52 protein-coding genes and 2 pseudogenes (1 of these 54 running past the window's edge) are annotated in these 56837 nt (G+C 61.5%); 27 read left to right on the forward strand and 27 right to left on the reverse strand.

The features are described 5' to 3' along the window. Positions 1-54 precede the first annotated feature (54 nt). Positions 55-459 (reverse strand): IS200/IS605 family transposase, encoded by a 405-nt coding sequence (tnpA, locus tag AB5Y90_RS17420; protein ID WP_201995218.1) that lies wholly within the window; start codon positions 457-459, stop codon positions 55-57. A 58-nt stretch (positions 460-517) separates the two neighbouring features. Here tnpA and AB5Y90_RS17425 point away from each other — a divergent pair, with 58 nt between their 5' ends. Together AB5Y90_RS17425 and AB5Y90_RS17430 are read left to right on the forward strand one after the other, a co-directional pair. Beyond that, entirely contained in the window at positions 518-1744 is a 1227-nt protein-coding gene (locus AB5Y90_RS17425) for a transposase (RefSeq protein ID WP_257124644.1), read from the forward strand. A 52-nt stretch (positions 1745-1796) separates the two neighbouring features. Beyond that, positions 1797-2981: pseudogene (locus AB5Y90_RS17430) on the forward strand (methyl-accepting chemotaxis protein); the annotation flags it as partial. 75 nt (positions 2982-3056) lie between these two features. Here AB5Y90_RS17430 and htpX read toward each other — a convergent pair. The 5 genes from htpX to bioB form a co-directional block, all read right to left on the reverse strand. Next, positions 3057-3929 carry a protease HtpX gene (htpX, locus tag AB5Y90_RS17435; RefSeq protein WP_005337890.1) on the reverse strand — a complete coding sequence of 291 codons (873 nt, stop codon included), beginning with the start codon at positions 3927-3929 and terminating at the stop codon, positions 3057-3059. Positions 3930-4042: 113 nt separating this feature from the next. Continuing rightward, the gene (gene bioD, locus AB5Y90_RS17440; protein ID WP_005337893.1) at positions 4043-4720 is read right to left on the reverse strand and encodes a dethiobiotin synthase; all 678 of its coding nucleotides are present in this window, start codon (positions 4718-4720) and stop codon (positions 4043-4045) included. Between the two features lie 59 nt (positions 4721-4779). Continuing rightward, positions 4780-5595, reverse strand: a complete 816-nt coding sequence (bioC, locus tag AB5Y90_RS17445; protein ID WP_257124643.1) for a malonyl-ACP O-methyltransferase BioC — start codon at positions 5593-5595, stop codon at positions 4780-4782. Beyond that, entirely contained in the window at positions 5588-6784 is a 1197-nt protein-coding gene (bioF, locus tag AB5Y90_RS17450) for an 8-amino-7-oxononanoate synthase (RefSeq protein ID WP_368167373.1), read from the reverse strand. The genes bioC and bioF overlap by 8 nt, the downstream gene beginning before the upstream one ends. Further along, positions 6781-7869: a biotin synthase BioB gene (gene bioB, locus AB5Y90_RS17455; protein WP_368167375.1), complete on the reverse strand. Its 1089-nt coding sequence runs from the start codon at positions 7867-7869 to the stop codon at positions 6781-6783. Before bioB ends, bioF begins: the two co-directional genes overlap by 4 nt. Positions 7870-8062: 193 nt before the next feature. On the opposite strand from bioB, the gene bioA reads away from it, so the two are divergent. Beyond that, positions 8063-9337 (forward strand): adenosylmethionine--8-amino-7-oxononanoate transaminase, encoded by a 1275-nt coding sequence (gene bioA / locus AB5Y90_RS17460; protein ID WP_368167377.1) that lies wholly within the window; start codon positions 8063-8065, stop codon positions 9335-9337. 176 nt (positions 9338-9513) lie between these two features. After that, the gene (locus tag AB5Y90_RS17465; protein WP_005350472.1) at positions 9514-10326 is read left to right on the forward strand and encodes a HAMP domain-containing protein; all 813 of its coding nucleotides are present in this window, start codon (positions 9514-9516) and stop codon (positions 10324-10326) included. Between the two features lie 9 nt (positions 10327-10335). On the opposite strand, the gene AB5Y90_RS17470 is transcribed toward AB5Y90_RS17465, so the two are convergent. After that, complete coding sequence (locus tag AB5Y90_RS17470) at positions 10336-10680, reverse strand: hypothetical protein (RefSeq protein WP_236303269.1); 345 nt, start codon at positions 10678-10680, stop codon at positions 10336-10338. Between the two features lie 200 nt (positions 10681-10880). Between AB5Y90_RS17470 and asnS the strand changes: the two genes are divergently transcribed. From asnS to AB5Y90_RS17490, 4 genes are all read left to right on the forward strand, one after another. Then, positions 10881-12281: an asparagine--tRNA ligase gene (gene asnS, locus AB5Y90_RS17475; protein ID WP_368167379.1), complete on the forward strand. Its 1401-nt coding sequence runs from the start codon at positions 10881-10883 to the stop codon at positions 12279-12281. Positions 12282-12391: 110 nt separating this feature from the next. Further along, complete coding sequence (locus AB5Y90_RS17480) at positions 12392-13147, forward strand: substrate-binding periplasmic protein (RefSeq protein WP_368167380.1); 756 nt, start codon at positions 12392-12394, stop codon at positions 13145-13147. Positions 13148-13521: 374 nt separating this feature from the next. Further along, positions 13522-14865: an anaerobic C4-dicarboxylate transporter gene (locus AB5Y90_RS17485; protein ID WP_368167382.1), complete on the forward strand. Its 1344-nt coding sequence runs from the start codon at positions 13522-13524 to the stop codon at positions 14863-14865. A 134-nt stretch (positions 14866-14999) separates the two neighbouring features. Beyond that, positions 15000-15656, forward strand: a complete 657-nt coding sequence (locus AB5Y90_RS17490; RefSeq protein ID WP_368167384.1) for a hypothetical protein — start codon at positions 15000-15002, stop codon at positions 15654-15656. A 140-nt stretch (positions 15657-15796) separates the two neighbouring features. Here the strand turns inward: AB5Y90_RS17490 and AB5Y90_RS17495 are convergent, their stop codons facing one another. After that, entirely contained in the window at positions 15797-16936 is a 1140-nt protein-coding gene (locus AB5Y90_RS17495; protein ID WP_167572258.1) for a M20 family metallopeptidase, read from the reverse strand. Positions 16937-17070: 134 nt separating this feature from the next. Further along, positions 17071-18447, reverse strand: a complete 1377-nt coding sequence (dcuC, locus tag AB5Y90_RS17500; RefSeq protein WP_005350454.1) for a C4-dicarboxylate transporter DcuC — start codon at positions 18445-18447, stop codon at positions 17071-17073. Positions 18448-18732: 285 nt separating this feature from the next. On the opposite strand from dcuC, the gene AB5Y90_RS17505 reads away from it, so the two are divergent. The 8 genes from AB5Y90_RS17505 to AB5Y90_RS17540 all read left to right on the forward strand — a co-directional run bounded on the left by AB5Y90_RS17505 (position 18733) and on the right by AB5Y90_RS17540 (position 26088). Further along, the gene (locus AB5Y90_RS17505) at positions 18733-19047 is read left to right on the forward strand and encodes a hypothetical protein (protein WP_005337929.1); all 315 of its coding nucleotides are present in this window, start codon (positions 18733-18735) and stop codon (positions 19045-19047) included. Between the two features lie 319 nt (positions 19048-19366). After that, on the forward strand, positions 19367-19717 hold the full coding sequence (locus tag AB5Y90_RS17510; RefSeq protein ID WP_368167386.1) for an ArsC family reductase: 351 nt from the start codon (positions 19367-19369) through the stop codon (positions 19715-19717). A gap of 19 nt (positions 19718-19736) precedes the next feature. Continuing rightward, positions 19737-20864, forward strand: coding sequence for a succinyl-diaminopimelate desuccinylase (dapE, locus tag AB5Y90_RS17515; RefSeq protein ID WP_368167388.1), 1128 nt, complete (start codon positions 19737-19739; stop codon positions 20862-20864). Continuing rightward, complete coding sequence (locus tag AB5Y90_RS17520; RefSeq protein ID WP_368167390.1) at positions 20861-21550, forward strand: M15 family metallopeptidase; 690 nt, start codon at positions 20861-20863, stop codon at positions 21548-21550. Before dapE ends, AB5Y90_RS17520 begins: the two co-directional genes overlap by 4 nt. Continuing rightward, the gene (locus AB5Y90_RS17525; RefSeq protein ID WP_005337933.1) at positions 21547-21693 is read left to right on the forward strand and encodes a hypothetical protein; all 147 of its coding nucleotides are present in this window, start codon (positions 21547-21549) and stop codon (positions 21691-21693) included. Before AB5Y90_RS17520 ends, AB5Y90_RS17525 begins: the two co-directional genes overlap by 4 nt. A 280-nt stretch (positions 21694-21973) precedes the next feature. Then, entirely contained in the window at positions 21974-23701 is a 1728-nt protein-coding gene (locus tag AB5Y90_RS17530; protein ID WP_005359340.1) for a potassium/proton antiporter, read from the forward strand. 43 nt (positions 23702-23744) lie between these two features. Beyond that, positions 23745-24848 carry a beta-N-acetylglucosaminidase domain-containing protein gene (locus AB5Y90_RS17535; RefSeq protein WP_368167392.1) on the forward strand — a complete coding sequence of 368 codons (1104 nt, stop codon included), beginning with the start codon at positions 23745-23747 and terminating at the stop codon, positions 24846-24848. 31 nt (positions 24849-24879) lie between these two features. After that, on the forward strand, positions 24880-26088 hold the full coding sequence (locus AB5Y90_RS17540; RefSeq protein ID WP_368167394.1) for a cation:proton antiporter: 1209 nt from the start codon (positions 24880-24882) through the stop codon (positions 26086-26088). Between the two features lie 73 nt (positions 26089-26161). On the opposite strand, the gene AB5Y90_RS17545 is transcribed toward AB5Y90_RS17540, so the two are convergent. Beyond that, positions 26162-26794 carry a LysE family translocator gene (locus AB5Y90_RS17545; RefSeq protein WP_368167396.1) on the reverse strand — a complete coding sequence of 211 codons (633 nt, stop codon included), beginning with the start codon at positions 26792-26794 and terminating at the stop codon, positions 26162-26164. A gap of 232 nt (positions 26795-27026) precedes the next feature. Between AB5Y90_RS17545 and AB5Y90_RS17550 the strand changes: the two genes are divergently transcribed. From AB5Y90_RS17550 to AB5Y90_RS17560, 3 genes are all read left to right on the forward strand, one after another. Further along, the gene (locus AB5Y90_RS17550; RefSeq protein ID WP_368167397.1) at positions 27027-28649 is read left to right on the forward strand and encodes a methyl-accepting chemotaxis protein; all 1623 of its coding nucleotides are present in this window, start codon (positions 27027-27029) and stop codon (positions 28647-28649) included. A 175-nt stretch (positions 28650-28824) separates the two neighbouring features. Further along, on the forward strand, positions 28825-29355 hold the full coding sequence (locus AB5Y90_RS17555) for a DUF1523 family protein (protein WP_005350438.1): 531 nt from the start codon (positions 28825-28827) through the stop codon (positions 29353-29355). Further along, positions 29352-29648 carry a helix-turn-helix domain-containing protein gene (locus AB5Y90_RS17560; protein WP_139463226.1) on the forward strand — a complete coding sequence of 99 codons (297 nt, stop codon included), beginning with the start codon at positions 29352-29354 and terminating at the stop codon, positions 29646-29648. The genes AB5Y90_RS17555 and AB5Y90_RS17560 overlap by 4 nt, the downstream gene beginning before the upstream one ends. A gap of 86 nt (positions 29649-29734) precedes the next feature. On the opposite strand, the gene AB5Y90_RS17565 is transcribed toward AB5Y90_RS17560, so the two are convergent. Both AB5Y90_RS17565 and rihA read right to left on the reverse strand, forming a co-directional pair. Further along, complete coding sequence (locus tag AB5Y90_RS17565; RefSeq protein ID WP_179903520.1) at positions 29735-30202, reverse strand: hypothetical protein; 468 nt, start codon at positions 30200-30202, stop codon at positions 29735-29737. 33 nt (positions 30203-30235) lie between these two features. Next, positions 30236-31143 (reverse strand): annotated as a pseudogene (rihA, locus tag AB5Y90_RS17570) (pyrimidine-specific ribonucleoside hydrolase RihA). 222 nt (positions 31144-31365) lie between these two features. On the opposite strand from rihA, the gene AB5Y90_RS17575 reads away from it, so the two are divergent. Then, complete coding sequence (locus AB5Y90_RS17575) at positions 31366-32094, forward strand: RluA family pseudouridine synthase (protein WP_263719190.1); 729 nt, start codon at positions 31366-31368, stop codon at positions 32092-32094. A 154-nt stretch (positions 32095-32248) separates the two neighbouring features. On the opposite strand, the gene udp is transcribed toward AB5Y90_RS17575, so the two are convergent. Further along, positions 32249-33004, reverse strand: a complete 756-nt coding sequence (gene udp, locus AB5Y90_RS17580) for a uridine phosphorylase (protein ID WP_005337975.1) — start codon at positions 33002-33004, stop codon at positions 32249-32251. A 382-nt stretch (positions 33005-33386) separates the two neighbouring features. Between udp and yiaY the strand changes: the two genes are divergently transcribed. The 3 genes from yiaY (at position 33387) to AB5Y90_RS17595 (ending at position 35814) form a co-directional block, all read left to right on the forward strand. After that, positions 33387-34538: an L-threonine dehydrogenase gene (gene yiaY, locus AB5Y90_RS17585; RefSeq protein ID WP_005359322.1), complete on the forward strand. Its 1152-nt coding sequence runs from the start codon at positions 33387-33389 to the stop codon at positions 34536-34538. A gap of 136 nt (positions 34539-34674) precedes the next feature. Next, positions 34675-35013, forward strand: a complete 339-nt coding sequence (bamE, locus tag AB5Y90_RS17590; protein ID WP_005337980.1) for an outer membrane protein assembly factor BamE — start codon at positions 34675-34677, stop codon at positions 35011-35013. A 171-nt stretch (positions 35014-35184) separates the two neighbouring features. Continuing rightward, entirely contained in the window at positions 35185-35814 is a 630-nt protein-coding gene (locus tag AB5Y90_RS17595; protein WP_088869760.1) for an NAD(P)H-binding protein, read from the forward strand. 144 nt (positions 35815-35958) lie between these two features. Here AB5Y90_RS17595 and AB5Y90_RS17600 read toward each other — a convergent pair whose 3' ends face one another. Continuing rightward, on the reverse strand, positions 35959-37653 hold the full coding sequence (locus tag AB5Y90_RS17600; protein WP_368167400.1) for an aspartate aminotransferase family protein: 1695 nt from the start codon (positions 37651-37653) through the stop codon (positions 35959-35961). Between the two features lie 223 nt (positions 37654-37876). After that, positions 37877-38893, reverse strand: coding sequence for a lipoate--protein ligase A (locus AB5Y90_RS17605; RefSeq protein WP_368167402.1), 1017 nt, complete (start codon positions 38891-38893; stop codon positions 37877-37879). A 478-nt stretch (positions 38894-39371) separates the two neighbouring features. Between AB5Y90_RS17605 and AB5Y90_RS17610 the strand changes: the two genes are divergently transcribed. After that, complete coding sequence (locus tag AB5Y90_RS17610; RefSeq protein ID WP_368167427.1) at positions 39372-41786, forward strand: diguanylate cyclase; 2415 nt, start codon at positions 39372-39374, stop codon at positions 41784-41786. 51 nt (positions 41787-41837) lie between these two features. On the opposite strand, the gene AB5Y90_RS17615 is transcribed toward AB5Y90_RS17610, so the two are convergent. From AB5Y90_RS17615 to AB5Y90_RS17655, 9 genes are read right to left on the reverse strand one after another with little or no spacing between them, the layout of a single operon-like run. Beyond that, positions 41838-43037: an ABC transporter permease gene (locus AB5Y90_RS17615; RefSeq protein ID WP_270657317.1), complete on the reverse strand. Its 1200-nt coding sequence runs from the start codon at positions 43035-43037 to the stop codon at positions 41838-41840. Further along, positions 43037-44251 (reverse strand): ABC transporter permease, encoded by a 1215-nt coding sequence (locus tag AB5Y90_RS17620; RefSeq protein ID WP_236382151.1) that lies wholly within the window; start codon positions 44249-44251, stop codon positions 43037-43039. The genes AB5Y90_RS17615 and AB5Y90_RS17620 overlap by 1 nt, the downstream gene beginning before the upstream one ends. After that, positions 44252-44941 carry an ABC transporter ATP-binding protein gene (locus AB5Y90_RS17625; protein ID WP_368167404.1) on the reverse strand — a complete coding sequence of 230 codons (690 nt, stop codon included), beginning with the start codon at positions 44939-44941 and terminating at the stop codon, positions 44252-44254. It lies immediately after the preceding gene. Further along, complete coding sequence (locus tag AB5Y90_RS17630) at positions 44934-46073, reverse strand: efflux RND transporter periplasmic adaptor subunit (RefSeq protein ID WP_270657316.1); 1140 nt, start codon at positions 46071-46073, stop codon at positions 44934-44936. Before AB5Y90_RS17630 ends, AB5Y90_RS17625 begins: the two co-directional genes overlap by 8 nt. Before the next feature lie 27 nt (positions 46074-46100). Next, positions 46101-49265 (reverse strand): efflux RND transporter permease subunit, encoded by a 3165-nt coding sequence (locus tag AB5Y90_RS17635; RefSeq protein ID WP_270657315.1) that lies wholly within the window; start codon positions 49263-49265, stop codon positions 46101-46103. Next, a complete protein-coding gene (locus tag AB5Y90_RS17640) occupies positions 49258-50298 on the reverse strand; it encodes an efflux RND transporter periplasmic adaptor subunit (protein ID WP_270657344.1) in 1041 nt (346 codons plus the stop codon). The genes AB5Y90_RS17635 and AB5Y90_RS17640 overlap by 8 nt, the downstream gene beginning before the upstream one ends. 41 nt (positions 50299-50339) lie before the next feature. Continuing rightward, positions 50340-50810, reverse strand: coding sequence for a YeeE/YedE family protein (locus AB5Y90_RS17645; RefSeq protein WP_270657314.1), 471 nt, complete (start codon positions 50808-50810; stop codon positions 50340-50342). Between the two features lie 13 nt (positions 50811-50823). Further along, on the reverse strand, positions 50824-51237 hold the full coding sequence (locus AB5Y90_RS17650) for a YeeE/YedE family protein (protein ID WP_064336897.1): 414 nt from the start codon (positions 51235-51237) through the stop codon (positions 50824-50826). Continuing rightward, positions 51237-51551, reverse strand: coding sequence for an ArsR/SmtB family transcription factor (locus tag AB5Y90_RS17655; protein WP_368167407.1), 315 nt, complete (start codon positions 51549-51551; stop codon positions 51237-51239). The genes AB5Y90_RS17650 and AB5Y90_RS17655 overlap by 1 nt, the downstream gene beginning before the upstream one ends. An 88-nt stretch (positions 51552-51639) precedes the next feature. Here AB5Y90_RS17655 and AB5Y90_RS17660 point away from each other — a divergent pair, with 88 nt between their 5' ends. The 3 genes from AB5Y90_RS17660 (at position 51640) to AB5Y90_RS17670 (ending at position 53603) form a co-directional block, all read left to right on the forward strand. Then, on the forward strand, positions 51640-51825 hold the full coding sequence (locus AB5Y90_RS17660; RefSeq protein ID WP_201936886.1) for a DUF2892 domain-containing protein: 186 nt from the start codon (positions 51640-51642) through the stop codon (positions 51823-51825). A 426-nt stretch (positions 51826-52251) separates the two neighbouring features. Further along, positions 52252-52656 carry a hypothetical protein gene (locus tag AB5Y90_RS17665; protein ID WP_201936887.1) on the forward strand — a complete coding sequence of 135 codons (405 nt, stop codon included), beginning with the start codon at positions 52252-52254 and terminating at the stop codon, positions 52654-52656. 218 nt (positions 52657-52874) lie between these two features. Beyond that, positions 52875-53603: an MgtC/SapB family protein gene (locus tag AB5Y90_RS17670; protein WP_201936888.1), complete on the forward strand. Its 729-nt coding sequence runs from the start codon at positions 52875-52877 to the stop codon at positions 53601-53603. A gap of 91 nt (positions 53604-53694) precedes the next feature. Here the strand turns inward: AB5Y90_RS17670 and AB5Y90_RS17675 are convergent, their stop codons facing one another. The 3 genes in view from AB5Y90_RS17675 to AB5Y90_RS17685 are tightly spaced (at most 27 nt apart) and all read right to left on the reverse strand, a layout consistent with a single transcriptional unit that may run on beyond the window. Continuing rightward, entirely contained in the window at positions 53695-54705 is a 1011-nt protein-coding gene (locus tag AB5Y90_RS17675; protein WP_064336901.1) for a LacI family DNA-binding transcriptional regulator, read from the reverse strand. 27 nt (positions 54706-54732) lie between these two features. Then, a complete protein-coding gene (locus AB5Y90_RS17680) occupies positions 54733-56148 on the reverse strand; it encodes a sucrose-6-phosphate hydrolase (RefSeq protein ID WP_201936890.1) in 1416 nt (471 codons plus the stop codon). After that, positions 56148-56837: the 3' portion of a sucrose-specific PTS transporter subunit IIBC gene (locus AB5Y90_RS17685; RefSeq protein ID WP_368167410.1), read on the reverse strand. 675 nt of this gene lie beyond the right edge of the window; only the last 690 of its 1365 coding nucleotides appear in the window; its start codon lies off the right edge, out of view — the gene reads right to left on this strand; it ends in the stop codon at positions 56148-56150. The genes AB5Y90_RS17680 and AB5Y90_RS17685 overlap by 1 nt, the downstream gene beginning before the upstream one ends.

Raw genomic sequence — 56837 nt, forward strand, 5'->3', positions numbered from 1 at the left:
AATGCGAAAGGGGACTCCCTCCGACGTAGGTGGGAGGGGAATTTCGCCGGGGCGTCAGCCCCGCTGGTTTTGAATGTATTGCTTGATCACCTCCAACGGCGCACCGCCGCAAGAGCCAGCAAAGTAGGAGCGTGACCAGAGCACGGGCTTGCTGTAGGCACCTCTCAAGTCCAGAAATTCATTGCGCAGCCGCCTTGATGTTACCGCCTTCAACGAGTTAACCAGTACCGATAACTGTACCGTTGGGCCGTACTCTATCAACATGTGAACATGGTCAGCCTCTCCGTCACACTCTTTCAGTTGTGCGCCAAAGTCGCTACAAACCTCAGTAGCATACTGATTGAATGCAGCAAGGTGTAAATCGCCCAATATCTTTTTTCGATACTTAGTCACAAATACCAAGTGAACATGGAGAAGATAAGCAGCATGGCGTGATTTGTTGATATTTACGACTTGCATTTAATGACTCTGCTCGGTGTAATGATGTGAAGAAATATTGCTACACACTGAGCATTTAATGCAAATTCTAAAAGCCTACAAATTCCGACTCGAACCGACCGAACAACAAGCGCAACGCCTGCGCCAGTTGGGCGGCAGTGCTCGTTATGTCTGGAATCACGGGCTGGCAGAAACCAAACGCATTCTTGATTCTGGCGAAAAACTGCCTTCTGCCTTTGAGCTTAACCGGATGCTCACCAGTTGGAAGAAAGTCCCAGAAATGGCCTTTCTGGCCGAGGCATACACCGACAACCTCCAGCAGAAACTCAAGGATTTGCACGGCGCGTGGATGCGTTGTTTTGATAAAAAACTCGTCGCCAAAGCCCCAGTTTTCAAGAAGAAAAGCGACAACCGCGACTCTATCCGGTTCGTCAACTTCGACAAGTATTGCCGCCTTGAGAAAGGCCGTGTGAAACTGCCAGCCGGGCTGGCGTGGGTTAAGTTTCGCCAGTCACGCCCAGTAGAAGGGAAGATTAAAAACGCCACTGTCAGCCAAGCCGCCGGGCACTGGTATATCTCATTACAGGTCGAGCAGGAGACGCCTGAGCCAATTCACCCGTCCGGCTCAATGGTCGGGCTGGATGCGGGTATTGCCAAGCTCGCAACCCTGTCAGATGGCACGGTGTTTGAGCCCGTCAACAGCTTCAAAACCCATCAGGCCAAGCTGGCAAGGCTCCAGCGCCAGTTGAGCAAAAAAGTAAAGTTCAGCAGTAACTGGAAGAAGCAAAAAGCCAAGATCCAGCGCCTGCATTCACATATCGCCAATACCCGCCGCGATTACCTTCACAAGGTCACAACGACTATCAGCAAAAACCACGCGATGATCGTCATTGAGGATTTGAAGGTTGCCAACATGTCAAAATCAGCAGCGGGCACGACAAGCCAGCCGGGGCGCAACGTCCGGGCAAAATCAGGGCTGAATCGTTCGATATTGGATCAGGGCTGGTTTGAGCTGCGCCGCCAGCTCGAATACAAGCAGGCATGGCGAGGCGGTCAGGTGCTGGCGATTAATCCGGCCTACACCAGCCAGAAATGCGCCTGTTGTGGGCACACTGCGAAGGATAACCGCCAGACGCAAAGCCAGTTTAAATGCGTTGCGTGTGGGTATGAGGCGAACGCCGATGTGAACGGCGCTCGCAATATTTTAGCGGCGGGACACGCCGTTTTAGCCTGTGGAGGAGCGGTGCAATCAGGCCGCCCGATGAAGCAGGAACCCGGTACTGCGCGAGCAGTTACCACCCAGTAATGGGAATCCCCCTCCTGAGACGCGAAGCGCGAAGGTGGGGGAGGATGTCAAGATGCATGACAAGGCCTATCACCAGAACAAGGGGCGTATCATGTCCCCCATCGATGACTTCTACGTGATGATGGAGCAGCGCAACCATGAGGCAGTCGAGAGCGCCATCACCAATACCGACATGCTGCGCTATCTCTTTATCGCCCTCGGTCTGGTGTTGATGTTCTTCCTCTGGCGCACCTATCGCTCCCTGCTCGATCTGGTGGGCACCTCGGTCGAACAGCTCAAGACCGATCTCCATATGATGGCGGAAGGGGACTTCTCGCGCCCCATCAAGGTGCCGCCAGGATCGAAAGAGAGCCTGATCGGTCTGCTCGGCAGTATGCAGACCACCCTCAAGGGGATCATCGCCAAGGTCTCCCACTCCACCGAGGAGTTGTCCCACTCTGCCGACAGCATCGCCCAAATTGCCGAGCAGACCGCCCAGTTTGCCACCGATCAGCAAACCAGCACCCAGACCATGGCCGCCGCCATCGAGGAGCTGGTGGTGAGCATCAGCCACCTCTCCGACAACGCCACCCATGCCGACGAGCTGAGCAAGGTCTCCGCCAATACCCTGGAGGAGGGTTCGGGGGTCATTAAAGAGACTCTCGGCAGCATCGAGAATATCTCCACCACAGTGGGGGATGCGGCCAGCACCATTTCCGAGCTCAACGGCCATACCCAGCAGATTTCGGAGATCATCGGGGTGATCCGCGGCATCGCCGATCAGACCAACCTGCTGGCCCTCAACGCGGCCATCGAGGCGGCGCGGGCCGGTGAACAGGGTCGCGGCTTTGCGGTGGTGGCCGACGAGGTGCGCAATCTGGCCAGTCGCTCGGCGGCCTCAACCCAGCAGATCACCGGGATGATCAGCAAAATCCAGAGCGGGGCCGATGCCTCCATCCGCAGCATGGAGAACACGGTCAACAACGTCTCTCGCGGGGTCACGCTGGCCAACCAGACCGGCGAGGCGATCGCCAGCATCCAGAGCCACGCCTCCAACCTCACCGGCCTGATGGGGGAGATCAGCCACACCCTGCGCGAGCAGTCCACCGCAGCCAACGAGGTGGTCTCTACCGTCGGCAACATCACCTCCCTCTCGGAGCAGTCGGGGGATGCCGCCCGCCACGTGTCCCAAGAGGCGGCCAAGCTCAAGCAGCTGTCACGGGTACTGCGCCAGGAGATGGGGCACTTCAAGCTTTAAAGAACGCTGAAAAGCAAAACGGCTGCCCGAAGGCAGCCGTTTTTTATGCAGGGTATCCCCGTCATTCAGTATCTATCAACCACGCAGGGCGGCGATACGCTGCTCGATGGGCGGGTGGCTCATGAACAGCTCGCTCATGGAGCGCTTGCCGTTGATGCCAAAAGCCATCATGGAGCCTTCCAGCTGTGGCTCGGCACCGCGGGAGAGGCGCTCAAGGGCGGCAATCATCTTGTCGCGACCGGCCAACTTGGCGGCACCGGCATCGGCACGGAACTCACGCTGACGGCTGAACCACATGACGATGATGGAGGCCAGAATGCCGAACAGCATCTCCAGCACGAACACGGTGATCATGTAGGCAAAACCGCCGGTACTGCTGCTCTCTTCCTCGTTGTTGGAGCTGAAGAAGTTGCTGATCACGCCAGCCACGATACGGGCGAAGAACATCACGAAGGTGTTCACTACACCCTGGATCAGGGTCAGGGTCACCATGTCGCCATTGGCCACGTGGCTCACCTCGTGGGCCAGTACCGCTTCCGCCTCGTCACGGCTCATGCTGTAGAGCAGGCCGGAGGAGACAGCCACCAGCGAATCATCGCGGCGAGCGCCGGTCGCAAAGGCGTTCATCTCGGGAGAGTCGTAGATCCCCACTTCCGGCATCTTGATACCCGCTTCGCGGGCCTGACGGGCCACAGTGCTCACCAGCCAGTGCTCGGTCTCGTTACGGGGTTGCTCGATGACCTGGACGCCATAGCTGCGCTTGGCCATCCACTTGGACATCAGCAAGGAGATAAAGGAACCCCCAAAACCGAACACGGCACAGAACACCAACAGCCCGGAAATGCTGGACTTGTTGATCCCCAGAACCGAGAACAGGATATTGAGTACCACCCCCAGCACCAGCATGACGGCCAGGTTGGTCACCAGGAATAGCATAATTCGCTTCATATAGACTCCTTGTGAAGATAAGGGACATGACCGGGGATCACTCGGGATCCCCACCTGATCATGTTAATGTCGACATTCTAGGGAGATTCGATGAATGTTCGCTGAATATGCCGTCAAAGTAGCGGCGAGATATCGAGACGCCCCTGCAAATCGGCTTCAAGTGGATTGTTTATAAACGGAATTTCGCCGAGGAAGGGAGCTGGCAGCAAGCCCCTCAGGGTGTCCAGATTTTCCTGATAATGGCTCATGGAACCATGGAGCCGATTAATTACCCACCCCGCCACCGGCAGCTGATCATTGCGAATGGCGGCAAAGGTGAGCAACGCATGGTTGAGGCAACCCAGCTTGGCCCCCACTACCATGATCACCGCCATGTTCTCCTGCTTGACCCAGTCCGACAGCAGATGCTTGCGATCGAGCGGCAAATACCAGCCCCCCGCCCCTTCCACTACCGCCAGTTCGGCCCCAGCCTGTTCAATCTTGCGTAGCCCCTCGCTCAACCCCTGCATGGTGATAGGCTGGCGCGCCTCGCTGGCGGCGATGTGGGGCGCAATCGGCGGCTCATAGGCGAACGGATTGACCACCTCATAGGGCAGCGGCAGACTCGCCGCCTCCTGCAATAGAACGGCATCCAGGTTGCGCAGCCCGTCCGGAGTGCGAGCACATCCGGCCGAGACCGGCTTGTAACCCGCGCACTTGATTCCCTGTGCGCTGAATTCGCGCAGCAGGGTGCGCGCCACCAGCGTCTTGCCCACATCGGTATCGGTGCCGGTGATAAAGAATGATTTCATACGGTTCTCTCCTTGGCAGGGCCCGTTGACTACCCTGCACACAATGCGATTCCCGGCGCTCAGCGAGGCTTGCTGAGGCGGCCGAGGCACACCCGATAACTGGCGACCAGCCTGCCATCGGGCTGGCGAAACACCTCATACGCCTGCGCCAGCTGCTGCAATCTGGCGCGACCACTCAGACCGGCCGGGGCGGCACTCCCCTGATTGTCATTGATCTGATTGGCCCCAATCCCCTTGAGATCGCGCAACAACTGCGGCAATTCAAGATAGGCGAGATCCCAGGTGATACAACGCAGCTCGGGAGCAGATACCCCGGCGCTAGCCAGCGCCTGCTCCAATTGTGGCAGGCTGAGGAAGCGATTGACATGGGCGCGACCATCAAGCTGCTGCCAAGCGGCTCGCAACTGCCAGAGTGACTCATCGAGCAGGGTCGAGAAAAAGATCTGGCCGCCCGGTTTGACCACCCGCAGCAACTCGCCAAAAGCCTGGGCCGGACGCTCGCACCACTGCAACGCCAGACTGGAGAAAACCCAGTCGAACGCGCTGTCGGCGAAAGGAAGCTGCTCCGCATCACCGCAGAGCAGGCGGGCGCCGCTGCCACGCAAGGCGGCCTGCGCCAGCATGCCGGGGGCGAGATCCAGCCCCACCAGCTGGTGACAACGGTTCGCCAGCTGGGGCAAGAAAAAGCCGGTGCCGCAGCCCAGATCCAGCCCGCTCACCGTCAGATCAGTGCCAACCAGCCTGTCTGGCATCCATTCCAACAGCGCCTGACCCACCTCCTGTTGAAAGCGGGCGTGGGCATCGTAATGACGAGCGGCGGCGCCAAAACGGCGAGCAAGCTGCGCCTTGTCGACCGTTTGAAAACGCTCAGCCATAGTGAGCCTCCCCAAGCGTTGTAACTGCAGGGCAGACCCCCAAGGCATCGAGCAGGCGCTCCACATCCTGCTCGCGGTGAGCCGCGCTCAGGGTAATGCGCAGCCGGGCCGTACCGACTGGCACCGTGGGCGGGCGGATGGCGCTCACCCAGACGCCGCGTTCCCGCAGCCGTTCTGCCAGTTGCAGGGCAACACTGCTCTCCCCCACCAGCAGCGGCTGGATCGGGGTATCGCTCGCGCCAAGCTGCCAACCCTGATCCTTTGCCCCTTGCCGGAAGCGAGCGATCAGCTGGCCAAGATGGGCGCGGGACTCATCAGCCGCGCGCACCAGTTCGATGCTCTTGCTCACCGCGCAAGCCTGCGCGGCGGGCATATGGGTGCTGTAGACATAGTGGCGAGCGAAGTTGACCAGATACTCCACCAGCTCGCGGCTGCCGCCGACAAAGGCGCCAGCGACGCCAAGCGCCTTGCCAAAGGTGCCCATCTGGATATGCACGTTGGCAGGATTTACTCCCTGCGCCGCCAGGGTGCCGCGCCCCTCAGGCCCCAGCACACCGAGGCCGTGGGCATCGTCGATCATCAGCCAGTTGCCGCTCCGGGCGGCGAGGATTGCGAGCTCACCCCAGGGGGCCTGATCCCCGTCCATGCTGAACACCCCTTCCGAAACAATCAGTCCGCGATTTGGCTCAAGCTGCCGTTCAAGGGCCGCCATATCGTTGTGGGCAAAGCGCTTCATCTTGCAGGGGAGCTGGCTGCCCATCTCCTGCAAAGAGGCGTGGTTGAGTTTGTCCTGCCACAGCAGATGCTCCTTGCCAAGCAGCGCTTTGAGCACCGCCTGATTGGCCGAAAAGCCGCAGTTGAACAGCAGTACCGCCTCCACCCCGAGCCACTCGGCCAGGGTCTCCTCAAGCTGTTGGTGGGCACGACTGTAACCGGTCACTAGCGGCGAGGCGCCGGAGCCCGCGCCATAGCGCCCCATCCCCGCGTTGAAGGCAGCCTTGATGGCGCCGTGTTCTGCCAGCCCCAGATAGTCGTTGGCGGAAAAATTGAGGTATTCGCGCCCTGCAACCCTGAGCCGCCCGCCACTCGCCCCGTCGGTCGCGATGCGGTTGCGCAGCAGACCCGCCTGCTCGCGCTCGGCCAGCGCCGTGCCCAACCCAAAGGGGCCCGTTACTGCAGGGCCGTTCATGACCGCGTAGCCCCTGCACGGGGGCGGGTGGCGTCATAAAACATCTCGGTGGGCTCGCTCTGGCGACTCACCTCGGCCAGCAGCTCCTCTTCTTGAACCTGATCCGGCTTCTGGGCCCGCTGGGCGGGGCGAATGCCGAGCCGCTTGAACAGCTGCATATCGCTGTTTTCGTCCGGGTTGGGGGTGGTCAGCAACTTGCAGCCGTAGAAGATGGAGTTGGCCCCGGCCATAAAACACATGGCCTGCATCTGCTCATTCATCTTCTCCCGCCCGGCGGAGAGACGCACATGGGAGGCGGGCATCATGATCCGCGCCACCGCGATGGTGCGGATAAATTCGAACGGATCGAGGTTCTCCTCGTTCTCCAGCGGCGTTCCCTTCACCTTGACCAGCATGTTGATGGGCACACTTTCGGGGTGGCGCGGCAGGTTGGCGAGCGCCATCAAGAGACCCGCCCGATCTTTCGCCTGCTCACCCATGCCGACGATGCCGCCAGAGCAGACCTTCATACCGGCACCGCGCACATGCTCCAGGGTATCGAGCCTGTCCTGATAGGTGCGGGTGGAGATGATCTCGCCGTAAAACTCCGGCGATGTATCGAGGTTGTGGTTGTAGTAATCAAGCCCCGCAGCGCCAAGACGCGCCGCCTGATCGGCGGTGAGCATCCCTAGCGTCATGCAGGTCTCCATCCCCAGCCCGCGCACCTCCTCAATCATCCGGATGATGTAGGGCATGTCTTTTTCTTTGGGGTTGCGCCAGGCGGCCCCCATGCAGAAACGGGACGAGCCGTTGGCCTTCGCTTCACGGGCCCGCTCCAGCACCTTCTCCACCTCCATCAGCCGCTCGGCCTCAAGACCGGTGTGGTAACGGGCGCTCTGGGGACAATATTTGCAATCTTCCGGGCAAGCGCCGGTCTTGATGGAAAGCAAGGTGCTCACCTGCACTTCGTTCGGGTCAAAGTGGGCGCGGTGGACGGTCTGGGCCTGAAACAGCAGATCGTTGAACGGCAAGGCAAACAGGGCCTGAACCTCGGCGAGGGTCCAGTCATGACGAAGGGCGTGCCCGCCCGCAGTGAGAGCATTCATACATGGCTTCCGGTTGTTATTAGTGGGATCCTGCGCCCGCCATCTTGGGATCGACGGCCACAGAACCCGCCGCCGGGCCCGCGCGCTCAAGGTGATGCGCAGTGCCAAGTGGCTGAAATTGTTGGCTAGTGTAGAGAGCACGCGTAGACTGTCAACACCGACCAGATAAAACCAATTGACAATAGAACAGCAAATGAACAACCAAGAATTCGACCTGCACCATGTGTGGCACCCCTACACCTCTCTCACTCACCCCCTGCCCTGCTATGAAGTGGCCAGCGCCAAGGGGGTGAAGATCACCCTCAGCGATGGCCGTGAACTGGTGGATGGCATGAGCTCCTGGTGGGCTTGCGTGCACGGCTATCAGGTGCCGGAACTGGACGCCGCCGCCACCGCCCAGCTCGGCAAGATGTCCCACGTGATGTTTGGCGGCCTCACCCACGCCCCGGCGGTCGAGCTCTGCCGCAAGCTGGTGGAGATCACTCCAAAGGGGCTGGATCGGGTCTTTCTGGCGGATTCCGGCTCGGTAGCGGTGGAAGTGGCGCTCAAGATGGCGCAGCAGTACTGGCATGCCAAGGGGACGCCCAGAGCCAAATTTGTTGCCCTGCGCAGCGGCTATCACGGCGACACCTTTGGCGCCATGAGCGTCTGCGATCCCGATGGCGGCATGCATGAGCTCTACAAGGGGTTTCTGCCGGAGCACTATTTTGTCGAAGCACCCAGCTGCCGCTTCCACGCCGAGTGGGATGAGCAGTGCGTGGTGGAGCTGGCGACACTCATGGCGGATCATCACGAGGAGATCGCCGCCATCGTGCTTGAGCCCATAGTGCAGGGCGCTGGCGGCATGCGCTTCTACCATCCCCGCTACCTGCAGTGGGTACGCGCCCTGTGCGACGAATTCGGCGTACTGCTCATAGCTGACGAGATTGCCACCGGCTTTGGCCGCACCGGCCAGCTGTTTGCTTGCGACTGGGCGGGGATCACCCCCGACATCATGTGTCTGGGCAAGGCGCTCACTGGCGGCTACCTCACCCTCTCGGCGACCCTGACCACCGAGCATGTTGCCCGCACCATCTGTGACGGCAAGGCGGGCGTCTTTATGCACGGCCCCACCTTTATGGGCAACCCGCTCGCCTGCGCGGTGGCCAACGCCTCTATCGATCTGCTGCTGGCCTCACCTTGGCAGGAGCGGGTGCGCACCATCGAGCATCAGCTGCAAACAGAACTGGTAGAGCTGACCCTGCACCCGGCGGTCGCGGATGTGCGGGTGCTCGGCGCCATCGGGGTGGTGGAGATGAAAGAGCGGGTGGATGTGGCGCGCATCCAGCGCAAGTTTGTCGAACTGGGCGCCTGGATCCGCCCCTTTGGCAAGCTGGTCTACCTGATGCCCCCCTTCGTCATCACCCCTGAAGAGTTGCGGGTATTGACAGGCGCCATCCGTCAGGCCATCACCGAAGGCGAGTTTTAATGCATGCAGCGGGCGGCCATCGCAGCCGCCCGTTTGGCTACCCACATTTGATATATAAAGAGGGCAACTTTATCCACTTCAGTGCAGTTTCACTTGCCGTAATGTGAGCAAAACACCAGACCTGAGGCCCCAAGAGGGGTAAACTGCTGCGGTTTTACCATCAAGAAAGACTGCTCATGCGCCTCTCCATTGCTGCCAAAATCAACTTTTTCCTGCTCTTCATCTTCTCCATGGTACTGGTCTTCTCCGCAGCCTATCAGGCGGTGCGCGAGCGCGATCTCATCCTGACACTCATCAAGGAGCAGAGCCGCGAGCAGACCGAAGCCTATTTCGACGGTCTCAACATGCTGATGCTGACCGGCAAGATGGATGCCCGCGATACTCTGCGCGGCAAGTTTCTCGACCACGCCCATGTGGAGGATGCACGCATCGTTCGTGGCGACGCGGTGAGCAAACAGTTCGGGCCGGGACGGGAGACCGAACAGGTAAAGGATGAGTTTGATGAGCTGGCACTGGCGGGCAAAGGGAGTCTGGAGGTGGTGCACAACGGCATGCACAGCCGTCTGGTAGTGACCCGACCGCTGCTGGCCAAGAAGGATTTTCGCGGCACCGACTGCACCAGCTGTCATCTGGTGCCGGAGAACACTGTGTTAGGAGCGGTGCGCTTTGACTACTCCCTCGATTCGCTGTTTACCCGGGTCGAGCAGAATATTCTCACCTCGGCGCTCATTCTCACCGGCATCTTCGGGATGGGACTGCTGCTGACCCTCTGGGTCATCCGCACCTGGATCGTGCGCCCCCTCAACCAGTTGACCCGCTCCATGGAAGAGGCCACCGACCTGCACGACTTCGGACACCGGCTGGAGGGGGATGACGGCGACGAGATTGGCCGGGTGGCGGTGGCCTACAACCAGATGCTCGACAGTGTGGAGCGCCAACTCGGCAAACGCACCAAGGCCAGCAGGCAGGAGCCGGATCAGCCCCGCTGAGGCGGGCGCTTAACCGACGTAGTAAAAGAGCAAGCTGGCGATCAGCACCAATAGCAGGATGGCCAGATTGACATGCCGGGAGTCATCCTGACGGCGGCTGCGCTGGCGCTCCAGCAGCAATACCGCCAGCGTCAGGGCACAGCAGCTCCAGAGCCCGTAGACCAGCCAGGGGGTAAGGGCCGGGTCCCAATAATCGCGCACCTCGATCCCGCCATAGACCAGAAAACCGTAGGCAATTTCGGGCCGGGCATAGTGGTAAAGGGAGAGCAGCACGATAAAGCCGCCCCAGCAGAGCATCACCAGCCCCTGCAACACCCGTGTCAGCCAATCTGGCCCATGCCGCCGATCTTTCACCCACCGCTCCTGCGCCCGTGACACTCTTGTTGAGTGAACCATGCCGAAAACCCCACCAGAGTCCGACATTTTTGCTTGTTTATCAAACCCGCGCGGGTAAGATTGACGGCTTAGTCTGCCATGGTGGGCCATCTGTGCCCGGGCCAGACTCCCTAGTGTTGCAAATAGCGCTGCAAGAACAAGCTGGAGACAATATTTCGATGACGCACGCATCCGTAGTAGATGTGCTGGCCGGTAAGTATCCGGTCGGCACCACCCAAACTGTCAAAGGGTGGATCCGGACTCGCCGTGATTCCAAGGCGGGGATCTCATTTTTGGCCATTTCCGATGGCTCCTGTTTCCATCCGGTACAGGCAGTTGTCCCCAATACCCTGGCCAATTACGAGAATGAAGTGCTGCGTCTGACCACTGCCTGCTCCGTGGAAGTGACCGGCGTGGTTGCCGCCTCTCAGGGCAGCGGCCAGGCTTTCGAACTGCAGGCGACCGAGGTGAAGTTAGTCGGTTGGGTCGAAGATCCGGACACCTACCCGATGGCTGCCAAACGCCACAGCATCGAATACCTGCGTGAACAGGCCCACCTGCGCCCGCGCACCAACATCGTTGGCGCAGTGACCCGCGTTCGTCACTGCCTGGCGCAAGCCATCCACCGCTTCTTCCACGAAGAGGGTTTCCTCTGGGTTGCAACCCCGCTCATCACCGCCTCTGACACCGAAGGTGCCGGCGAGATGTTCCGCGTCTCCACTCTGGACATGGAAAACCTGCCGCGCACCGACGCCGGCAAGGTGGACTACAACGAAGATTTCTTCGGCAAAGAGGCTTTCCTGACCGTATCCGGCCAGCTGAACGCCGAAACCTATGCCTGCGCCCTCTCCAAGGTCTACACCTTCGGCCCGACCTTCCGCGCTGAAAACTCCAACACCAGCCGCCACCTGGCCGAGTTCTGGATGGTTGAGCCGGAAGTGGCCTTCAACGATCTGGAAGATAACGCCGCACTGGCCGAAGCCATGCTGAAGTATGTCTTCAACGCCGTACTGACCGAGCGTCGCGACGATCTGGAGTTCTTCGCCCAGCACGTGGACAAGGATGCCATCGGCCGTCTGGAGCGTTTCGTCTCCTCCGACTTCGCCCAGATCGACTACACCGACGCCATCGAAGTGCTGCAAAACTGCGGCAAGAAGTTCGAGTTCCCGGTCTCCTGGGGTATCGATCTCTCCTCCGAGCACGAGCGCTATCTGGCCGAGGAGCACTTCAAGTCTCCGGTGGTGGTGAAGAACTACCCGAAAGATATCAAGGCCTTCTACATGCGCCTCAACGACGACGGCAAGACCGTTGCCGCGATGGACGTACTGGCACCGGGCATCGGCGAGATCATCGGTGGTTCCCAGCGTGAAGAGCGTCTGGACGTGCTGGATGCCCGTCTGGCCGAGATGGGCCTGAACAAGGAAGATTACTGGTGGTATCGCGACCTGCGTCGCTTCGGTACCGTGCCGCACTCCGGCTTCGGTCTGGGCTTCGAGCGTCTGGTTGTATACGTGACCGGCATGGGCAACGTCCGCGACGTGATCCCGTTCCCGCGTACTCCGCGTACCGCCGAGTTCTGATCAGCGGCATCTTGCCACTGCATTGCACAAGCCGACCTGTGGGTCGGCTTTTTTATTGTCACCGTTATGGGTGATACTCAGGATCAACCGGCACAAGGAACTCGTCGCCTATGGGATATCGCCTGCTGCTTTCGCTATTGCTGTCCTGCATGCCTGTTCAACTGTGGGCCGAGCCCGTTCGTCTGACCACCCTGGAGTGGCCCCCCTACACCAGCCAGAGCCTGCCCGATGGCGGCCTCACCGGTCATATCGTCAAACGTGCCTTTGCCGAGGCGGGACTGGAGGTGACGTTCGACTTCTACCCCTGGCAGCGGGCGGTACGGCTGGCGGCCGACCCGACCCAGCCTTATAGCGGCTATTTTCCAGATTACCTCTCCGACACCCTGCCGACCTTGTGGCGCAGCTCCCCCAGCGTAGGCGACAGCGTGCTGGGCATGGCGCAGCGCTCAGGCCCACCCATCCCCTGGCAGCAGCTCACGGATCTCGCCCCCTACCGGATCGGCGTGGTGGAGGGGTACGTCAACACCCGTGAATTCGATGCCCTGATGGCCAGCAAGCGCCTCAACACTGCCGCCGTCGATTCCGACCTGCTCAACCTGCGCAAATTGCAGCGCGACCGGCTCGATCTGGCGGTGATCGATCGGGATGTCTTTCACTGGCTCATCAACCATGATCGCAAGCTGAGCAGCGCCGGATTGCAATTTCACCCGAAGATCCTCGAACACAAGAGCCTGCACATCATGTTTCGTCCCGACCAGCAGGCGTTGCAGCAACGGGTGGCACAGGCCATTGCCAGATTGGATATTGCCAAGCTGAGCGAGGATTATCAGCGCCGCTATCTGCAGCAAGCACCTGCGGCCAAATGAGCCAACCCGCTGAAGTCAGTCCTTGCTGGCAAAAATAGCCTGAGCGCTGGCTTTTTCACCCTCTTCTGCCGCAATCGAGCCCTTTTTATGCCCCTCCCCTGCAGCCCTGTTGCCGCTCTGTGCTGCCGCCATGACCACCCGATGGCTTGGCCCCGAGTGATACCACTTGGTGACAAAAATGATGCTTTTGTTAGTACGTGGTTTTTAAGTGGTTTAATCAAAAATTCATCGAGTTATTGAAGTAACTCAATTTTTTCACTTTTTCAGGGGAGCAGAATAGCAACTAACCCTTTTGGGCTAAATAAAACAGACAATGACAATTCATGGTTCAGGCTACCCGCGGCAATATGGGTTGAATCACACGAGGTAACGGAATGATCTTGATGGAATTTTTAGTGGTACTCGGCTGCTTGCTGCTGGGTACCCGCTTTGGGGGCATGGGACTCGGTCTCATCAGTGGTATCGGTCTATTCCTGCTGACCTTCGTCTTCGGCCTGGTGCCGGGCGAACCGCCTGTTCAGGTAATGCTGACCATTCTGGCGGTGATCGGCTGTGCCGCCACCCTGCAGACTGCCGGTGGCCTCAACCTGATGATGCAAGTGGCCGAGCGTCTGCTGCGCCGCCACCCGCAATACATCACTATCCTGGCGCCGCTCACGACCTGGACCCTCACCTTCCTGTGCGGTACCGGCCACGTGGTCTACACCATGTTCCCCATCATCGCTGACATCGCGCTGCAGAAGAACATCCGTCCCGAACGCCCGATGGCTGTCGCCTCCGTTGCCTCCCAGATGGCCATCTGTGCCTCCCCGGTCTCCGTTGCCGTGGTCTCTATGGTCTCCATTCTGGCGGCTGGTCATGGTATCGGTCAGGCTTATGGCCTGCTCGACATCCTGATGATCGCCATCCCCTCCTCCCTGACCGGTGTCATCGTGGCTGCCCTGTGGAGCCTGCGTCGCGGCAAGGATCTGGACAAGGACGAAGAGTTCCAGGCCAAGATCAAAGACCCGGAACAGCGCGCCTTCATCTACGGCGGCGGTGAAACCCTGCTCAACACCAAGTTCCCGAAAGAGGCCTACTGGTCTACCTGGATCTTCTTCGCCGCCATCGCTGCCGTGGTATTGCTCGGCGCCAACGAAGGTCTGCGTCCGGTGTTCACCATCAAGGACAAGACCGGCCCGCTCTCCATGAACCTGGTGATCCAGATGATGATGCTGATCGCCGGTGCCATCATCCTGATGCGCTGCAAGGTCAAGCCGGGCGAGATCGCCAACGGTGCCGTCTTCAAGGCGGGCATGGTCGCCATCTTCTCCGTATTCGGGGTGGCATGGATGAGTGAGACCTTCTTCCAGGCTCACATGCCGCAGCTCAAAGAGACTCTGGCCCATGTGGTACAGGCCCAACCCTGGACCTACGCCCTGGTGCTGTTCCTTATCTCCAAGCTGGTAAACAGCCAGGCCGCAGCCCTGACCGCCATCGCCCCCATGGGTCTGGCGCTGGGTGTCGAACCCAAGCTGCTGATCGCCTTCCTGCCGGCCAGCTACGGCTACTTCGTGCTGCCGACCTACCCGAGCGATCTGGCCTGTATCGGTTTCGACCGCTCCGGCACCACCCGCATCGGCAAGTTCATCATCAACCACAGCTTCATCATTCCGGGGCTGATCGGGGTGGTGACCTCCTGCTCGCTGGGCTTTATCCTCACCAGCATCCTGCTCTAATCGCAGCGGCGTTTACCACGCCATTGCAATACAGGCCCCCGCTTCGGGGGCCTGCTTTTTCCCCGCTCTGTGACCCCAACCACTTCCCCGCCGCTGGGTAGCATGCCCCCTCGTTCACCACTGGAATCTCATCCATGTCTCGCGTCATCCTGCTCTGGAGCGGTGGCAAAGATGCCATGCTGGCCCTCTGTCATGCCCGTCAAGCGGGCCATCAGGTGGTGGCACTGGCCACCTTTGCGCCGCCAGAACCCCGATTTCTCGCTCATCCCTTGCCGCTGGTGCGCCGTCAGGCGGAAGCCCTCGGGCTGCCCCATCTGCTGGTCACCATAGAAGCGCCGTTCGATCTCGGTTATGAGCGGGCACTTGCACGGCTCAAGGAGGAGTGGCAACTCGATGGGGTAGTTACCGGCGATATCGACAGCGTGGGCGGCGCACCAAACTGGATCCGCGAACGCTGCCGCCCGCTGGATCTCACCGTACACACCCCGCTCTGGCAGCAATCTCGTCAAGCCTTGCTGGCGGATATGCTGGCCCGCGGCATCGTCGCCCACCTCTCCTGCGTCGATACCCGGGTGCTGGCTCCCGAGTGGACTGGACGCCCCCTTGATGCCGCCACCCTCGCCGAGTTACAACAACTGGCCGAGCGCGAGGGCTTCGATGCCTGCGGCGAGCAGGGGGAGTACCACACCATGGTGACCGACGGCCCGGGCTTTGCCGCCCCGCTGCGCCTCGATGGCTGGCAGGTGGCGCGGCAGGATCATCTGGCTTATCTGGCCGAGCCACAGGGGTAACGGCCTCAGGCCATCTGGCACGCTCACTCAGCTAGCGCGAAAAATCGAGATAAAAAAACGGGAGGCAACAGCCTCCCGTTTGGGTTTGATCGGGCCAGTTTTGAGCGGGCCATGACGACCCGAACAAGGGATAAACCAGCTTATTTCGCCAGCTTGCCCAGCACCCGCTGCAGCAGGCGGATGCGTGGCTCGATGCTCTCCAGCAGCAGGAACTCCGCCTCCGAGTGGAAACCGCCCCCCATGGGGCCGAAACCATCGAGGGACGGCACACCCGCGGCGGCGGTGAAGTTGGCATCCGAGCCGCCACCGGCCTCCAGCCAGTTGAAGGGGATCCCCTCCTCCTTGGCTGCCGCCTCCACCAGCGCCATCAGCGCCTCGGTGTCACCGCTCGGGCGCATCGCCGGCTTGAAGGTCTGGCGATCCACCTCGACCCGACAGCCCGCGAGGAAGGGGTTGTTGGCCATAAAGGTGAGCCGATCGTGCACCGCTGCGGCCTCTTCGTTGCTCCAGAAACGCAGATCGACGATCGCCTCGGCAAAATCCGGCACCACGTTGACGCCGGTGCCGCCCTGTACCACGCCGACGTTCATGGTGGTACCCGTGGTCATGTTGACCTGCTCGTTGATGGCCAGCACCCAGTGCGCCAACTCGGTAATGGCAGAGATCCCTTCGGTGAGGGCCGAACCGGCGTGGGAGGCCTTGCCGTGGAAGGTGATGCGGTACTTGGCATTGCCCTTGCGGGCGCTGATGAGATCCCCGTTGGGACGGGCTGCCTCGGCCACCAGCACGCAGCCGCTCTGTTTGGCCTTCTCCACCAGCCAATCTTTCGACCAGGGGGAGCCAATCTCTTCGTCGCAGTTGTAGCAGACCAGCACCTTGAGCTTGGCAAGCAATGCCGGATCCATCTCTTTGAGGGCATACCAGATAGAGAGCAAGCCGCTCTTCATGTCCGAGACGCCGGGGCCAAAGGCTTGATTACCTTCGATTTTCAGCGGGCGCTTGGCCGCAGTCCCCTCGGGGAAGACGGTATCCATGTGGCCGCACAGCATCACGTCGTAGTGATCGGCACCAGGCGCATTGGTTGCCTCAAGGCAGGGGCCGCACTCGGCAGCGAACTGGTGGCGGGTCACCTGCCAGCCGATGGCCTCATATTTCTCGGTCATGATGTCGGCCACTTTCGCTACCCCGGCCGGGGTGCGAGTACCGCAATCGAGGTTGATGAGCGGGGCCAGATCGGCCAGATAGCTATCGAGGGAAAACGGGCTCTTTACAACTGTCATTATCTTCTCCATGCAACAATCAGCGTTGATGGCCGATCGTCTATTGCAACAATGCGACACAGTGAGAAAAAGGCGGGCAGCCATGCCACCCGCCCGACCGGTAAATTCCAAACACCACTACATAACCCACATCACTACATGAACAGCAGATAATTGAGGGTCAGCGCCGTCACCAGCGCCCCCGCCATCGGCACGCTGGTGCGCTTGACCACGGTAAAGGGCGATACCTTGGCAATCCCCGCACAGGCGATCAGCACAGCCGCGATGGGAGAGACGGTACGGCCGATACTGGAAGCGAGCTGCATCGGCAGCAGCATGGTCACCGCAGGTACGCCAAACTTGGCCGCCACCGCCGGTGCCAGAGTCGAGAAGCTGAGGAACGCCGCGTTGCCGGAGCCCATGATGACCGCCGCTACCATGATCAGCGCCACCATCACCAGCGTCATCAGACCGCTGCCGATACCGGCATTGCTGGCAGAGTGCAGCAGGGTATCGATGGCGCCGATGGCCTTGAGGGATTCGGCAAACAGCTCGGCACAGACGATGAGCGCCACCACGGGGCCAAACACCTTGCCCATGCCGTCGAGGAAGCTCGACAGACCGGCAAAAGCGGTACGCACCGAGCGGCTACGCAGCAGCTCGCACAGCATGCCGATAAAGACCGACAGCAGCATGGCCACCTCCACGCTCATCTTGATGTCGCTCACCAGCAGCTTGGAGAAGGTCATCATCAGCACGAAGGGGATGATCGGCAGCAGGGCATACCAGGTGGGCGCCTGCACGCTCTCGGTGCCCTGTTCGTCCAGCTCGGCGTGATCGCCGCGATGGAGCGCCGGATCCCAGCCATCCTTGCGATCGCAGTGACGCTGCCAGAAGAAGTGCAGCACCATGGTCACCAGCAGCATGGGGGCCACCAGCCAGATCTGGTAGTCGACAAAATAGCTGGTCGGATCCATGCCGGATTGACCGGCGGAGAAGATGGCGTTGGTCTGGGTCGGGCCAATTTCAAACGCCTGTGAGGTGGCGATGACGCCACAGGCGGAGGCCGGGCTGATGCCGAGGTTGCGCATCACCGGATACATGGTGACCATCAACAGCAGGCCAAGGCCGGTAGCGGAGGTGACGAACAGGGAGACGAATACCGCCACCAGATAGCAGATGGAGAGCATCAGGTAGCTGGACTGGATGCCTGCCACCGGTTTGACCGCCACCCGCACCAGCGCCTGGGAGGCCCCGATATGGGACATGTAGGTGGCAAAACCCGCCACCGCCATGATGGTGAGGCCGAGGCCCGCCGCGCGGTAGGAGAAGATCCCCTTGAACACTTCGAACAGGTCGAACAGGGCGAAACCGGTGCTCTTGTCAGCGGGGAGAATGGGGTGCAGCCCCAGCCAGTAGGCCACCGCAAAAATGGCCATGCCCGCCAGCGCCAGCACCGCCTGCGGGTTGTAATCCTTGATGATGCCGTAGACCACGGCGACCAGAACGAGCAAGACGAATAAAAGTTCCAATATTCACTCCTGATAAATTTATCGAAGAGCGAAATCTAGTGATCTGACCACTGTTTGCCTTTGATCCCTATCAATAAAGGTGCCGTCACCGTGATTCATTAGCATAATATGTCGGCCATGTAACAATTTTTCGTTATTTCAACTACCGGAAAACCTTTATCACCCCATATCCGGGAATTGTGTGACGCGACTCCCCTCTTTTTTGCGTTGGATCAACATATGACGGCGCCGAACTGGCGAAGATGCGCTTCGACATATAGCGACCATTTCGCGCCGGAGAGAGTTATGACAAGCCAAGCCACCGCAGGTGCTTCGACCTGCGACTACAAGCTGTGGGACATCCTCGTCGAGTCTGCAAAGGAACGCACTACCATTCGTTACTCCAAACTGGCCAAGCAGGCCGGGCTGGAGCAGTGCCAGGATGAACTGCGCACCCTGCTGCAACGCATCCGCATGTACTGCACCGAAAACAACCTGCCGATCCTCTCCGCCATCGTGGTGGACGACGTGGGCAAATACACTGGCCTTTCTTCCAGCCTGCCTGATGCACCCTGGGAACGGGCCCGGGTCTTTGACCATGAGTGGACCACCCTGCACTGATTGAGGTGCTTGATGATGCCGACCAAAACGCGCCCGCTGGCGCGTTTTGGCTATCTGGTGTTTGCCCCCTTCTCTTTTTCTCCTGCAATAGTCGATCTTCTCCCGCAATACCCAACCCCATCGGGCACACCAGCCCCACAGCTTCTGACCTTGTGCTCAAAATCGCCGTTCAGGTGTGACCAGTTCCGGCAAAACCCGCGAGCCGGACCATCGGCGTTGCCATGGGATTGCCACAATGCCAGAATCGGGCCCTTGCACTCTGTTGATTCGGATTTTCGGGCGCGGCCCACGGCCAGCGCCCACAAGAGAAGGACTCCCCATGGCCATCACCCTCTATGGCATCAAGAACTGCGACACCATCAAGAAAGCCCGCAAGTGGCTGGATGAGGCCGGTATCGACTACCGCTTTCACGACCACCGCGCCGACGGCCTGAACCCGGACGATCTGGACAGCTGGCTGGCAAAACTCGGCTGGGAAGCCCTGCTCAACAGCCGCGGCACCACCTTCCGCGCCCTGCCGGATGAGGCCAAACAGGGACTCGACACCGCCAAGGCGCGCGCCCTGCTGCTGGAACATCCGGCCATGATCAAGCGCCCGCTGCTCGACCGTGACGGCGAACTGACCCTAGGTTTCAAGGCTGATCACTACCAATCCCTCTTTTTCCGTTAAGGACAACTAAGGACAACTGATGTCGGATGTCATCGCACTGGCCAAGGATCTGATCCGCCGCCCCTCCGTTACCCCCCTCGATGAAGGGTGCCAGACCCTGATGGCGGAGCGCCTCGCCAGGCTCGGGTTCGTTATCGAGCCCATGGTGTTTGAGGACACCACCAACCTCTGGGCCCGTCGTGGCAGCGAGGGGCCACTGTTCTGCTTCGCCGGTCACACCGACGTGGTGCCCGCCGGGCCGCTGGACAAATGGCACACTCCGCCGTTCGAGCCGACCATCAAGGATGGCGTGCTCTACGGCCGTGGCGCCGCCGACATGAAGGGCTCGCTGGCTGCCATGGTGGTGGCGGTCGAGCGCTTCGTGGCCGAGCATCCGGATCACACAGGGTCCATCGCCTTTCTCATCACCTCCGATGAGGAGGGGCCCTTTATCAATGGCACCACCCGGGTGATCGACACCCTGGAGGCCCGCAATGAGAAGATCCGCTGGTGCATCGTCGGCGAGCCCTCCTCCACCGCCGTGGTGGGGGATGTGGTGAAGAACGGCCGCCGCGGCTCCATCACCGGCGATCTGCTGGTGCGCGGGGTGCAGGGCCATGTGGCCTATCCCCATCTGGCTGACAACCCCATTCACAAAGCCGCGCCAGCGCTGGCGGAACTCGCTGCCACCGTGTGGGATGAGGGCAACGCCTACTTCCCCCCCACCAGCTTCCAGATCGCCAACATCTCGGCCGGTACCGGCGCCTCCAACGTCATTCCGGGCGAGCTGCAGGTCCAGTTCAACTTCCGCTTCAGCACCGAACTGACCGACCTGGATATCCGCGAGCGGGTCGAAGCGCTGCTGGATAAACATGGCCTCGATTATCAGCTGAGCTGGACCCTCTCCGGCCAGCCGTTCCTCACCGACACCGGCAAACTGCTGGCGGCGGCAGTCTCTGCCATCGAGGCGGTCAATGGCCAGCAGCCAGCCCTGCTCACCACCGGCGGCACCTCGGACGGGCGCTTTATCGCCCCCACCGGCGCCGAGGTGATTGAGCTCGGTCCCGTCAACGCCACCATTCACAAGGTGAACGAGTGCGTGAAGGCGGACGATCTGGATCTGCTGGCGGACATGTACCAAGGGGTGCTCGAGAGATTGCTGACATGACGCAGGAACAACTGCTGGGGCTCGACGAGAGCCACCTAATTCTGGTGGGGCGCGGCCCCCATCGTCTGACCGCCACCACCGCGGCGGCCTTCAACGACATGCAGGTGGCGGCCGCCTACGAGGGGTTCAACCTGCAGGCGGCCTCCAGCTGGCGCAGCTTCGAGCGCCAGCTCGCCATCTGGAATGGCAAGTGGCGCGGCGAACGGCCACTGCTCGATGCCCACAGCCAGCCCATCGACGCCCTGCAACTGGGCGACGAGGAGCGCCTCCACGCCATCCTGCGCTGGAGCGCCCTGCCCGGCACCAGCCGTCACCACTGGGGGACCGATCTCGATATCTACGACCCGGACTGTTTGCCTGCCGATACCAAACTGGCACTGGAGCCGTGGGAGTATGAAGCCGGGGGCTGGTTTGCAGATCTCAGCGAGTGGCTCAGCGACCACATGAGCGACTTCGGCTTCTTCCTCCCTTATGCCAAGCCGCTCGGGGCGGGGAGCGGGGTCGCCTACGAGCCCTGGCATATCAGCTTCTCGCTGGAGTCCGACGAGCAGCGACTCGATCCCGCGGCACTGGCGCTTTGCCTGCAACAGGCGGATATTGAAGGCAAGTCGACCATATTGGCCAACCTTGATGAAATTTTGGCCCGTTATGTCACCACCTGTCCTGACGAAAGGAAAATCCCATGAATCTCTGGCTGTGGATAGGGTTGCCGCTGCTGTTCCTGCTCGGGCTGTTTCTCAATGCCATCAAAGACATGAAACGGCTGGAGAAGCAGTTGCCCAACTACAAGGACAAGATCCGCGAAGTGAAGGATGACGAGGACGACTGAATCCCGCCCCCATCCCGTGGGGAGCGCCCTTGTGCTCCCCTCTCCCTCTGCTGTGCCGTTTCGCTTTTCCCCGCCCTCTCCTCCCTGCGCATCCTGAAATCGACGCTCCTTTGACTCCGCTTTCGTTAACCCCGTCACTGTCAGAATATGGCGCGGCCATGCTGAAAAAAGGGATGAAAAATGTAAGAAAGTGCAAATTGATGCACAAATAAGCCACACAAGGGGGGCCTAACTGCATATAATGTGCCTACTTTGCACATTACCAGGAAGGAGTTCGCCCTTGGATGCCGCTACCATCAACAGTTTCTTTTTTGTCGCTGCCCTGTTGGTGGGAGCCAGCGTACTGTTGAGCGCCCTCTCTTCCCGCCTCGGTATTCCCATTCTGGTTATCTTCCTCGCCGTCGGCATGCTGGCCGGTGAGGATGGCCCAGGTGGTATCCACTTCGCTGACTACTCCATCGCCTATCTGGTGGGCAACCTGGCGCTTGCCATCATTCTGCTCGACGGCGGCATGCGCACCCGGGTCTCCTCGTTCCGGGTGGCGCTCTGGCCTGCCCTGTCGCTGGCGACGGTCGGTGTGGCCATCACCACCGGCCTGACGGGGCTTGCCGCCGCCTGGCTGTTTGACCTCAACCTGATGCAGGGGATGCTGATCGGCGCCATCGTCGGCTCCACCGATGCGGCGGCGGTTTTCTCCCTGCTTGGCGGACGCAGCCTCAACGAGCGGGTGAGCGCGACGCTGGAGATAGAGTCAGGCAGCAACGACCCCATGGCGGTGTTTCTCACCGTCACCCTGATCGAGGTGCTCGCCACCGCCCAGCAAGGGCTGGATGGGGGCTTCCTGCTGCTGCAACTGGTCAAGCAGTTTGGACTTGGCGCCGGGATTGGCCTTGGCGGCGGCTGGCTGCTGTGGCGCCTCATCAACACCGCCCGCCTGGCGCCGGGGCTCTATCCACTGCTCACCGTCAGCGGCGGCCTGCTGATCTTCGCCCTCACCACGGCGGTCGGTGGCAGCGGCATTCTCGCCATCTATCTCACTGGTCTCTTGCTCGGTAACCTCGCCCTGCGCAGCCGCAGCACCACATTGTCGGTGCTGGACGGTCTGACCTGGCTCAGCCAAATCGGCATGTTTCTGGTGCTGGGGCTGCTCGCCTCACCCCACAAACTGCTACCCATCGCCCTGCCCGCGCTGGCGCTGGCAATGTGGATGATCCTGTTTGCCCGCCCGGTGTCGGTCTGGATCGGGCTGCTGCCGTTCAAGAACTTCGCCCCCCGCGAGCGCTGGTTTATCTCCTGGGTTGGCCTGCGCGGCGCCGTGCCCATCATTCTGGCAGTCTTCCCCATGATGGCGGGGCTGCCCAACGCCCAGCTCTACTTCAACGTCGCCTTCTTTGTGGTGCTGGTCTCGCTGATTTTGCAGGGCAGCTCGCTACCGCTGGCCTCAAAACTGGCGCGGGTGGAGGTACCGGCACCGCCGTCGCCCATCAACCGCTCCGGGCTCGAAATCGATCTCGACAGCCAGTGGGAGACCTTCGTCTACCAGCTGGGGGAAGAGAAGTGGTGCATCGGCTCGCCACTGCGGGATCTGCAGATGCCCACCGGCACCCGGATCTGCGCCCTGTTTCGAGGCCGCGAGCTGCTCCACCCCTCGGGTAGTACCTGTCTGCAGGCCGATGACATCCTCTGCGTGATCGGTCACGAACGTGACCTCCCCGCCCTCGGCCAGCTCTTTAGCCAGGCGCCGGAGCAAGATCTCGGCCCCCGCTTCTTCGGTGACTTCCTGCTGGAAGCGGCGGCACGACTGGTGGATCTCGCCCCTCTCTACGGGCTGGATGTGAGCGAGGTGGCGGATCAGACACTGGGCGATTTTATTGCCAGTCAGTTGGGCGATAATCTGGTGGTCGGTGACAACATCGAATGGCAGGGCCTGATCTGGACCGTGGCCGAAATGGACGAGAGCGTGCCGAGCAAGATCGGGGTGCGCTTTCAGGAAGAGGACCCGGTCTGACCGACCGTCCCGTATCAAGTCCCCAGCAAGAAGGGAGAGAGTTATGCCATATCAAAGTTTGCTGTCCGGCCCCCTGCCCCCCGCTGCCAATCTGGGGGTGATTGAAGGCTTTTTTGGCAAGGGATGGAGCTGGCAGGCCCGCGCCCGCTACGCCCAGTGGCTGCCACGCCACGGCTACGGTTTCTATATCTATGCACCAAAAGAGGATGGCTATCTGCGCAAGCACTGGGCTCTCCCCTGGCCCGAGCAGCAGTTGGCCGATCTCGCCGAACTGGCGCGCCAGTGCCGCGCCAACGGACTCGCCTTCGGAGTGGGCTTGAGCCCCATGGGGGCGCATCACGACTATAAGCGGCAGCGCCCGGCACTGCTTGAAAAAGTGCGCCTCATCGACGAGATGCTCCAGCCCGATATTCTGGCGGTGCTGTTTGACGATATGAAGGGGGATACCCCGGATCTGGCCGGTCACCAGCTCACCATCGCCCACGATATCGCGGCTCACAGCAAGGCGACCCGCCTCATCTTCTGCCCCAGCTACTACTCGACCGATCCGGTGCTGGAGAAGGTGTTTGGCGCCATGCCTCCCCGCTATCTGGAGGAGCTTGGCGAGCAGCTCGATCGCCGTTTCGAGATATTCTGGACCGGCCCCAAGGTCTGCTCCAGCGAATATCCAGCCAGTCACCTCAAGCAGGTGACCGAACTGCTCGGCCGCAAGCCCTTCCTGTGGGACAACTACCCGGTTAACGATGGCAGCAAGGCGAGCAGCTACCTGCACCTGCGCGCCTTCGAGAACCGCCCCGCCGAGCTGGCGGATCTGCTCGCCGGCCATGCGGTCAACCCGATGAAGCAGGCAGCGCTCTCCGCCCTGCCCCTCGCTACCCTGCCGATGAGCTACCGACTCGGCAAGCAGTACGACCCCGACAAGGCGCTGCATGCCGCCCTCAACGCCACCTGCGGCCCGCAGATCTCGGCGATGATCGAGGCCGACCTGCCGCTATTTCAGGATCTAGGGCTGACACAGCTCACCTCCGATCAGATTGCCGCCCTCAAGGCGCGCTATCTGCCGTTTCGTGACCAATCCTGCGTAGACGAAATCGTGCGCTGGCTGGACGGGGAGTATGTGTTCGATCCCGACTGCCTGACCGATTAAACCGCCCCTGCGGGGGCAGAAAGGAGGTTGTATGGATGCACACCTGCTTTACCAGAATCTAGCGGTGATCGCCGCCTTCTTGCTGGTCTACAGCCTGATCGCGGGGCGCTTTGAATCAAAGCTGGTCAACGGCCCCCTGCTCTTTCTGCTGACCGGCTGGCTGCTGGGGCCGGGCGGGCTGGAGCTGCTCTCCCTCTCTATCGACAGCGCCGGCATCAAGCTGCTGGCCGAGCTGACGCTGGTTATCGTGCTATTCAACGATGCCGCCAACACCAACTGGCAGGTATTGCTGGCCAACCGCCAGCTCCCCATCCGGCTGCTGCTGATTGGCCTGCCCCTCACCCTGCTTTGTGGCGCCCTGTTTGGCCACTGGATCTTCCCCGACCTGCCACTGCTGGAGATGGCGATCCTCTCCACCATTCTTGCCCCCACCGATGCGGCGCTCGGCAAGGCGGTGGTAAGCAACCCCGCGGTGCCGGCACCGGTGCGTGAAGGGCTTAATCAGGAGAGCGGCCTCAACGACGGCATCTGCGTACCGGTGCTGCTTCTGCTGCTGGCCCTTATCGCCCCCACCGAGCAGCACGCAGGCACCGCCACGCTGGCTATCACCCTGATGCTGGAGGAGATCGGCATTGGCCTGCTGGTCGCCTTTGTGCAGACCAGCCTCACCATCCGGCTACTGAAAATCTCCTATCTCAACGGCTGGCAACTGCCGCTCTGGCGCCAGCTCACCATGCCGGGGCTGGCCCTGCTCTGCTTTGCGCTGGCACAGACTCTCGGGGGGAGCGGCTTTATCGCCGCCTTTGTCGGCGGCCTCTTTATCGGCCACCGCCTCGGCGAACACAAGCACGCCTATATGGACAGCTGCGAAGGCTACGGCGACCTGCTCTCCGTGGTGATCTGGATGGTGTTTGGCGCGACCCTGATGCCCATTCTGCCGGAGCTGCTGCACTGGCAATACTGGCTCTATGCCATTGCCAGCCTCACCCTGCTGCGGATGGTGCCGGTTTGGCTGAGCCTCATCGGTACCGGCCTCAAGCCGGAGCTCAAGCTCTTTATCGGCTGGTTCGGGCCGCGGGGCCTTGCCAGCATCGTCTTTGCGGTAATGGTGCTGCAAAACGAGCCCTCCCTGATTGGCCAGCGCCCCATCATCGCCACCGTGCTCTGCACCATCATATTGAGCGTCATCCTGCACGGCCTCACCGCCAACCCCTGGGTCGAGCGTTTCAAGCCTCGCTGAGCCACCCGGCGCCCATTAAAAATGCCACCGACCGGTGGCATTTTTCTTGTCTGGTGCGGGTCACTGAAAGCTCTTACCCGAGCGCCAGCCAGACTCCCACCCCCAGCATCAGAGTACCGGCGATGCGGTTCATCAAGGTGACGTTGCCGCTCTTGGCGAGGAAGTGGCGCAGAGTGCGGCCACCGCTTGCGTAGAGCAGCAGGCAGGAGAACTCGATGACCAGGATCAGCGCCACCAGCGCGCTGATCTGCGGCGCCATCGCCTTGTCGGCAGAGATAAAGGGGGGCAGCAAGGAGATCATGAAGGCCCACCCCTTGGGATTGGCGATGGCGGTGACAAAGCCCTGCAGAGCCAGCCCCATGGCGCTGGTCTGCTGACCGGCCGAGAGATCCGCCGGAATGGCCATCTTCCCCTTGGCCTGCCACATCTGGATGCCAAGCCACACCAGATAGGCGCCCCCCACATATTTGAAGGCGGCGAAGATCCCCGGATAGTTGAGCATGATGGCAGCAACCCCGATCACCGACAGCACCGAGACCAGCCCGACCCCGATCAGCTCCCCCCACATCATATGCAGGGTACGGCGCACCCCCAGGCTCATCCCCAGGGTCATCGACAGGGTCATGCACATGCCGGGGGTCACCGAGACAAAGAAAAAGGTCGGGATAAACAGAGCCAGAATGGCCGGATCGATCCAGCTGGACACAACACACCTCCATATGACGAGAGCGGGAAATCACGAAAACGGGACAGGATTGACACAACCCAGCCAGTTGTACCACATATTCAGGGGATAAAGCGCTCAATCATGCCTAAATGGCTCCTTTCTCACAAGAAAAAACCTTTTCTTCAGCACATTTCAGCAATAAAAGCCTGTGACAGCTCCTGACGTGCATGTGTAAGATATCGGCTCCTCCAATTCCGGATTAGAGCCACTTATGTCATTGAATAATCTATCAATACGTGTTCAGGTCTTGATACCTTTGCTGCTGGCCAGCCTGCTGATGATGGTGATGATCGCCATCAGCAAACAGGGTTTGGATGAAGCCATCAATGACATAGATGAGACGACCCAGAGCGTGGTCCAGCACAAGGACGATATTGCCAAACTGATCCACGCCACCTATCGGCTACGCACCAGCGCCATCTATGGCCTCTACGATGCCAAGCTGTTTGCCGCCCTGCCCGCAAACCTCAACAGCGCCGAGCAGGAGATCAACGCCATCCTCGGCCGTCTGGTGCTCCCCGGTGCCGAGCAGGATAACCGTCAGGTCGCTGCCGCCCTGCAGGCCTACCTCAGCCATACCCGCAGCAACATGCTGCCGCTGCTGGCGCAAAAACATCAGGGTGGCGGCGATCCGGTCGCCTACGAGGTGGCTCGCCTCCATTTCCGCGAGCTGGGTGAACAGCTGATCAAGCAGATCGACAGCATGTCCGCCCACATCAACCAGCTGATCCAGCAAGAGCTGGCCGAAGAGCAGGCCCACTACGACGCCACCCTGCTGCGTACCCTGCTGCTCACCGCCGGTACCCTGCTGGCGGCGCTGATCTGCGGCTGGGTCCTCTCTGGGCGCATCGTCAGCCCCATCGGTCAGTTGCAAGAGGTGATGCACGCCGTGGCGCAAGGGCGCTTCAACGTGCGCGCCAAAGCGGAGGGCAACAACGAACTGACCCGTCTGGCCAAAGATATCAACCTCACCCTTACCCAGCTCGGCAACACCATCGAGAACCTGACCGGGATCAGCAACAGCGTCGCCTCCGCCGCCACCGAGCTGGCCGCCGTGATGACCCAGTCCGAGGCCAATGCAAAGCAGCAGCACAGCGAGATCGAACAGGTCGCCTCCGCCGTAACCGAACTATCCAGCACCGCTGACAACGTCAACCACAATGCAGCCATCGCCGACGAGCTGGCACGGGATGCCAATGGCCGGGTCGAACAGGGGCTCGCCCTCTTTACCGAAAGCATCGCCGCCAACAGCCGGATGGCAGGCAGTCTGGAAGATGCCGCCGCCATCGTGGCTCAGCTCAAATCCCAGTCCGAGCAGATCGGCAAGGTAATTGAAGTGATTCAGGGGATCTCCGAGCAGACCAACCTGCTGGCGCTCAATGCCGCCATCGAAGCTGCCCGTGCCGGTGAAACGGGTCGTGGTTTTGCGGTGGTAGCCGACGAAGTGAGAATGCTGGCGGCCCGTACCCAGGACTCCACCAAGGAGATCCAGGCCATCATCGAGCGGCTGCAGAGCCAGTCCCAATCCGCCAACAACGGCGTGCAGGAGACTCTGGAGATCCTCAGCCATAACCAGCGCTTGTCCGCTCAGGTGCAGGATCTGCTAAGCGGCATTACCGGTGCCGTGCGCCAGATCAACGACGCCAACGCCCAGGTCGCCACCGCCGCCGAGGAGCAGTCCTGCGTTACCGCCGACATCAACCGCAACATCACCAATATTCACGAGATCGTGAGCCAGAGCTCCGCCGGCATCAGCCAGAGCGCCAGTGCCAGCAACGAGCTCTCCCAGCTCGCCGAGCAGCAACGCAAGCAGCTGGCCCAATTCCAGCTGTAAGCGCACAAAGTGAACCAGACAAAAAGGCCCGCAAGGGCCTTTCTTGTTGATGGAGCAATGGCTTTGTCTCTGTTTTAAACGCCATTTTTTGGCTTGTGGTGCCATAAGGGGCTGGGCTGCCCTGTCAAATATCGGTATGGTAGAGGCACGTTACTCCCCCTCACGTGAGCACACCATGAGCCTGAGATTCAAGAAACCCGCCTTTATCGCACTGGGGCTCATTGCCCTCATTTCCGCCGCCTGGCTCGACTACTACCTGCCGGAGCACACCATCGCCACAATCACTGGGGTCGAGGTGAAGCGCACCGACAAGGATGGCCCCATCAGCCAGAAAAACCCGGCTGACGGCCCCACCACCGATGTCTACTACATCTACACCGAGCGCCCCGGCGAGAAGATCCGGGTGTTTCGCAATGAAGATACCGAGTGGGGCTGGCCCTTCTACTTCAAGTTCAACGCCGCCGACGTCCAGGCCAAGGCCAAGTCGATGGAGTTCGAGAAACGCCTGGCCATCATCACCTCCTACGGCTGGCGCGTGAACATGTTCTCCATGTTCCCCAACGTCACCAAGATCGAGAGCACAGAGCCTGACGCCTCCACCTGGAGCTTCTTCCGCTGGTTCTGGTTCGGCCTCTGGGCGCTGGTGATGGGCAAGGCAGCCATCGCAACCTGGCGCTACTTCGATCGTCTTGAGGACGAGCTATGAGTGAGCCGAGCAAGACCCGCACCAGCTTCTACCGGCGGCTCTACGTGGCCTGGCTGATCAGCCAAGGCACGGATACGGTGCCCGCCATCATGGAGGCAACCGGCATGCCGCGCCGCACCGCGCAGGATACCCTGACGGCGCTGGCCGAACTCGATATCAACTGCGCCTTCGAGCAGACCGAGGGGGCTCGCCACCTGCAGGGGCACTACCGCATCAGCGACTGGGGCCCCATCAACCCAGCGTGGATCAAGGCTCAACTGCCGCTTATCAAGGAGACGCTGAGCTATCCCTGATCAGGGCGCTAAGCAACAATAAAAAAGAGGGGCCAGCCGACAAGGCTGGCCCCTCTTTTTTCAGGCCGATGGCGTGACAGGCAGCCCTACTCGGGCATGGCCGAATCCTCAAGCTCCCCGTCAGACTCGCCGCGGGTGCAGTCGATGATGGAGCGCTTGGGGTTGTTGGGATCGCGCAAAAGCAGAGGGGCTGAGCCCTCGTCATGCTTCTGCTCGTCACCAAACTCGCTGCCGTAGGCGTTGTGGGTCAACCGGCGGGCATTGGCGATGGGAGTATCGACAAAGAGAGCATGCACTTCGAAGCTGGAAGCGGGCACGATAAAGCCGACCACCGGCAAGCCGTGTAGCTCCTCGTGCACCTTGTACCAGGCAAAGCCGTCGCTCACCTTGTAGGGGGTGTAGTTGGCCAGCTGTAGATTGGCGGCCCTGCCCGTCTCATCCACATAGAGATCGGTAAATTCACAGGTCGCCAGCCCCTGCCACATCCGCTCGAATGGCGTCGCACAGCCTGTCAGTTGCAACCCGGCCAGCAGCACCAAGCCTCTCTTCCACATTCCCCGCCCCTTCTTGCAAAAATGAACCGGCGCTCAGTCAAACGCCCGCAGCCGCGTCACCAGCAGATCGATAAAGCCCGGACGATCCAGCCCCAACAATACCAGCGCATTGGCTGGCTTGCCGGTCAGACCATAACGATCCACCACCGTCATCCCCACGGAATGCACCCCGCTGGTCTCGATATCGACCCGGCACTCAACCCCGTGGAACAGCTCGGGAGCCAGCAACCAGGCAATGGTACAGGGGTCGTGGAGCGGTGCACCAGCAAATCCCCACTTGGGATCCCGATGGTAGATCATGAAAAAGTCGAGCAGCCCGGCCACACACTGGGCTACCGGGTTGGTGATGGCGCGCACCTGCTCGATATCCTCATCCATCACCTGCGCCTCATGGGTCACATCAAGGCCGCACATGGTGATGGGAATGCCCGACTTGAACACCATATCGGCCGCTTCCGGGTCCACATAAATATTGAATTCCGCCGCAGGCGTCCAGTTGCCAGCCCCTGCGGCGCCCCCCATCAGCACGATGCGAGCAATCCTGGGTTTGAGCTCGGGATGTGCCGCCAGCAGCAGGGCGATATTGGTCAGCGGGCCGGTCGGCACCAGAGTCACGGGCTGCGGGCTCTCGCGCAGACATTTGGCCATCAACTCGATCCCCGTCATCCCCTGCGGCGCAAAGGCGGGATCCGGCAGTTTGGGGCCATCGAGGCCCGATTCGCCATGGACGTTGTCGGCGATAATAAGCTCCCGGGCCAGCGGTTTCGGCGCCCCCGCAAGGTGAGGATGCGCAGGGCATTGTTGAGGGTCTTGTCCTGCGTCTGGTTGCCCGCGCTGGTGGTAACCGCCAGCACCTTCAGTTCAGGGCTGGCCAGCGCCAGAATGAGGGCGATGGCGTCGTCGTGGCCGGGATCACAATCAAGAATAACGGGCAGTGCCATGGAAAGGGTCCTTACAACATAACAGGGAGCCATACCTTAACAAGCAAGCCTCGGATGAACTCGGGAAGGGGTCACAAAACGGGGCCTTGTTGCTGACCTGGGCGGTTTACACGGCACACCGCCTCGCTCAACGCGGCTCATTATCAATAGGTTGCATGGCGTCATCCCGTTCATTTTCCGAGGCTGCGCACCACCCATTCGCCCGGCCGCGCCGGTTCGGGTATGATCGCACCCCGTTTCCAGCCTGTGCCACCTATGTCCGTTATCGTCGACACCTTTATCGCCCCGCCCTGCAGTGCCGCCATCGAGATCCTGTTCGAAGATGAGCACCTGCTGCTCATCAACAAGCCGAGCGGCCTGCTGAGTCTGTCAGGCAAGAACCCGCAGAACCTCGACTCTGTTCACTATCGACTGGTGCAGGATTTCTCAGGCTGCACCTTGGTGCATCGCCTGGATTTTGGCACCTCAGGCATCATGGTGGTCGCCAGAAACAAGGCCATCAATGCCCTGCTCTGCCAGCAGTTCAGCCAGCGGGCGGTGAGCAAAGCCTACAGCGCCCTACTGTGCGGTCATCTGATTGACGACGAAGGGGTTATCGACGCCCCCATCGCCAAGGATCCGGCCCTCTTTCCGCTGATGAAGATCTGCGCCGCCAGCGGCAAACCCGCCCGCTCCCGCTATCAGGTGATTGAGCGGCTGGAGTTGCAGATGCAGGGGCAGACCGTGCCTTTGACCCGGGTACGACTGGTGCCGGAGACCGGCCGCACCCATCAGCTGCGCATCCACAGTCAGTTGCTGGGCCACCCCATCCTCGGCTGCGATCTCTATGGTGGCCTGCTGCCAGCCAGCTGCGAACAGGCGCCGCGGCTGATGCTGCATGCCAGCGAGCTGGATTTTTCTCATCCGATGAGCGGCGAGCCGATGCAGATCCGCTGTGCCGCGCCTTTTTAGGAGCAATCAGTAGAGGCCGTCAGTAGATGGCAATAGACGCGAGTGCGGCGGGAATAGAGAAAGGCGTGACGCGAGAAGAAAAGGGACAAACGGCGGATAAAGATAGGGGCCGTGCTTTCGCAACGGCCCCCACCCCCCACTCTTTGTGGTGCTATCAGATCAGCTTGCGGGCAGCGCCCAGTACGATCTTGATGGCATCAGATTCGGTCTTCGCCATGGTCTCGGCGTTCGGGATCTCTTGCTGGGTACGGTTGACGATAACGCCAGCCACCATACCGGCACGCAGGCCCTGGCTGGAGCACATGGTCAGCAGGGTTGCAGATTCCATCTCATAGTTCAGCACGCCCATGGCTTGCCACTCTTTCATGGAACCCTGGAAACGGCTCACTACGCGGCCGGATACGGTGTCGTAACGCTCCTGACCAGGGTAGAAGGTGTCAGAGGAGGCAGTCACACCGATGTGCAGCTTGGAGCCCATCTCTTTGGCGGTGTTCACCAGCGCGGTGGTGCAGTCGAAGTCGGCAACAGCCGGGAACTCCATCGGTGCAAAGTGCAGGCTGGCACCGTCGAGGCGCACGGAACCGGTGGTCACGATCACGTCACCCACGTTCAGGTGCGGCTGGATGGCGCCGGTGGTGCCGATACGCAGGAAGGTGCGGATACCCAGCTGGGCCAGCTCTTCTACCGCGATGGAGGTGGACGGGCCACCGATACCGGTAGAGCAGATGATCACGGCCTTGCCGTCCATCTCGCCGCGCCAGGTAGTGAATTCACGATGGCTGGCCAGGTGCACCGGGTTGTCCAACAGCTCTGCGATACGCTTCACGCGCTCGGGGTCACCGGGGACGATCGCCAGGGTGGCGCCTTGCAGATCCGCTTTCTTCAAACCCAAGTGAAATACATCAGACATAGTGGACTCCTGGTTGCCCCCTGCCAGCATGGTCAGGGCACAAGTTAAGATGATTCTTTATGATACTTTCAAGCCTTTACCCCCCTCTTCGGGGAGGCGCCAACTATGGTCGAAAGCGCTTTCCAATTCCTTGAAGCGCCTCACACTTCCACGCATTGACAGTGACAAACATTGCGCAAAACGTTTGCTAACTCAATGAAATAATTGACAAACGTTTTTCTGCAAATCGAGTCAGATGCGAGAAAGTCAAGCCTGGTTCAGCGCTTAATTAACGACTCGTGATCGACCCCGTAAAGTTGTAAACAAGATGCTTTTGTATCCCTTTCTAGATGGTAGCCTAGCTCTTAACCACCACTTAATGGCTAACTATAGGAAGTCCATCATGGCTACATTCAAGTTCTATATTCCCGCTATCAACCTGATGGGTGCCGGCTGTCTGCAAGAGGCTGCCGCCGATATCAAGGGTTACGGCTATCGCAAGGCGCTGATCGTCACCGACAAAATTCTCAACCAGATCGGCGTGGTCGCCAAGCTCACCACCCTGTTGGCTGAACATGGCATTGAAAGCGCAGTTTTCGATGAGACCAAACCCAACCCCACTACCAGCAACGTCGAAGCGGGTCTGGCCATGATCAAGGCCAACGGCTGCGATTGTGTCATCTCGCTGGGTGGCGGCTCGCCCCACGACTGCGCCAAGGGCATCGCGCTGGTCGCCGCCAACGGTGGCAGCATCAAGGATTACGAAGGGGTGGATCGCTCCGCCAAGCCGCAGCTGCCGCTTATCGCCATCAACACCACCGCCGGTACCGCCTCCGAGATGACCCGCTTCTGCATCATCACCGACGAAGCGCGCCACGTGAAAATGGCCATCATCGACAAGCACGTTACCCCGCTGATGTCGGTCAACGATCCCGAGCTGATGCTGGCCAAGCCAGCCGGTCTCACCGCCGCCACCGGTATGGATGCCCTGACCCACGCCATCGAAGCCTATGTCTCCACCATCGCCACCCCGGTAACCGATGCCAGCGCCGTGATGGCCATCGAGCTGATTGCCAAGCACCTGCGCACCGCCGTTCACCACGGCGATGACCTGCATGCCCGCGAGCAGATGGCCTATGCCCAGTTCCTGGCCGGCATGGCCTTCAACAACGCAAGCCTGGGCTATGTGCACGCCATGGCCCACCAGCTGGGCGGTTTCTATGACCTGCCCCACGGTGTCTGCAACGCCGTGCTGCTGCCCCACGTTCAGGCGTTCAACGCCCAGGTGAGCGCCGCTCGTCTGAAGGATGTGGCCCGCTACATGGGGGTGGACGTGAGTGCCATGAGCGACGAGCAGGGCGCTGCCGCTGCCATTGCCGCCATCAAGCAGCTGGCGCTGGATGTAAAGATCCCGGCGGGTCTGGAGCAACTCGGCGTCAAGGCCGATGACTTCGATACCCTGGCCAGCAATGCCCTGAAAGATGCCTGCGGCTTCACCAACCCGAAACAGGCGAGCCACGAAGAGATCGTCGCCATCTTCCGCGCGGCGATGTAACAGCAGCCGGATTGCCAGAAAGGGTCGCAGTGCGACCCTTTTTATTGGCTGATGGATCAATGGCTTTTTACTTCCGTGGAGGGAGTCGGTATGATTTGCCGAGCCAAAAAGACTGTATGGATGATCTGAACTCGATATGCGGATGAAACACCTGATTGCCGCGGCTTTGACCGCCCTCACCCTCTCCGGTTGCAGCCTGGTCTATCGTATCGATATTCCCCAGGGCAACTATGTGGAACAAAAACAGGTCGACAAACTGCGCCAGGGGATGACCCGCGAGCAGGTCAGCTATGTGCTGGGGACCCCCATGCTGCGTGACGGCTTTGACCCCAACACCTGGTACTACCTCTATGAATTCCAGCCGGGCCACGGCGACAAGGAGCGCAAAGAGCTCACCGTCACCTTCGCCAACGACAGGCTGACCACAGTGACGGGTGACTTCCCGCTGCCAGCAGCTTTCAATACCCCGCTCTGATATCCCGCAAAACCGGCCTCGCGCCGGTTTTGTTTTATCCAGCCCCGCGTAATTCATCCTGCCCGACAACACTGAGTCATTTCTCCCCATTGCAGCTGCCCGCAAATTGCCTGATGCTGATGAGCAGCCACCATGGCATCAACACCATCGAATGACACAGGGAGAATCCCCATGAGCCGGATCCTGATTGCCGGAGCCAGCGGCCTGATCGGTCGCGAACTGGTGCAGCAACTGCCTGCCGAACATGAACTGACCCTGCTCTGTCGCAAGCCGGGCAAGGAGGCACACCACTGGCTGCCGGTCAATTTTGATGATCTGGCCAGCGTCACCCTCTCCCGCCCGGTGGATATCGCCTTTTGTGCCCTCGGTACCACCCGCAAGGAGGCAGGCTCTGCCGAGGCGTTTCGCCGGGTCGATCTCGACTATGTGGTCGCCTTTGCCGAGCTGGCCCGCCGCCACGGTTGTCAACGGCTCATCGTGGTCTCAAGCATGGGGGCCAGTGCATCGTCCCCGGCTCTCTATCCGCGTACCAAGGGGGAGATGGAGCAGGCCCTGCTGGCCCAATCCTGGCCACGGCTCGCCATCGTGCGGCCCGCCATGCTGCTCGGAGATCGCCAGCCACCGCGCCTCTCCGAGCAGATCTTTCAGACCATCTATCCGCTGTTTCGGCCACTGCTGGTGGGCAAGCTCGCCCGCTGGCGCGCCATCGAGGCCCGTCAGGTGGCACGCGCCATGATCGCCCTCTCGAAACTGCCCGCCGGGTGCGAGATTGTCGAGAACGAGCAACTACTGGCCCTCTGAGCCCGGCCTTTTCCACCGCTTTCGCATTCAGTCGTGAAAACAGAAGGGCAAGCCAACCGGCTTGCCCTTTGTCTATCTGTTGGCGAGGTACCCTGACCGCCTCTTGCCATCACAGGCCGCGCTCGAATGTCAGGGCAACATCCATCAGCCGCGAATATGGTCGATAAAGGCGTCGATCTGCTCGCGGGTGCAGGCGGGGTTCATAAAGACCGCCTTCTCCCCGGCGATGTAGGAGTACTTGCCGCGGGCGTCATAGTCGGAGTGGGCCACCGCCTCCACCCAGTTGGTGTAGAGCCCCACCTTACCGCGCCCCTTGAACAGGCTGCGGTGATAGTCGGTATTGCGCTGCAACCGCGCCTTGTAGGCAGGATCGCCGGAGCGGGCCAGCTCGAAGGCGAATTCGGCTTCCGGATCGCTCACCCACTCGGGGTTGTAGATCTTGAAGCCGACGCTCGGCCCCTGATTCTCCTGCGCCACCAGCTTGACGTTGCCCAGCTGGCTTAACCGGAAGCGGAAGTAATTGGCATTTTGCAGGCAGTGGGCCAGCACGGTGCGATACCCCTCCACCCCCATATAGTTGAGCGCCGCATAGGCACCGAACAGGCCGCTCGCGCCGCGGGAGCACTCGATGGTGGATTGCAGGTGGGTCTGGCCCTGAATGTCCCGCTCGAAGTAGGAGAAGTTCTCCGGGTCATTCTCCATCGCCTTGAGGTCATCCTGCTCCTTGATCATCACCAGACTGGAGGTGTAAGGCACATAGCCCCACTTCTGGAAGTCGACGGTGAAGGAGTCGGCATATTTGAGCTCGGCAAAGCGCGCCACGTTGCGCTCGATCCCCGCCAGAGTGGCGCTGTTGATGGCGAGCGGGTTGGCGGCAAAGTCGTAACCCAGGAAGAAGATCATCGACCAGCCGATGGCGGCATCGACGTGGATGTGAGGTTTGACCGCCACCTCGAACTGCTCGCAGAGGCGATTGCGCAGCTCGAACACCGGCTTGACCTGATCCACCCCGAAGGTATCGGTGGTGCCCATGGTGAGCATGATGGTGGGCACAACGTGTTTCAGGGCAAAACAGGCGGTCAGGGTGCGCTCGAGATGGTCGAGATCGATGTCGTTGTTCTCGCCGACCTGAATCCGGATGGTCTTGTTCTCGATGTCGACCCCAAGCAGGGAGAGGTTGGTGATGTTGGAGTAGTGACCGCCCTGGGAGTTGATAATGCGGTAATCCTGATAGTGGCCGAGCCCCTTCTGCTTGGCTTCCGGCAAGGTTTTGCGAATGCCGAGCAGGTAGCCATAGAGGTTACAGAAGGTCCCCCCCTGGGTGAAGATGCCGGTGGCGCAAGCCGGGTCATAACCTGCCAGCAGCGCAATCTGGCGCACCACCTTCTTCTCCAGCTCCTCGGCCACTCCGGCATATTCGGAGTAGACCAGATTGGGGTTGGCCAGAATACCCATCTGGGCGCCATAGATAGCGGGATCCGCCGACATGGTGATGACGTTCTCGACGCTGGAGGGGTTTTCCCAATCCTTCGACAGCGCGGCGGCAAACAACAGCTCGGCCATCGGCTCGCCCGGAGTGCGCATGGTGGCGGGCACCGGCATGGTCTCGCAAAGGTCGGCCAGGCGGGCGCGGCCATCTGGCCAGGCATTCAAACGGGCATCGGGAGCCAGGCCACGGGCCCGAAATTCGTTGAGGGTGGCAAATCCGGGTTCGCGAAAAACGGGCCAGAGATCGGGATTGCGCGAGAAAAAGTTGGCTTTGACTGTGGCGAAACGGGCGGAAAAATCGGGGTGGACGGCATTGACGCTTTCGTCTTGAAGATAAACTAAGTCACTCATTTTTATACCATTAGTACAGCAAATGTGCGGCCGTTATACCCCTGTACCAGCGGGGCCGACAGTGACAATATCTAATGGCCTACCCTACTTTTTGTCATGTATCAGCCATCACAAGGGCTGGCAAAAAGGCGCCTTTGAGGCGCCTCTTTAGATTTCGTGATCTTGCTCCCATCCTGGCTGACAGCGCCCTCACTAACGGACCGCCATCAGTGCAGTGCCCCCCTTAACGCAGGGAGGTCAACAGCCACTCGGCAAACTCCGCCAGCTCGCTCTGCTGCTGCGGGAAGGCCGCCAGCCAGGGCTGCAGGCGCGCGGAAACCGCGTCCGGTCGATAGCCACAGCCCGCCAGTTCGGCCACCAGCAGATCAAACGGGGCCGGCTCCAGAGTATCGCTAAAGAGCTGCGCCCGGGTGATGACCCCTTTCTCCACATCAAAGTGCAGTTCCACCCCGCCCCAGCTGAACCGCTCCTCCAGCAGATGGCTGAAGGCCGGGGCATGGCCATAGTTCCACTCCCAACTGCGCTGGCGGGCGAAGGTCTCGGCAAAGCCCGGCAGATCCGGCATCTGCTCGGGGGAGATATGCTCGGGCTCAACTCGTGCGCCGTAATGGTGGAAGAAGGCCTCGACCAGCGCCTCGCTCACCTGTTGATGGTCGAGCCCCGGCAACAGTTCGCACAGATTGGCCACCCGGCTGCGCACCGAGGTGATCCCCTTGGCCGCCAGCTTCTTGGGGTCGGGGTTGAGATAGTTGGCAAGGCGGCCGAGATCGGCGTCCAGCAGCAGGGTGCCGTGGTGAAAACCGCGATCCAGAGTCTCCCGATAGGCCGACCCCGATACCTTGCGCTCCCCGTCCGGGGTCGCCACCAGCAGATCGTTGCGACCGGAGGCAAACGCCTCGATCTCCAATCGCTTGAGCCCGTCCAGCACGATGGTGGTGGAGACACTCTTGTCATACTCCGGCTTGCCCGCCATGAAGGTGAAGCAGCTGTTGCCAAGGTCGTGGAACACGGCGCCGCCACCGCTGCTGCGACGCGCCAGGGTCACCCCGTCCTCTTCCATGCGGCGGGTATTGCACTCCTTCCACGGATTCTGGGCACGGCCAATCACCACGGTATTGGCATTGCGCCAGAGGAACAGCACCCGCTGGCCGGGGTCCATCTGGCGGAAGATGCACTCCTCAACGGCCAGATTGAACAGGGGATCGTGAGAGTCGGAGACAAGCAGACGCAAGCGGGACATAAAAAGACCTTATCCGGAACTGGGGACAGCATGATAACACTGACGGGGTACCATCACTGAGCCGTTGCACATTAACCGGTGCGCAGCAGCCACGACACATTTGCGTCACACCTGACCGCCCCATAAAAGTATCTATTGATATAACGACACAGCTTGACGTGCAACCACGGGAAAAATGCAGTCAAGCCACAATGACAACGATAAAAACGGGAAAAAGTGGCTAGAATGCGACCACTTCGATAGGCCATATGACTCTCTTATTGGTCACATAACTTGCAAAAAAACGGTATGTATCCATCCCGTGTGATGAACGACACAAAAATGACTTCCCAACCCCCCTATACCCCATTGCAAACGCCTTTTCTCCCCTTGCAGGTGACACAAAATTGCTTGAATCTAGCCTAGACACCGCTCCCGAGAGAAACGTTGTATGACGGAGAACGCAGCCCCCCGCCAGCCCCTCAGCTGGTTTATGCCAATGCTGGTCGGTATGGTCATCGCGACCCTGACCTCTTCCCCCGTGCGAGCCGGCGAGCAGGTCATCGTCCAGTTGCCGTGGCAACACCAGTTCCAGTTTGCCGGTTACTACGCGGCCATCGCCAAAGGGTTTTATCGGGAGGCCGGTCTGCATGTCACCCTGCGCGAAGCGGACTCCCGCACCGATGTGGTCAGCGAGGTGATCTCGGGAAAGGCCCAGTTTGGCATCAGCGGCAGTGATCTGCTGCTGGATCGGGCTGCCGGTCGCCCGGTGGTGGTGCTCGCCGCCCTGCTGCAGCACTCGCCGCTGGTTCTGCTCACGCTGGATAGGCCAGATATTCGCAACCCGGCCGATCTGGCCAACAAGCGACTGATGCTGGAGCCTGGCTCCAACGAGCTGTTGACCTACCTTTCCCACCATACCCGCAGCCGCGACTGGGTCACCCTTCCCTACAAACAGGGGATAGAGGCACTGCTGGCGGGCAAGGTGGATGCCATCAGCGCCTACAGCACTACCGAGCCCTTCTATCTGCAACAAAAAGGGATCCCCTATCGGGTCTTCAGTCCGCGCACCATCGACTTCGACTTCTACGGCGACAACCTGTTTACCTCCGAGCGGGAGCTGATCACCCGACAGGATCGGGTCTACGCCTTCCAGCAGGCCAGCCTCAAGGGGTGGCGCTATGCGATGGACCACCCCGAAGAGATGATCAACCTCATCATGGAGCAGTACCCGACCGGGGCTGGCCGTGAACAGCTGGAGTTCGAGGCGCGCGAAACCAGAGAGCTGATGCAGCCCGACCTTATCGAACCTGGCTACATGCAGCAGGAGCGCTGGCTGCAGATCGCCAAAACCTATCTGGAGGCGGGCATGCTCACGGTATTGCCCAACCTCGACCGCTTTATCTACGACCCGGCGCAGGAGCGGCTGCGCCAGCAACGGCAGCTGCTCGACAAGAGCGTGGCGGTGGCCATGCTCATCACCTTTACCCTGATGACCCTGCTCGGCATCTTCTTGCACCTCTATCTGCGCCTGCGCCAGGAGGCGCGGGATCGCCAGCGGCTGACCCGTGAACTGGCCCAGAGCGAGCAACACTACCGCTTCGTGGCGGAGAACAGCGCCGATGTAATCTGGACCATGGATGCAGCCAGCTTGCGCTTTCGCTACGTCAGCCCGGCCATCACGCCTCTGAGCGGCTACGAGGCCCCCGAGCTGTTTGCCCTGCCCCTCAAACAGCTGCTGCCGGATGCCTCAAGGCAACTGCTGCGCGAGGAGATCTCCGCCACCCTGGAGGCCTGGCAGCGGGGGGAACATGACCAGACCCGCCGGGTCATTCGCACCCAGCTGCGCCACAAGGATGGCCATCTGGTAGCCACCGAAACCATCACCACCCTCCATGGCAACCACAATGCCCAGCCGGAGGCGATCCTCGGGGTCACCCGGGATATCACCGAGCGGGCAGCGCGAGAGGAGATGATGCTCCGCCTCGCCTTCTACGACCCCCTCACCGGGCTGCCCAACCGCCGCTTGCTGCAGCAACGGCTCAAGGAGCTGATGGAGCAGGAGACGCCCCGTCCGCTGGCATTGATGTTTATCGATCTCGATCACTTCAAGCCGATCAACGACACCTTCGGCCATGAGACCGGGGATATTCTGCTCAATATGGTGGCCGAGCGGATGAGCCACTGCGTGCGCAAACAGGATCTAGTGGCACGGCTGGGGGGCGACGAGTTCGTTATCTTGCTGCCGGAGAGTGGCGACGAAGTGCTGGCGGTGGCCGACAAGCTGCACCAGCAGCTGCGCCATCCGTTCCAGCTGGAGGGACAGGAGCTGCTCATCTCCAGCAGTATCGGGCTGGCGCTCTATCCCGAGCACGGGGAGGATGCCAAAACCCTGATGCACCACGCCGATCAGGCCATGTATCAGGCGAAGAATCGCGGCCGCGGCCGGGTCTGCCTCTATACCGAAGGCCTTGATCCCGAGCAGGGCGCCCTGCTGTGGCAACCCGGCCACGAGTGCGGTCACCCGCGCATCGATGCCGAGCATCGCCAGCTCTTCGTATTGACCAACCGGCTGCTGGAGCGGATGAAAGATCAGCACGAGGATCCGGCCCCGTTTCTGGAGAGTCTGGAGAGCCTGTTCGACATGGCCCGCCATCACTTCGCCTTTGAAGAGCAGATGCTGGCGGAGATCGACTATCGGGAGCTCGTCAGCCACCGTCAGGATCACCAGCGCCTGCTCAACAAAGCAGGCCAGCTGCTGAACGCCGCCAAAGCGGGGACTCTGGGCAACGACGAGTTGCTCAACTTCATCATTCAGGAGCTGGTAGTCGGCCACATGAGTCAGGCGGATCGCCGCTACTTCCCCCTGTTCAGATCTGAGCGCAGCCTGTCGGTTGCGGAGGTGGTCGCCTAGTCCCCCTTTGCTAAGACCCGAGCGTAATGCGCCTCTTGCGGAAGGGGCGACCTAATCACCGCGCAGGGCAACTACTGGGTCGAGACGCACTGCCCGCAGCGCAGGAGCGACCCCGGCCAGCAGACCGACCAGGGCGCTGCAACCGAGCGCCAGCAGCAGATAGAGAGGATGGAGGGTAAGCGGCAAGCCAGCCGCCAGCAGGGTGAGCAGCAGCTTGAGCCCGCCGAGCAGGGCCAGCCCCATGGCTCCGCCCAGCAGCGCCAGCACCACGGCTTCGAGCAGGAACAGCAATAGAATGCGGCGCCGCGGACACCCCAGCGCCATCAGCAAGCCCACTTCGGGGATCCGCTCCTGCTGGGCGATGCTCATGATGCTGAAGATGCCGACCGCCCCGATCAGCAGCGAGATAATGCCGAGCCCGCCAACCGCCAGCTTGATGATGGAGAGTATCTTGTCGAGGCTGGTCAGCATGTCCTGCTGGGAGGTGAGGGTGAAATCCTCAGCGCCGTGGCGGGCGATCAGTACTCGCCGGATCTGGGCGGTGATATCGGCCTCCGCCTGCCCGGCGCGATAGATGACGTCGATCTCCTGCAGCCCCTCCTTATTGAACAGCGCCTGGGCGTGAGCGGCGGGCAGATAGATCATGTCATCCAGATCAAAGCCGAGAAATTGCCCTTTGGGGGCCAGCACCCCGGCCACCCGAAAACGGCGATCACCGGCGCGCAGCAGACTGCCCGGCGCATCTCCGCCGGGAAACAGCTCAGCCGCCACCTTGGCCCCCAGCACCGCATAGGCGCGGGGCATGGCACTGTCGTCCGCGGGCAGAAAACGTCCCTGCACCAGGGTGAGTCGCCAGCCGGAGAGCACCGCCGGACCGGTGCCCAGAATGGCGGTGCTGCGGGTGAGCCCGCGGCTGCGTACCTCCCCCTGCCCCTGCACCACAGGGAGCGCCGCCTCTACCCCTGCCAATCTGGCGAGGGCATCGGCATCCTCCAGCAGCAGGGGACGGCTGCTGGAGAGGATGCCGGGCGGGCCGCCTGCGGTTTCGGTCTTGCCCGGGGTCACGGCAATCAACCGGGTGCCAAATTGGGAGAAGCTGTCGAGCAGATAGAGCCTGAGCCCCTCGCCGATGCCGGTGAGCAGGGTCACCGAGGCGATCCCGATGGCAATGCCGAGCGCCGACAGCAGGCTGCGACTGCGCCCCGCCAACAAGGCGCGCCAGAGCCAGAACAGCAGATCGGCGGCGCGCATCAGCCACCACTCCATTGCCCGCTGCGCAGGCTGCTGACCGGATCTTGCCGTGCCGCACGGGAGGCGGGCAGCCAGCTAAAAAACAGCCCGGTCAGCAGGGCCGCCGGTATGGTACAGAAAGTAGCGAGCAGAGGGACCGCCGCCGGAAATCCGGGCCAAATCACTCCGGCGAGGGCAACCAGGGCATAGCCCAACACAGTGCCAAACAGCGCGCCACTGCCGCTCAGCAACAGCGCCTCCCACAAAAACAGCTGGCGGATCTGGCGACTGTCGGCCCCCAGCGCCTTGAGCAGGCCGATCTCGCCGGTGCGCTGGCGGGTGCTGATCAGCGCCAAATTCATCATCATGATGCCGGAGACCAGCAGGCTGATGGCGCCGATGCCGGCAACGGCCAGGGTGAGGGTCGAGAGAATGGTGGAGAAGGTGGCCAGCATGGCGTCGCGGCGCACCACAGTCACATCGAGCACCCCGTGGCGCGCCTGCATCAGCTGCTCCAGTCGCTTGACCAGCGGGGGCACTGCTTGTCCCGCCAGCGGCTGGATCAGCAGCCGAAACAGCCCCTCGGTGTTGAACAGCCGCATGGCGCTACCGACCGGGATCAGCGCGGCCTCGGCCATATCCATCCCCAGATTGCTGCTCTGGCTGGTGAAGACCCCCACCACCCGAAAGCGGCGATTGTCAAAACGCAGCCACTGGCCGACCGGATCGACCTGACCGAACAGCTCACGGGCCACCTTGGCCCCGAGCAGGACGGCCGGCCTGTCCTCTGCGGGATCCCCCGGCAGCCAGCGGCCGGAGAGCAGCTCCAGCCCGTGGGTATCGCGCAGCCCGTTGCTGCTGCCAAGCAGCATGGTCTGGCGCAGCCGCGCCCCCTGTTTGGCCTCGGCAAAGCCCATCACCAGCGGCACCAGCCGCACATTTGGCTGATGCTGGCCAAGGTAGTGCATATCATCGAGAGTGATCTGCCGCAGACTGTTGCCAGTGACCGGCGGCAGCCCGCCGGTGGTCTCCTTGCGGCCCGGGAACATCACCAGCAGATCCTTGCCAAGGGAGCTGAACTGGTCCGCCACATAGCGCCTCGCCCCCTCCCCCAGCGCGGTGAGCAGCAGCACCGAGGTGACGCTCAGACTCACCGCCAGGATCAAGACCAGCGCCCGTGAACGCTGACGCAATAACGCCACGGCGGCAAAGCGGATCACATCGGGGCGCCGCATTCAGCCACCGCCGCTATCAATGTTGATGCGGCCATCGTTCATCAGGATCCGCCTGCCCGCCCGCTCACCGAGGCGCGGGTCGTGAGTCACCACCACCAGCGTGATCCCCTGCTCCCGATTGAGCCCCTCCAGCAGGGTAATCACCTCCTCCCCGGAGCGGGAGTCGAGATTGCCGGTGGGCTCGTCGGCCAGAATCAGTCGCGGCGCCATTGCCATGGCCCGGGCGATGGCTACCCGCTGACGCTGACCGCCGGAAAGCTCGGCAGGGCGGTGTCCGGCCCGGTTCTCCAGCCCCAGCTCCCCCAGCAACTGCTGGCTTCGGCGATGGCGCTCGGCGGGGGCGATCCCGCACAGCATCAGCGGCAGCTCGACGTTTTCACGGGCAGTGAGGCGGGAGATAAGGTGAAACGACTGGAACACGAAACCGATGCGATGGCCGCGCAGCTGGGCCAATGCGGGTTCTGACAGGGTGGCGGTGTCCTCCCCACCCAGCCAGTAGCGCCCCTCGTCTGGCCGATCCAGCAGCCCCAACACATTGAGCAGGGTCGATTTGCCGGAGCCCGAGGGGCCCATCACCGCCAGATACTCCCCCTCGGCAACCCGCAGAGAGACGCGATCGAGGGCGGCCACCTCGCTCCCCCCCAGAGTGAAACGACGGCTGACGGCATCAAGGCGAATGAGCTCACTCATCCGGCTGCTCCGTGGCGGCGCTGAAAGGGCCCTCCCCGACAATCTGTCCGGGCTGGGCTGCCAGCCGATCACCGGCAGCGAGCCCCTCGGCCACCTCAATCCAGTTCCAGTTCTCCACGCCCCAACGGGGCACCACCCGCACCAGCTTATCCCCTTCCAGCCGCAGCACGCTGCCATCGTCGGCCCGGCTGCTGGCCGCTACCCGCAGCACATCGGTGGCGCGGGTCACCTCGACCTCAAGGTCAGCGCTGTAGCCAATAAGCAGGGGGACATCGGTGGGCAGGGCAGTGAGCGCCGCCTCCACCTCCACGGTGCGGGCCTGCTTCTCCAGCTCCTTCACATAGGGGGCGATGCGGGTGACGGTGGCGGCAAAATCGCGCCCGGGCATGGCATCGAGCAGTACCCGGGCAGACTGGCCCACCTTGAGGCGGGCGGCATCCACCTCATCGATGGGGGCTGAGACATACAGACAGTTATCGTCGATAAGATCGATCACCGGAGGCATGGCCACTCCGGGCGGGGAGGGAGTCATGTATTCGCCCAACTTGCTGTTGACCTCCGCCACCACTCCGGCAAACGGCGCCAGCAAGCGACGCTCGCTCAAGCGAGCCTCCACCTGGGCGACCTGCGCCTCGTCAACCCGCTCCTGCTGGCGGGATGCCTGACAGACATAGCGGCGGGTATCGGCCAGATTCTGGGCCTGCTCGGCGAGGGTGCGAGAGGTGAGGTTTTTGGCCAGCAAAGTGGCCAGCCGATTGGCCTCCCGCTCGTAGTAGGCCGCCTCGCTGCAACGCTCCTCGCGCTGGGTCTTGCCAAGGGCCTGCTGGGCACGGGCACGGGCGAGATCGGCGTGAATATCGTCACTCCAGAGGGTCAGCAGCAGATCTCCCCGGGCTACCCGCTCCCCGGCCTTGACGGCGATCTGCTCCACCACACCGCCACCGGGCAGACTGAGTCCGGCCCGCTGACACGACTTGATGGTGCCGGCCCGGGTGTTGACCACAGTGACCAGCACATCCCCCCGCCCGACCTCAGCCAGCCTGATCGGCGTCGGCTGCGGTCGCCACCACCATGCCACAGCAGCAGCCGCTACCACAGCGCCACTTCCCCACCACAACCAACCTCTCTTCATCGCGCATCCTTTCGCTAGTGACTCCCGTCATGAGCGTCGGGAGAGCAGGGCATAATAGAGCAAGGGTATCACCACCAGGGTGAGCAAAGTGGAGACCAGGATCCCGAAAATCAGGCTGATGGCCAGTCCGTTGAAGATGGGATCATCGAGGATAAACAGGGCTCCGATCATCGCCGCCAACGCCGTCAGCATGATGGGTTTGGCCCGCACCTGCGCCGCTTCGATCACCGCCTGCTCGAACGCCACTCCGGCGCTGCGCTGCTGCTCGATAAAGTCCACCAGCAGGATGCTGTTGCGTACGATGATCCCGGCCAGGGCGATCATCCCGATCATCGAGGTAGCGGTAAACTGGGCTCCCAGCAGGGCGTGGCCCGGCATCACCCCTATGATGGTGAGCGGAATGGGAGCCATGATGATGAGTGGCACCAGATAGGAGCGGAACTGGGCCACCACCAGCAGGTAGATGAGGATCATTCCCACTCCGTAGGCAATCCCCATGTCGCGGAAGGTCTCGTAGGTGATCTTCCACTCCCCGTCCCACAACAGCGCCACCTCCCCCAGCTTGTCGGGCTGCTGCACGTAATACTGGGGCAGATCGATGTCGGCACCGGCGGCAAACATGCCGTAGAGCGGGCTGTCGGTATGGCCACCCATGTCGGCCACCACCATCACCATGGGCTGCATGTTCTTGTGCATGATATAGCTGGGGGCCACCTCATCACGGCGACTCACCAGCTCGGAGACCCGCACCAACTGGCCGCTCTGGCTGCGCACCTTGAGGGCCAGTACGCCCGCCAGATCCCGTTTGTCACCGGGAGCCAGTTCGATGCGGATCGGCACCGGATACTTGGCGCCGTGACCCTGCAGCCAGCTGGCATCCTGATAACCCACCCCGCCATTGAGGGTGTTCACCAGATCCCCGAGATCGACCCCGAGCAGGGCCGCCTTGCTGCGATCCACCACCAGCCGCCACTTGGGCTGCGGGTCGGTCAGATAGATATCCACATCCACCAGATCCGCCGTGGCCACAAAACGGGCCTGTACGGCGCGAGCGGCCGCTTCGCGGGCGGCCTGAGTCGGGCCATAGATCTCGGCAACGATGGGAGACCAGACCGGCGGGCCGGGCGGCACCTCAACGACTTTCAGGTTGCCCCCTGCCGCACTGGCGATGGCCTGCAGCTGTGCCCGAACCGACTGGGCAATCTGATGACTGCTGCGATCCCGCTCATGCTTGTCCACCAGATTGACCTGAATATCCCCCACGTTGGCGCCGCTGCGGATAAAGTAGTGGCGCACCAGCCCGTTGAAATTGATGGGGGCGGCGGTGCCGGCGTAGATCTGGTAATCCTTCACCTCCTCCACCTTGGCAAGCTCCCGCCCGACCGCCAGCAGGGTGCGCTCGGTCTGCTCCAGGGTCGCCCCCTCCGGCATATCGAGCACCAGCTGAAATTCCGACTTGTTGTCAAAGGGGAGCATCTTGAGCACCACCCACTGCACCACCGGCATGGCGGTGGCGGCCCCGACCAGCAGCAACACCACCAGCCAGAGCTTGCGTCTGGCACGCTTGGCGCCATCACCAATCAGGAAAGGGGTCATCAGCCGGTGAAAGAGACCAGCCTTGGCCTCGCCGTGGGCACCGTGCACCTCGCCCTTGAGCAAATGGCTCGCCAGCCAGGGGGAGAAGATAAAGGCCACCAGCAGGGAGATGAGCATCCCCATGCTGGCATTGATGGGAATGGGGCTCATGTAAGGGCCCATCAGCCCGCTGACAAAGGCCATCGGCAGCAGGGCCGCGATGACGGTCAGGGTCGCCAGTATGGTCGGCCCCCCCACCTCGTCTACCGCCCCCGGAATAAGCTCCTTGAGCGACCCCTTGCCCAAACCGCGATGGCGGTGGATGTTCTCCACCACCACGATGGCGTCATCCACCAGAATGCCGATGGAGAAGATCAGCGCAAACAGCGACACCCGGTTGAGGGTAAAGCCCCAGGCCCAGCTGGCGAAGAGAGTCAGCGCCAGGGTGATGACGATGGCAACGCCAACTACCAACGCCTCGCGCCAACCCATGCTCACCAGTACCAGCAGCACCACCGCCGTGGTGGCAAAAATCAGCTTGCCGAGCAGGGTGTTGGATTTGGTCTCGGCGGTAACGCCGTAGTCCCGGGTCACCGTCACCTCGACCCCGGCAGGGATCAGTCGGTTCTGCAAACTTTCGACCCGCACCTCCACCCGCTTGGCCACATCGACCGCATTCTGGCCCGGCTGCTTGCCGATGGCCAGGGTCACCGCCGGATAACTGGCCTGTCCCAGCCCCATCCAGCTGCGCTTGGTCGGGGTATCCTGACCCAGAGAGACCCTGGCCACATCCCCCAGATAGACCGGCTTGCCGTCGTGCAGCCCCACTACCAGTTCTCTAGCCTCCTGCTCACTTTGCAGGAACTGCCCCACCTGCACTTTAATCTCACTGTTGTTCTGCTCGATAGCCTGTGTCGTGCCTACCTGATTGGCGGCCGCCAGTCGCTGGCTCAGTTCGCCCCAGCTGATGCCGTGGGCGCTGAGGGCCGCCGGATCCGGCATCACCCGCAACACGGCACTCTGGCTGCCCAGCGTGTAAATATCGCGGGTACCGGGAATGCGCTTGAGTTCGGTCTCCAGCTCATGGGCGACCCGGGTCAGCTCGGGAGCCCCCAGTTGCTTGCTCCCCTCTTTGCTCCATAAGGTCAAACTGACGATAGGGACATCATCGATCCCCCGGGGTTTTACCAGTGGCTGACCGACCCCGATCCCCTGTGGCAGCCAATCGCGGTTGGACTCGAGCTGGTTGTTGAGATCGACGATGGCCTGCTCGCGGCTCACCCCTACCTTGAACACCACCACCAGCAGGGCGCCATCGGGTTGGGAAAAAGAGTAGAGGGTATCAATGCCCTTTATCTGGGAGACCACCTGCTCGGCAGGGGTGGTAACGAGAGAGGCCACTTCAGCCGGGCTGGCTCCCGGGAAGGGAATATAGACATCGGCGAAGGTGACATCGATCTGCGGCTCCTCCTCCTTGGGGGTCACCAGCACTGCAAACAGACCGAGCAACAGCCCCACCAGCGCCAGCAGCGGCGTGATGGCCGAGCCCTGAAACAGCGCAGCCAGCCGACCGGCAGGCCCCAGCCTCTCCTTGTTGCCGTTCAGCTCGCTACTCATGGGCCACCTCCTGCTGCTGCGCCCAGGCATCGGGGGCCAACTTGTCACCGGCTTGCAGGCCGGCCAGGATCTCGCACTGTCCCTCGACGCAATGGCCGACCCGCACCGGCGTCAGGGCCCAGCCAGCGGGCTGCTGCAGATAGACGCCATTGAATTCCCCTTGCCGCAGCAGGGCGCGATCCGGCACCTGCAACACCTGACGTTCACCCTGCTTGAGCTGCACCTTGAGCCACATGCCGGGCAATACCCCGGCGGTTTGCGGCGGCAAGTCGAGGCGCAACCTGAAGGCGTGGCTCTGGCTGTCGGCATAATTGAAGCGGGTCAGTTTGACCGGGGTAACAAGCTTGCCATCCGGCAGCAGCACCTGCACATCCGCAGGCTCACGAGCCAGCGTCAGGGCGGATTGGGGCAACTCCACCTCCACCCGCAAGGTGTCGAGAGAGAAGCCGGAGAGCAGCGGGGTACCGGGGGCGACAGTCTCCCCCAACTCCACCAGCCGTTTGGTCACTACCCCTGCATAGGGAGCCAGAATGCGGGTATAACCGTAGGCCTCGCGGGCTTGAGTGAGAGCCGCATCGGCAGCGTTCACCTCGGCGCGGGCGGCGCGATCCGTCGCCTGGGCATTATCGAGCTGGGCGCGGGTGATCACCCCCTTGGCAATCAGCGCCTGAAAGCGGGCGAGCTGGCGCTCGGCTTCCACTTGCTGGGCCTGCGCCCGCGCCAGCCGCGCCTCGGCCCCCGTGACGGCGGCAAACTGCTCTTTGCCGCTGATCTCCAGCAGCGGTTGCCCCGCCTGCACCTGATCGTTCACATCCACCAGCATGCGGGAGACCCGGCCGCTGGTCTGGGCCGCCACCGTCCCCTGATTGATGGCACTGACGGTGCCATCCAGCGTCAGCCAGTCGGTCACCGGCTGTGGCACCACTGTCAACAAGGGCTCTGGCTCCCCGTCCGCGGCAAAGGCCCGGGGGGATGTCATGGCCTGCGATGTCATCACCAACAAGGTGATCCCCAGCAACCGGATCTTTTCCATCATTACTCTCCTTCCCTGGCGTAATCTGTCACTTCACGGGATCAGGCGGTATGGGACTGGCGCACCTTATCCACTCCCCGAGCTGGCGCCTTGGTCAGCACCCTGGCCAGCCCTCTGTCAAACAGCAAGATCCCGGCCACCATGGCCGCTATAAACAACATTATCATGGGCTGCCCGCTGGAAATGAGACTCAGAGCAGGCCCTGGGCAGATACCGACCAATCCCCAGCCGATACCAAACAGCGCGGCCCCGCCGATCAGCCTGCGCTCCAGCTGAGGGGCTGGTACGGCGGCGATGGGCTCCCCCAGCACACTCTGGCGACGGGGTTTCACCAGCAGAAAATAACCCGGCATAAAGACCAGCAGGGCGCCCCCCATCACGAAGGCAAGGCTGGGATCCCAGGCCCCGGCTAGATCGAGAAAACCGGTGACCCGGGCGGGATCCATCATGCCGGAGATGGCCATCCCCAGTCCGAACAACACACCCGCAAACAAACTTGTCAGCAACTTCATGGCGATCAGCCCCTTACAGCAGATGATGAGTGACGAAGACGGTGATAAAGCCTGCCGCCATAAAGGTGAGGGTGGCGACGATGGAGCGCAGGGAGAGCCGCCCCATGCCACAGATGCCGTGGCCGCTGGTGCAGCCATTGCCAAGACGGGTACCGACCCCGACCAGCAGACCGGCCAGTAGCACAACGGGCCAGCCGGGCAGCGTGGTGAATGCGGGCATGCGGGCCCAACCCAGAGTCAGCGCCAACCAGGCGCCCGCCCCGAGCCCCAGCAGAAATAGCACCCGCCACGGCGCACGGTGTTGCAGCGCACCGGCCAGAATGCCGCTGATCCCGGCCACCCGGCCGTTGAACAACATCAGGATCAGGGCCGACAGCCCCGCCAGCATGCCGCCGCCCAAAGAGAGCAGCCATTGGCTTTCCATCATCAAGATTCCTTATTTTCCGAGTGACAAAAATGGGTTTGCAGCGCCCCCAACACATCGGCGGCCGCCTCGCTCACCAGCGAGTAGTAGATCTGCTGGGAGACCTTGCGCGAACGGATAAGGCCGTAGCGCTTCAATACCGAAAGTTGCTGGGAGAAGGCCGACTGCCCAAGTTGGCTATGGGCCAGCAGCTCCCCGACCCCCTTCTCCCCCTCCACCAGCTGGCAGAGCACCATCAGGCGTTCGGGATGAGCCAACGCCTTGAGCAGGGAGGCGGCGGCTGTCGCATGTCTTTTCATCTCGTCGAATTGGCTCATAAGAGTAAATTAGCAATTGCTGATATTTGTTCTATTGTATAAAACAACACTAAATTAGCAACATCTAAAGTAGATGAGGAGAAAGACCATGACTGTAGATAACGGAGTCAGAATCGTCGCGGGTTGCATGTTGCTGCTCTCGCTGATCCTTACCAGCTGGGTTCATCCGGGCTTTGTCTGGTTGAGTGCCTTTGTCGGGGTCAACCTGATCCAGAGCGCATTCACCGGTTTCTGTCCGGCCGCCATGCTCCTCAAGCGCCTGGGGCTGAAGTAACAGGTCGCGCAAGACAGGGGCGGTCCTGCTAGCGGGGCGTCATCGCGCGGCGATGGCTATCGTCGCTCCCTGATGCTTATGGAGGTAGCCAGTCGGCCCCGTTATTGACAAACTTGTATCTAAATGTTGCTGGAAGGTCGATAAGGCTTTACCTCACCGCTCTGGATGAGTACCATTTTGCCGTTCTTAACACAGCGGAGACCATCAGTGGGCAACTCATCAAGTGACAGTTGTAGACCGACCCTCATCGTCGGTACCAAGGTCGCGAGCTAGCCGCAGGTCTTTCTCTGCCGCAACTCGCAACCCTGCGAGAAGCGGAAATCCACTCCCCTCTTCTCCCTTTTTACACTTGACGTCTGGCAACCAGAGGCCAATCGCCACGGTCGCCATGCCTGCATAGTTTCTGCTTCCCACAAGGAGGCTGCTATGCGTTTTATCTCAATCAAACCGGCTGCGGATCGCGCGGTCGCAACAGGTTCTGTTGCTACCCAGGCTCACCCCCTGTTGAGCCGGCTCGGCCGTGGCATGCTGCCACGCTGGCTGGGCGGCAAACAGCGTCAGCACCACTACCGGCTGCAGATCCGCTGTGAGGATCGCGCCGATATGGAGCAGGTGCTGGATATGGTGAACCACACGTTGCAACCGGCCGGGCTGCAACCGATGCAATCAATGAAGCCGGGTCGCGGCGGCGGGCGTGAGCTGGTGCTCAACCTGCAGTGCACCCCGCCCCAGCGACGCTATCTGGTGCAGTTCGTTCATCAGGTCGGATTAGCACATCCGGTACGCTGGCAACTGCGCCCGCGCATCGACTGCGCTCCCGAACTCAACTGACCGCACACCTGCGTTAACCACTGTGAAAGGGGCCAGCCACGCTGGCCCCGCTTGTTGCGTCCTCTCCGAGCGTCAGGGCATCTGATGATGCTCGCGCCCCGGGACGCCGCGTTTTTGTTTTTCTGCTGGCCATCCGCGCAATCATCTCCTGATCCATCCGCCTCCCGGCGTTTCATCATGGATTGCGCCAAGCCAGCGCTTATCAGAAGGAGTACGCCATGAAGATGTGGCAACAAATTGACATGATCTCCCTGCTCGACACCCTGGCCAGCCTGTTGCTCGCCTTTGTGCTTGGCAGTCTGGTCGGGCTGGAGCGCCAATACCGCCAACGTACCGCGGGCCTGCGCACCAACGTGCTGGTCGCCGTGGGGGCCGCCCTGTTCGTCAGTCTGGCCCAGCGCATCTATGACCTGCACGGCGGCAACTACAACGTGGTCCATGTGGTGGCCTATATCGTCTCCGGCATCGGCTTTCTCGGCGCTGGCGTCATCATGCGCGAATCGGGCAATATCCGCGGCATCAACACCGCCGCCACTCTCTGGGGAGTGGCCGCCGTCGGCGCCGCCTGTGGTGCAGGACTGGCCATGGAGGCAATTCTGGGCGCCCTGTTCGTGCTGGCCGCCAACACTCTGCTGCGACCGCTGGTCAATCAGATCAACCGTCGCCCGGTGGACAATCTGGATACCGAAGTGACCTACAAGGTGACGGCCCTGACCCCGCGCGAGCATCAAAAAGAGGTGCTGCACTGGCTGGAAGAGATGCTGGAGCAGGCCAACTACCCCTTGAGCGAACTCGATATCGAGCCGTTTGGCGCGGGGGATCTGGAGATCTCGGCGGTGCTGCTGGCTACCTCCATCGATGGCGACGAGCTGGATGCCCTGATGCAAAAGCTGGCCATCCACCCTCATATCAAGCAGGTGTTCTGGCGCACCAGTACCACCGATTGAGCCGTTGGTCAGAGGAACGAACCATCCGCCCGCAGCAAAAAGCCCCGCCAGCAATGGCGGGGCTTTCTCATATGGGATGGGCGAAGAGTGGCTAGCGGCGGCTGCGCCAGCGCACCCTGGGGGTGATCACCTGGGCAGTCTGCGCAGGGGGATTGCCCGCAATCAGTTGCTGCATCAGCTCGAAAGCGGCGAGAGCCAGCGCCGGACAATCCTGCGCCACCGAGTCGATGCGCATGGGAATGCAGTCGAGCAGGTCATGATCATCGAAGGTACACAGGCGCATCCCTGTCTCCATCAGCCCCGCCTCATTGAGGTAGCGCAGTACCCCTTCCAGCAGTGTAAAAGAGGCGGTAAAGAGCCCCCTGGGAGGCGCTCCCAGCTCGGCCACCAGCTCGGCCATCAGCTGATAACCGGAGCTCGGCTGATAGTCGCGATGACGCACCCGGGCTACATCGGCTTCAAAACCGGCGCGATGGAGCCCCAGCTCATAGCCCGCCAGCCGGTGACGACTGGGGGAGAGATCCAGCAGGCCGCCGAAGTAGTAGATCTCCTCGCCGCACTCGCTGGCCATGTCCCGCACCAGCTCGGCGGTGGCCTTGCAGGCATCGGAGATCACCATGGGCAGGCGCGACTCGCCAATATGGCGGTCGAGCTGCACCACCGGCAGGCGGTCGTGAATGCGGGCATAGATGTCATCGCTGTGGCCGCTGGAGGCGACAATCAGCCCATCCACCTGGCGGCTGATGAGGTTATCCACCACCCGCTGCTCGAGGGCGGGATCATCCTCGGAGCAGGCGATCAGCAGCTGGATGCCCGCCTCCCGGCAGTGCGCCTCGAGGGCACGGGCAATGCGGGCAAAACCGAAGTTGGTGAGATCGGGGATCACCAGCCCCCAGGTGTAGCTGCGGGTCTCTCGCAGGGAGCGGGCATGAAAGCTCGGCAGGTAGTGACACTCCTCCGCCACCGCCTGAATGCGCTTGCGGGTATCGTCGGCAATCCGGTACTCCGCACTCTTCCCGTTGAGCACCAGACTGGCGGTCGCCTTGGACACCCCCGCCAGTTCGGCGATCTGGGCAATCGTGATCCGTTTCTTCTTCTCCACCTGGCCTCCCGGCTGACTAGAACCGGGCTATTGTACTAAGCACGCCGACAGCGGCCAGTGATTGAGGCAAATTTTGCAGCCATCATCGCCGTTACCTGATGAAAGTTGTGGCTTCTCCCCGGGGAAGTAGCGCGCCGACAGGGTGTGGCGACCCTCATCGATGAAACACTCCAGACTGGAGCGATCGCACAGCACGGTGATCCGCCCGCCAGCCCATGGGCTGCTGCGAGTCTCCCACGCCCCGCTCTGCCAGTTCTGGCGCCGCAAGGTGATGCGCCCCGGCTGCCACACCAGCTCGGCCACGGCGCCGAACCAGAGACTCCCCTCACCGCAGAGCCCCATATCGAGCCAGGCCGAGTCGATGGCCAGCCCCGGAAACTCGCCAAGCGTCCCCTCGAAGCGGGTCTGCTCTCCCTTCAATGCCGCCAGCTCCGCCACCGGCCGCTGGCAGAGCCACTCATCCTGCCAGAACAGCTCCCGCGGGCAGCTCATCTGGTGGATCCAGCCATAGGGGATGGTGGGCTGGCTCATCTCGTTCGCCTCCGGCAGACCCAGCCAGCCAAACAGCAAGCGCCGACCCTGGCTATCCAGAGTGGTCTGGGGGGCATAGAACTCAAAGCCCCGGTCCAGCTCGTGGAAAGCCCCGTGCTCGAAGCGCTCGCCGTCGAAATCTCCCGCCAGCCAGCCGCACTGGTAGAGGTTGCGATAATCCTCGCCCACCGGGGCAATCCCCTGCGGGCAGCTGATCAGCACATGGCGATCGACCAGCGGGAAGAGATCCGGGCACTCCCACATATAGCCAAACTCACCCAGCCCCCCTCGCCCGCTACCGGCGATGGGACCCACCCACTGCCAGCTTTGCAGGGTTTCGCCGCGATAGAGCAGCACTTCCCCCTTGTCGCCCAGAGTGCGAGCCCCCAGCACCATCAGCCACTGCTGGCCGTCGTGCCACACCTTGGGATCGCGCACATGGCCGCTGTAGCCTGCGGGCAGATCCAGCACAGGCCCCAGCTTGGCAAAACCGGCCTCACCGTCGGCGCGGGCCAGACACTGATAAGCGGTACGACTGCCATCCGGGTATTTGACATTGCCGGTGTAGATAAGAGTCAGGCGCCCCTGCTCGTCGCTCACCGCCGAGCCCGAATAGCAGCCGTGGCTCTCATAGGCTTCGGTGGGCAACAGCGCCACCGGCTCGTGCTGCCAATGCAGCAGATCGGTGGAGGTGACATGGCCCCAGCCCTTGTTGCGGTGCTCGCAGCCGAGCGGATTCCACTGGTAGAAGAGGTGGTAGCGCCCGTCGTGCTCGATAAAACCGTTGGGATCGTTAAGCAGCCCCACCGGGGCTGCCAGATGCCAGCGGGGCCGATGGGGATCGGCCGCCGCCTTGAGCTGTCCGGCCAGCAGCGACCGGACAATCTGGTTGAGAAGATCGCTTTCCTTCATCACTCCACCTTGTACTTGAGCAGGTAGGAAGCGGCGAAAGCGGCGCCAAAGGCGATCACCAGCCCGATGATGTAATGAATAAGGCTCATGGGCTGGACGATGGCCATGCCGGGAATACCGGTCAGCCCCACCGCCGTCATCCCCACCTTGGCCGCCACCACGTAGGCACCGCCGCAGGCCCCGCCAAACAGACCGGCGAGGAAGGGTTTGATGTAACGCAGGTTCACCCCGAAGATCGCCGCTTCCGTGATACCCAGCAGGCAGGACATGGCAGCCGGCACGGTAATCGCCTTGATCTTCACGTCGCGGGTCTTGAAGTAGACCGCGAGGCAAGCCCCACCCTGTGCCACGTTGGCCATGGCCCAGATGGGCAGCAGGAAGTTGACGCCAATTTGCGGATTGGCCAGCAATCCCGCCTCGATGGCGTGGAAGCTGTGATGGATGCCAGTGATGACGATAAGCGAGTAAGTGCCGCCAAACACCAGCCCCGCCAACCAGCCTGCCTGCTCATAGAGGGCACTCAGACCGAACGAGATGCCATCCCCCAGCACCCGCCCCGCCGGGCCGATAAAGAGCAGTGCCACGAAACCGGTGATGATGACGGTCAAAAACGGGGTGAGGATCAGATCCAGCGCATCCGGAATGCGCTTGCGCAGCTGTTTCTCCAGATGGGACATAAACCAGACCGC

This window comes from Aeromonas sp. R4-1 (assembly GCF_040908325.1).
GTDB lineage: Bacteria > Pseudomonadota > Gammaproteobacteria > Enterobacterales > Aeromonadaceae > Aeromonas > Aeromonas veronii.

What these genes read in the sequence shown, in the direction of transcription:
- tnpA (WP_201995218.1), bottom strand. Translation starts at nt 459, where the DNA reads ATGCAAGTCGTAAATATCAACAAATCACGCCATGCTGCTTATCTTCTC.
- AB5Y90_RS17425 (WP_257124644.1), top strand. Translation starts at nt 518, where the DNA reads ATGCAAATTCTAAAAGCCTACAAATTCCGACTCGAACCGACCGAACAA.
- htpX (WP_005337890.1), bottom strand. Translation starts at nt 3,929, where the DNA reads ATGAAGCGAATTATGCTATTCCTGGTGACCAACCTGGCCGTCATGCTG.
- bioD (WP_005337893.1), bottom strand. Translation starts at nt 4,720, where the DNA reads ATGAAATCATTCTTTATCACCGGCACCGATACCGATGTGGGCAAGACG.
- bioC (WP_257124643.1), bottom strand. Translation starts at nt 5,595, where the DNA reads ATGGCTGAGCGTTTTCAAACGGTCGACAAGGCGCAGCTTGCTCGCCGT.
- bioF (WP_368167373.1), bottom strand. Translation starts at nt 6,784, where the DNA reads ATGAACGGCCCTGCAGTAACGGGCCCCTTTGGGTTGGGCACGGCGCTG.
- bioB (WP_368167375.1), bottom strand. Translation starts at nt 7,869, where the DNA reads ATGAATGCTCTCACTGCGGGCGGGCACGCCCTTCGTCATGACTGGACC.
- bioA (WP_368167377.1), top strand. Translation starts at nt 8,063, where the DNA reads ATGAACAACCAAGAATTCGACCTGCACCATGTGTGGCACCCCTACACC.
- AB5Y90_RS17465 (WP_005350472.1), top strand. Translation starts at nt 9,514, where the DNA reads ATGCGCCTCTCCATTGCTGCCAAAATCAACTTTTTCCTGCTCTTCATC.
- asnS (WP_368167379.1), top strand. Translation starts at nt 10,881, where the DNA reads ATGACGCACGCATCCGTAGTAGATGTGCTGGCCGGTAAGTATCCGGTC.
- AB5Y90_RS17480 (WP_368167380.1), top strand. Translation starts at nt 12,392, where the DNA reads ATGGGATATCGCCTGCTGCTTTCGCTATTGCTGTCCTGCATGCCTGTT.
- AB5Y90_RS17485 (WP_368167382.1), top strand. Translation starts at nt 13,522, where the DNA reads ATGATCTTGATGGAATTTTTAGTGGTACTCGGCTGCTTGCTGCTGGGT.
- AB5Y90_RS17490 (WP_368167384.1), top strand. Translation starts at nt 15,000, where the DNA reads ATGTCTCGCGTCATCCTGCTCTGGAGCGGTGGCAAAGATGCCATGCTG.
- AB5Y90_RS17495 (WP_167572258.1), bottom strand. Translation starts at nt 16,936, where the DNA reads ATGACAGTTGTAAAGAGCCCGTTTTCCCTCGATAGCTATCTGGCCGAT.
- AB5Y90_RS17505 (WP_005337929.1), top strand. Translation starts at nt 18,733, where the DNA reads ATGACAAGCCAAGCCACCGCAGGTGCTTCGACCTGCGACTACAAGCTG.
- AB5Y90_RS17510 (WP_368167386.1), top strand. Translation starts at nt 19,367, where the DNA reads ATGGCCATCACCCTCTATGGCATCAAGAACTGCGACACCATCAAGAAA.
- dapE (WP_368167388.1), top strand. Translation starts at nt 19,737, where the DNA reads ATGTCGGATGTCATCGCACTGGCCAAGGATCTGATCCGCCGCCCCTCC.
- AB5Y90_RS17520 (WP_368167390.1), top strand. Translation starts at nt 20,861, where the DNA reads ATGACGCAGGAACAACTGCTGGGGCTCGACGAGAGCCACCTAATTCTG.
- AB5Y90_RS17525 (WP_005337933.1), top strand. Translation starts at nt 21,547, where the DNA reads ATGAATCTCTGGCTGTGGATAGGGTTGCCGCTGCTGTTCCTGCTCGGG.
- AB5Y90_RS17535 (WP_368167392.1), top strand. Translation starts at nt 23,745, where the DNA reads ATGCCATATCAAAGTTTGCTGTCCGGCCCCCTGCCCCCCGCTGCCAAT.
- AB5Y90_RS17540 (WP_368167394.1), top strand. Translation starts at nt 24,880, where the DNA reads ATGGATGCACACCTGCTTTACCAGAATCTAGCGGTGATCGCCGCCTTC.
- AB5Y90_RS17550 (WP_368167397.1), top strand. Translation starts at nt 27,027, where the DNA reads ATGTCATTGAATAATCTATCAATACGTGTTCAGGTCTTGATACCTTTG.
- AB5Y90_RS17555 (WP_005350438.1), top strand. Translation starts at nt 28,825, where the DNA reads ATGAGCCTGAGATTCAAGAAACCCGCCTTTATCGCACTGGGGCTCATT.
- AB5Y90_RS17560 (WP_139463226.1), top strand. Translation starts at nt 29,352, where the DNA reads ATGAGTGAGCCGAGCAAGACCCGCACCAGCTTCTACCGGCGGCTCTAC.
- AB5Y90_RS17565 (WP_179903520.1), bottom strand. Translation starts at nt 30,202, where the DNA reads ATGTGGAAGAGAGGCTTGGTGCTGCTGGCCGGGTTGCAACTGACAGGC.
- AB5Y90_RS17575 (WP_263719190.1), top strand. Translation starts at nt 31,366, where the DNA reads ATGATCGCACCCCGTTTCCAGCCTGTGCCACCTATGTCCGTTATCGTC.
- udp (WP_005337975.1), bottom strand. Translation starts at nt 33,004, where the DNA reads ATGTCTGATGTATTTCACTTGGGTTTGAAGAAAGCGGATCTGCAAGGC.
- yiaY (WP_005359322.1), top strand. Translation starts at nt 33,387, where the DNA reads ATGGCTACATTCAAGTTCTATATTCCCGCTATCAACCTGATGGGTGCC.
- bamE (WP_005337980.1), top strand. Translation starts at nt 34,675, where the DNA reads ATGCGGATGAAACACCTGATTGCCGCGGCTTTGACCGCCCTCACCCTC.
- AB5Y90_RS17595 (WP_088869760.1), top strand. Translation starts at nt 35,185, where the DNA reads ATGAGCCGGATCCTGATTGCCGGAGCCAGCGGCCTGATCGGTCGCGAA.
- AB5Y90_RS17600 (WP_368167400.1), bottom strand. Translation starts at nt 37,653, where the DNA reads ATGAGTGACTTAGTTTATCTTCAAGACGAAAGCGTCAATGCCGTCCAC.
- AB5Y90_RS17605 (WP_368167402.1), bottom strand. Translation starts at nt 38,893, where the DNA reads ATGTCCCGCTTGCGTCTGCTTGTCTCCGACTCTCACGATCCCCTGTTC.
- AB5Y90_RS17610 (WP_368167427.1), top strand. Translation starts at nt 39,372, where the DNA reads ATGCTGGTCGGTATGGTCATCGCGACCCTGACCTCTTCCCCCGTGCGA.
- AB5Y90_RS17615 (WP_270657317.1), bottom strand. Translation starts at nt 43,037, where the DNA reads ATGCGCGCCGCCGATCTGCTGTTCTGGCTCTGGCGCGCCTTGTTGGCG.
- AB5Y90_RS17620 (WP_236382151.1), bottom strand. Translation starts at nt 44,251, where the DNA reads ATGCGGCGCCCCGATGTGATCCGCTTTGCCGCCGTGGCGTTATTGCGT.
- AB5Y90_RS17625 (WP_368167404.1), bottom strand. Translation starts at nt 44,941, where the DNA reads ATGAGTGAGCTCATTCGCCTTGATGCCGTCAGCCGTCGTTTCACTCTG.
- AB5Y90_RS17630 (WP_270657316.1), bottom strand. Translation starts at nt 46,073, where the DNA reads ATGAAGAGAGGTTGGTTGTGGTGGGGAAGTGGCGCTGTGGTAGCGGCT.
- AB5Y90_RS17635 (WP_270657315.1), bottom strand. Translation starts at nt 49,265, where the DNA reads ATGAGTAGCGAGCTGAACGGCAACAAGGAGAGGCTGGGGCCTGCCGGT.
- AB5Y90_RS17640 (WP_270657344.1), bottom strand. Translation starts at nt 50,298, where the DNA reads ATGGAAAAGATCCGGTTGCTGGGGATCACCTTGTTGGTGATGACATCG.
- AB5Y90_RS17645 (WP_270657314.1), bottom strand. Translation starts at nt 50,810, where the DNA reads ATGAAGTTGCTGACAAGTTTGTTTGCGGGTGTGTTGTTCGGACTGGGG.
- AB5Y90_RS17650 (WP_064336897.1), bottom strand. Translation starts at nt 51,237, where the DNA reads ATGATGGAAAGCCAATGGCTGCTCTCTTTGGGCGGCGGCATGCTGGCG.
- AB5Y90_RS17655 (WP_368167407.1), bottom strand. Translation starts at nt 51,551, where the DNA reads ATGAGCCAATTCGACGAGATGAAAAGACATGCGACAGCCGCCGCCTCC.
- AB5Y90_RS17660 (WP_201936886.1), top strand. Translation starts at nt 51,640, where the DNA reads ATGACTGTAGATAACGGAGTCAGAATCGTCGCGGGTTGCATGTTGCTG.
- AB5Y90_RS17665 (WP_201936887.1), top strand. Translation starts at nt 52,252, where the DNA reads ATGCGTTTTATCTCAATCAAACCGGCTGCGGATCGCGCGGTCGCAACA.
- AB5Y90_RS17670 (WP_201936888.1), top strand. Translation starts at nt 52,875, where the DNA reads ATGAAGATGTGGCAACAAATTGACATGATCTCCCTGCTCGACACCCTG.
- AB5Y90_RS17680 (WP_201936890.1), bottom strand. Translation starts at nt 56,148, where the DNA reads ATGAAGGAAAGCGATCTTCTCAACCAGATTGTCCGGTCGCTGCTGGCC.